We start from the raw sequence: 54,647 nt of genomic DNA, 5'->3' as shown, positions 1-54,647 counted from the left end.
AACTGCCCGGGGGTGCGCCGCGTCCTGCGGTTCACGGCCCACGAGGTCTTCACCCGCCCCGACCGGATGACGACCACGGTCCGGGCGGCCCTCGCCACGCTGTCGCCCCTGGTCGCGCAGGCGGGTGCGCCCCCTGGCTCACCCGCCTGAGGTACGGGGGAAGGAGACCTCGACGCGGCGGTTCTTCTTCCGGCCCTCCTCGGTCGCGTTGTCGGCGATCGGATAGTCCTCGCTGTATCCGCGGATGTCGAAGGTCGTCCCCGGGTCCAGGTCCCTGGCCAGCACCTGCTGCACGGCATCGGCGCGCTGTTTGGAGAGCTTCAGCCCGTGCTCGTACGTCCCCAGGTCGTCGGTGAACCCGAACACCCGGACGCGGCCGGCCCCCTGCTTGTTGATCTCCGCGGCGATGGCGGCGATCCGGGCCGTGGCGGCGGGGCTGAGCTTGGCGCTGTCCTTGGGGAACAGCACCTCGGCCTGCAGGGCGAACGTGACGTCCACATTGGTGTCCTCCCGGCGCTGCTCGCCGCCCTCCTCCTCGACGATCTGCTTGATGTCGAGGACCTTCGCGGGGGCGAGCGTGGCGCCGTCGGGCAGCATCAGCGCGGGCGACTCCGCGTCGATGGCGGGCGGCGGCGCGCCGACCGACGTCGACCCGGGCGGATCATCGGCACGGGCGATACCGGCACCTCCCCCGAGGAGGAGCACCGTGACGGTGAGGGCGGCGAGGCGGCGGGGTGTCGTCGTCATGGCTGCGCCCTCAGGAGAGCTTGATGGTGGCGGGGTCGAAGGTGGGGAGTTGGAGCGAGACGGCGGTGGTGGTGGGGGGTGGGGCGGGGAACTGCATGAAGACGGGCGTTTCCGCTCCGGCGGCCAAGGTGGAGAGACGCGTGGTGGTGAGGGGACGACCATCGGTGTCGCGAAGGACGTAGTAGCGCTTCTTGCCAGTGGAGTCGAGAAGGGTGGCGCCTCCAAGGGAGTTGCCGTGCTTGACGATCTCCGTCTCATCGCCGCTGAGGTGAGAGGAGATGACGGCGACGTCGTCCGAGGTGTTCTTCAGCTCGCCCTTGACCGTGATGAAGCCCCCCTCGTCCCGTGTCGCCGAGTGGACGGAGAGTTCAAGGCCTTCCTGCCCCTTGAGGACGGCGATGGGCTCGGTCGGCGCCTCCGATTGCGGCCGGGCGCTTCCCGTACTGCCTTTGTCGGCGCTGCTGGTCGTCGTCGGCTTGTCCTGCGGCGGCTTCTCCTCCTGGCCGCAGCCGGCAAGGCCGATGACAAGGCCGGCCGCCATGGCCACCGAGGCCATTCCTCTGCCGGCCTTCTTCATGTGCCTCACACTCATGGAATCAGGGTCCTTCGCTCGTCAGTCGACCAGTCGGACGGTAAAGAGATCGGCCGCATCCGGCAGCCGCGGATCTTCGGGGTCGATCGTCCACTCGACGCCGTCACAGACAAGGCCGGTGATCGGTTCCGGTTCGGGGCTGGGCGTGGGAGTCGGCTCGGGTGTAGCCGAATTCGTTGGCGTGGGCGTGTCTGCCGTGGGCGGCGGGGTCGGCTCGGGCGCGTCAAAGGAGCAGCGAGGTTCGAGGACAGCCGTCGCTGTGGCCACGGCGTGCTGATCTTCCGTGCCTGGTATGAGCGAACTGCCCACCGCGTCGAGCGTCCGAATCTGCACGCGGAACTCTTCTTCCCCACCGGACCGGCGTGCCGTGCATCCGCCGGCAAGCAGTTCTGCGCGGTTCTCCGCCGCGAACTCGGCCGCCCGCTCGCAGGAAAGCTCCGGAACGTAATCCGTACCGTTGAGAAAGCCACTCCATGCGTCCGGGTCCGTGACCACCTCCAGCCAACCGTCCCGGAGTTGCTCCCGTGCGTCCTGCGCCGCGGCAAGTGCGGCGGCGTCGGCGGCGGTTTGACCTCCGCTGCGTGTCACCGCTGCCTGCCCCACGACGAAGTAGACAAATACGAGGAAAAGCAATCCGGCCATGACCGCGACGTAGACAGGAAAGGCCTGGCCGAGGTCACCCTGTCGGCCGCTCAGGGTTAGGAACCGCCGCCACCGGTCAGGCTGGCGATCTTCCGCGTGATCGCATCCTTGATGTTCTGGCCGATGTCCGTGCCGGTGATCGCCACCACGATCGCCACCACCACCACGATGATCCCCAGGTACTCCACCGCCGTCTGCCCGCGGTCGCGCCGGGTCTCGTGCCTCGTGGCCCAACTGCCCGCGTGCACCCTGGCCTTGGTCAGGGCCCTCAGCAGCGCGTCGTTCATGGTGTTCCCCTCCGTGTACGGCGACGCGGGCAGGGTACGCCCGGAGGGGGTGGGAATCACAGGGTCCGTAGGCCCAATGACGGGGTGTGAGCGGAGGCGGGGGCGGGGGCGTCATGACGCCGTCCTCGTGCCGAGCCAGGAGGCGATCGCCTCGCCGCGGGTGGTGCTGTGGAGTTTGGCGAAGATGCGGTTGATGTGGTTCTTGACCGTCTTCTCGGTGATGGAGCAGGTGGCGGCGATCTGCTGGTTGGTCATGCCCGAGGCGATCAGGTTCATCACCTCCACCTCCCTCGCGCTCAGACCGAAGCGTTGCACTCGCGAAGACGGGTTTCTGAAACGGAGTATATTCGAGACAGTTGACGCACCGCCAGCATGTGCAGTCGCACGCACCGCGGCGATCAGCTCCTCCTCGTCGAACTCCCCGTGGACCAGCTGGGCCGGCTGCGCGCAGCCCGTGCCCCGGGCCCGGGTGTGGGTGAGGAGGAGGACCGGGGCCAGGGTCTCCAGGGTGCGGGCGGCGGACGGCGGGCCGTCGAGGACGATCAGGTCGGGGGCGGGGCGGACGGCCTCGGGTGGAAGGTGGCGGGTCGTCGCCCGCACCTCGATGTCCCGGTGCGCGCCCAGCAGCACCGCCAGGCCCGCCCGTACCACCGGGTTGTCGGTCGCCACCAGGACTCTCAGCATCGCCATCGCCCTCATTCGCCCGTGATCGAGCCGAAATCGGTGCCCGTGCCGAGGAACAGGCCCGCCCCGAGCAGGATCATCGTGGCCGGGACCATCAGCGTGGTGATGACCATCGTGGCCTTGGGCACGGCCTTCGCGGCCTTCCTGCGCGCGTTCTGGGCGTCGGTGCGCCGCATGTCGTCGGCGATCTGGATCAGGGTGTCGACGATCGGGGCGCCGAGCTCCTCGCCCTGCTGGAGGGCGGTGACGAACTGGGCGACCTGCTCGGAGTCGTTGCGGCGGCGCAGCGCGTCGAAGGCCTCGCGGCGGCTGACGCCCATGTCCATCTGGCGCAGGGTGATGCGCAGTTCGTCGGCCCACGGCCCCTCGTACCGCTCGGCGACGCGTTCCAGCGCCTGCCGGAAGCCGAGGCCCGCCGAGACGACGACGGCGAGGACGTCGAGGAAGTCCGGCAGGGTGCGTTCGATCTGGTCCTTGCGGATCCGGACCGCCGACCAGATGCCGACCTCCGTCCAGAAGGCGCCGAAGGCGAACAGCAGCAGCGCGACGAGGACCGAGCCGCGGCCGAGCATCAGCAGTCCCCCGAGGCCGCCGAGGAAGCCGTAGACCGCCCGCCTCGCCCCGTAGCGGTCGATCGTCAGGCCGCCGGGGTTGCCCGCGAGGTCGATGCGGCGGCGCACGGAGTCCACCCGCTTGGGCCCCATGAGCCGCAGGACGGCCGGTGACCAGCGCATGCCGAGCCGGTCGACGGCGGAGTCGACGGCGCCGGTACGGGTGGCGCCGACCTCCAGGGCGAGTTGGAGGTCGCTCGGGAGCTTGGCGTCGGCCCGGTAGAGGCGGAGCCCGTAGCAGAAGCCGGCGACGGCGAGGCCGGCGAGGAGTGCGAGCAGCAGTTCCACGATGACGGCCCCCTACACGTCGATCTTCGCGAGGCGGCGGATGACGACAAAGCCCACCGCGTACAGCACGAAGGCCACCATGACCGCGATCTGTCCGGCGGCCGAGCCGGTCATCCGGTCCAGGGCGCCGGGCTGCATGTTGTCGATGAGCAGCAGCGAGCCGACGCCGATGACCGGCACCGCGTACGCCGTCAGGCTGACCTGCGAGAGCTGGGTGCGGACCTCGCGCCGGGTCTCCTTGCGTGCCTCCAGGGTCTCGGTGAGGTTGCGCAGCGAGGAGACGACGGTGCCGCCGGCCCGGTTGGCGAGGACCAGGGTGGTGACGAGGACGACGAGTTCGCGGGACGGGAGGCGTTCGGCGAGCTCGCCGAGGGCGTCGTCGACGGAGCTGCCGACGGCGAGCTGCTGGGCGACCCGCTCCAGCTCGTCACCCGCGGGCGCGTCCAGTTCGTCGGCGGCGAGGGCGAGGGCCATGCGCAGGGCGAGGCCGGCCTGGGTGGCGTTGGCGAGGATGCGGGAGAGCTCCGGGAGCTGGTTGATGAACTTCTCGATGCGTTTCTGCCGCTGCCAGTTGAGGAAGCCCAGGGCCACCCACAGGCCGAGGAAGCCGCACAGCGGCCCGAAGAACGGGGAGAGCAGCGCCTGCCCGGTGATCCACAGGGCGGTGACCGTCACCGCCATGGCGACGACGAACTCGCCCGGGGTGACCGCGAGACCCGTGGCGGAGATGCGCAGTTCCAGCCTGCGCCCGAAGGCGGTGCGGCGAAGGCGCCGGTCGAGGCCGCGGAACAGGCGCCCGCGCCGTCCGGTGCCGCCCTCGTCCCCCTCGCCCGCGGTCTGCGACAGGCGGGCGATCAGCGCTGCCCGCTGGGCGGCCCCGCTCGCGTAGAGCTGGACGCCGATCACGGCGAGGACGCCGGCGATCAGGGCCGCGCCCACGGTGAGCAGTGTCGGATTCACGGTGGCGTTTCCCCCTACTTCGCTTCCCGCACGGCGAGCTGTGCGTCGGTCGCGGCCACGCCGAAGGCCTGCGGGATGGGCTGGCCCGCCAGGTACAGCCGGTCGGCGACGCGGCGCGGCAGCGGGTGGTACGTGAACGCGCCGTGCACCCGGCCGTCGGCGGCGACCGGCCGGGCGTCGAAGCGGCAGACGGTGGCGAGGAGGTAGCGCTCGCGGCCGTGGGAGGCGAGGATCGCGATCTCGGTGATCCTGCGGGTGCCGTCGGGGTGGCGGGTGAGCTGGACGAGGACGTCGACGGCGCTGTTGATCTGGTCGCGCAGCGCCTCGAAGGGAACCTTGACCTCCGACATGGAGGCGAGGGTCTGGAGGCGCATGAGGGCGTCCTCGGCGGAGTTGGCGTGGACGGTGGCGAGCGAGCCGTCGTGGCCGGTGGACATGGCCTGGAGCATGTCGAGGGTCTCGCCGCCCCGGACCTCGCCGACGACGATGCGGTCGGGGCGCATGCGCAGGGAGTTGCGCACGAGGTCGCGGATGGTGACCTGGCCGCGGCCCTCGATGTTCGGCGGCCGGGCCTCCAGGCGGATCACATGGGACTGCTGGAGCTGGAGTTCGGCGGAGTCCTCGATGGTGATGACCCGCTCGCCGTCGGGGATGAGCCCGGACAGGGCGTTGAGCAGGGTGGTCTTCCCGGTGCCGGTGGCGCCGGAGACGATGATGTTGAACTTGGCCTGGACGAGCCCGGACAGCAGGAGCAGCATCTGCTCGTCGAGGGAGCCGAGGCCGAGCATCTCGTGCAGGGTGTAGGCGCGGGGGAAGCGGCGGATGGTGAGCGTGGCGCCGGTGAGGGACAGCGGCGGGATGATGACGTTGACGCGTTCGCCGGAGGGCAGGCGGGCGTCGACCATGGGGTTCGACTCGTCCACGCGCCGGTTGACGGTGGACACGATCCGCTCGATGGTCTGCATCAGCTGGTCGTGGGAGGCGAAGCGGAGCGGGAGGAGTTCCACGCGGCCCGCCCGCTCGATGTAGATCTGGTCGGGGCCGTTGACCATGATCTCGGTGATGGAGGCGTCTTCGAGGAGGGGTTCGAGCACGCCGAGGCCGAGGGCCTCGTCGACGACCCGGCGGATCAGCTGGGCGCGTTCGGCGGTGGAGAGGACGGGCCCCTCGCGGCTGATGATGTGGCCGAGGACGCGCTCCAGACGGGCCCGCCGCTCGGCGGCGGCGAGCGCGGACATCTCGGTGAGGTCGATCTCCTCCAGGAGTTTGGCGCGGAAGGACGCGACGAGATGGCCGTCCTCGCGTCCGCCGCCCGCCCGGTTGTCGTCGGGGGTGCTGATACGGGCCCGCAGGCTCATGACTGGTCCTCCTTCGACGCCGACTCCGGCACGGGCATGGTGGCGGTCCTCGTCACGGGCTCGAAGGACCAGAAGGGGATGAGGGAGGGGATCCGTACGGTGACGGTCGCGACCCCGCCCGCCTCACGGACGTCGCTCCGGCCGGAGATCCAGCCGCTCATGGCCGTCCTCCCGGCCGACTCCGGGTCCGGTACGGCATCGGGGTCGTCGACGCTCGCCGCCCGCGCCGCCGCACGCGCGCCCGTGCCCGCCTGCTGGGCGGCGTACGCGATGATGCCCATCTGCACGCCGACGAGGCCGATGAGGAGCAGCAGCGGCAGGAAGCCCAGGTACTCGATCGCCACCTGGCCCCTGTCGCGCGCCGCACCTCGGCCCCGGCCCCGGACCCGGCCTGGCTCCCGGACCTGGCCTCGTCCCGGGACCCGGACCCGGCCCCGGACTCGCCCCAGGACCCGGACCCGGCCCTGGCCCCGCTCCCCCGCCCACCGCTGCCTCATCGGCGCTCCCCCTCCCACACGGCCGCGGCCTCGCCGGTGACGTCGAACGGGAGGCTGACGGCTCCCGGGAACAGCACCGGCACCCGCAGCCGTACCGTCGCGCGCACCATGCCGCCGCTCTCCGGGCAGCTCACCGTGGCGCCCGAGGCCCACGCCCCGTCGAGGTGCCGGCGGCCCGCCGCCCCGCAGTCGTCGCCCACCGCCCCGGCCCGCGCGGCCTCGTCGGCGGCGTTCCCCGCCAGCGTGTACGTGTAGCCGATCAGGACGCACTGCCACAGCAGCACCAGCGTGAGCAGGATGAGCGGCAGCATGCCGACGAACTCGACCGCCACCTGTCCTTCGTCCTCGCGCACGCGCTTCCCGACCGGCCGGCGCATCACTGTCTCCCCGCCCCGCGCCGCCGAAGCCCCAGCGCGCCGCGGTCGGGGGCCCGTACGAGCTCCCGGCCGCGGCCCTGTTCGGCGGCGGCCTTCACCAGTCCGAGCTCGCCCGCGAGGGACCACAGCGCCTGCTTCACGGTCGAGCGGGCGTCGAGGTCGTGCAGGCGGCCGGCGTCGACGACGGCGGCGAGCTCCTTGAAGTGGGCGGGGACGGCGACGCCCGCCATGCGGGTGCCGGTGATCTTCTGGATGAGCGCGGGCTGGATCTCGGTGGACCGCTGGTGGCGGTTGACCACCACGGTGCTCTCCTCGGGTTTGCGGATCTGGAGCCGGTCCCACATCCGTACGACCCGTTTGGCGGCCCGTACCGCCACCACGTCGGGCGTCGTCACCAGCAGGGCCGTGTCGGCCATCTCGACCGCCGCCGCGCCGGCCGCGTCGAGGTGGGTGCCGCAGTCGACGACGACGACCTCGTGGCGGACGCGCAGGGCGCTGACGATCTGGCGGGCGGAGCGGTCGGTGACCTCCTCGCCGCGTTCGCCCTCGCCGGGGGCGAGGAGCAGGGAGAGGCCGGTCTCGTGGACGTAGACGGCGTCCTGGAGGACGCGGGGCGAGATGTCGTCGACGGCGGCGAGGTCGGCCAGCGAGCGGCGGAACTGGACGTCGAGGTAGGAGGCGATGTCGCCGCCCTGGAGGTCCATGTCGACGAGGGCGACGGTGTGGCCGGAGGCGCGGGCGGCGAGGGCGAGGTGGACGGCGGTGACGGTGGCGCCGACGCCGCCCTTGGCGCCGCTGACGGTGACGACGGTGCCGCCGGGGCCGGTGGAGGTGTCGGCGCCGCCGCCGAGGTGGCGGCGGACGCCGGTGGACCACTGGGCGGCGGCCTGGACGCGGCTGGCGAGTTCCTCGTAGCCGAGCGGGAGGGTGACGAGGCCGCGGGCGCCGGAGTCCATGGCGGCGGAGAAGAGCACGGGGCTGGCGTCGGAGGTGATGAGGACGACGCCGACGGCGGGGAAGCGGAGGGCGACCTCGCGGATGAGTTCCAGTGCCGGGACGGGTCCGATGCGTTCGTGGACGAGGACGACCTCGGGCAGTTCGTCGAGGGATCCGGCGGCGAGCCGGGCGAGGGTGTCGACGAGCTGGGTGGAGTCGGTGACGGGCCCGGCGGGTTCGGCGTCGGGGAGCTGGCCGATGAGGGTGGTGACGGCGCGGGCTGCGTCGGGGTCGGCGACGGCCGGAAGGATCCTGGTGGGCATGGCCGGGCCTCACTTGTCCTTGTCGAGCGTGTAGGTGCGGTCGCGCGGGTCGGGCGGGGTGGTGGTGCCGGGGGCGACGAGCGCGAGGCGGACGTGCTCGGCGAAGGACTCGGCGTAGGCCACGCGCTGGGCGTCGGCCGTGGTGAGGGCGAAGGTGATCGGGACGGCCTCGGTGGCGCGGCCGGCGCGGTCGTCGCGGGAGGCGCTGATCGGGGTGAGCTCGCCGACGTCGAGGACGCGGGCGGCGGCGACGATCAGCCGGGACTGGGCGGCCGTGCGGCCGCGTTCGCCGGCGAAGGTGGCGTAGATGTTGACGGTGGCGCCGGGGGTGATCTTGCCGGCCACACCGGTGGCGGCGTCGATCATGATGGCGATCTCCTGCTGGCCGGGTTCCAGCGCGGGCCGCTTGACGATCATGTCGGCCTGGAGGAGGGAGCCGCGTTCGAGGGTGGTGACGGCGATCTTGCCCTCGGTCTGGCCGAGGTCGGTGACGGCGGTGGCCGGAAGCCAGCGCTCGGGCATGGTGATCTTCTCGAACTGTCCGGGTCCGAGCGGGGTGTAGGGCCGGATGTCGCTCTTGACGCGGTACGCGGTGACCTCGGGCCCGACCTTGGAGTTCACGTCGCTGATCACGGAGAGCACGCCGGCGAAGGCGCCGAGGGCGCACAGGACGGAGAGCAGCAGGAGGATGACACCACGGCGCTGGCGGGAGTTCATGGCCGTACAAACCTCGATCGTGGACGGGAACGGACGGGGACGCTGGGGTGGTGGTGCCCCCTCGGGGGGGGGTGGTCGTGCCCCTAGGGGTGCCCGGCGGGGGTGGCCGGGGCCGGTTCGGCCGTGGGCAGCGGGGCCGCGCAGAAGCCGCAGCGGTCGCCGATGAGCTCCATCCGGCACCAGTGGCAGGTCTCGCGCCGTACGGAGGCGACCAGTTGGTGCAGGACGGGCAGGTCTGGCAGGTAGGCGGCGAACTCGACGAGCCTGCCCGTGCCCCACCAGCGGGGTGAGGAATCGGGCAGGGCGGCCTCCTGGACGGCTCGGACCTGCCAGCGGGGGGCGAGGGCGGTGGTGGGCCAGTCGGTCTGGAGCTGGCCGCGGGCGAGCACGAGGTCGGTGGTGAACTCGGGCCCGGTGAGGGTGTCGGATCCGGCCGGCCCGGAGGATCCGAGGCGTACGAGCTGGGGGGCGGGTCCGGCGAGGACGGCGAAGTGGGCGCCGGGCAGCCAGCCCTTGAGGTGGGAGCCGAGGCCGACCGGTACGTGGTCGAGCCGGGCCACGGAGCCGAGGACGGCGCCGGCGTAGACGTAGTGCGCGAGCAGCCGGGCGGCACAGGCGAGGACCCCGGGGCTGAAGTCGCAGGCGGCGAGCTGGCGCAGCTGCCGGACGAGGACGGCGGCACCCAGCGGCGGCAGGTCGGTCCTGACGAGGGCGATCCGGTCGGATTCGAGCAGCGCGCGGACGGCGCGCAGGCGCTGTTCGGTCGCGGGCGGTGCCGTGGCGGGGCAGACGACGATCAGATGTCCGTGCCGTTCGAGCAGGAGCTGGACGTCGGCGAGGGCGGCGTCGAGCGGCCGGGTGCCGGGGCCGGGCAGGACGGCGGCGGGAAGGGTCTGGGGGTCGGTCGGGGGCAGCACGAGGTCAGGGCTCGTGACCGCAATCGCCGTCGGCACGTCGGGCTCCCCCGATCCCTCACTGACCGGTCGTGTGACCGCTCGTTGATCACTTACTGCGTTCGCGGCGTCACCGCCTCTGCACTTTATCCAGGCCGCCTGAGTGCTGAACACACAATCGTGCAAGCTCCGTCACTTTCTCGCTGCGCCGTGGATCGCCGTCACGCTCGCGTGAACTGCGGTTTCGTCCCCGGGCCTTGACAAGCCCATTGGTCTGGACCAGCTTGTTGCCCCGTCAAGGACTCAGCGGTGGCCACCGTTTCGCGCACCTCCCCCTCCCCCGTACGAAGGCGTACGGCCTCCCCTCCCCCACTCCTCCCGGAGGCAGCAAGTGGACCGCACCACCACAGCCGCGCTGGCGCTCGCCGTCGGCGCCGGGCTCGTCCTCGTCGGCGGCGCCGGCACCGCGCAGGCCGCGGACGTCAACGTCGCGAAGAACGCGGGCTTCGAGAACGGCCTCGCCAACTGGTCCTGTTCGGCCGGCAGCGGCGCGGCCGTCTCCTCGCCGGTACGCACCGGGACGGGCGCCCTGCGGGCCACCCCGGCCGGCCTGGACAACGCCAGGTGCGCGCAGACCGTCACCGTGAAGCCCGGCTCGACGTACACCCTGAGCGCCTGGGTGCAGGGCGGCTACGCGTACCTCGGCGCGAGCGGCACCGGCACCACCGACGTCTCCACCTGGACGCCGGACAGCACCGCCTGGAAGCAGCTGACGACCACCTTCACCACCGGCCCCAACACCACCTCGGTGCAGATCTACACGCACGGGTGGTACGGCACGGCCGCGTACTCCGTCGACGACGTCAGCGTCTTCGGCCCCGACGGGGGCGGCGGCACGGACCCGGAGCCGACGGTCCCGGCCACCCCGGCCGGCCTGGCCGCCGGCACCGTCACCTCGTCGTCGGTCTCGCTCAGCTGGGGCGCGGTCTCCGGCGCGACCGGCTACAAGGTCTACAAGGACGGCGCCCTGGCGACGACCGTGAGCGGCACCTCGGCCACCGTCACCGGGCTCGCCGCCGACACCGCGTACCAGTTCCAGGTGGCCGCCACCAACTCCGCGGGAGAGTCGGCCAAGTCGGCCGCCGTCGCCGCGCGGACCGCCAAGGCCACCGACCCGGGCCCGGGCCCGGCCGTGCCGAAGCACGCGCTGACCGGTTACTGGCAGAACTTCGACAACGGCGCCACGGTGCAGAAGCTGCGGGACGTGCAGGCGCAGTACGACATCATCGCCGTCTCCTTCGCGGACTCCACCGCCACGCCCGGCCAGATCGTCTTCAACCTCGACCCGGCCGTCGGCTACGCCTCGGTCGCCGACTTCAAGGCCGACGTCGCGGCCAAGAAGGCCGCCGGCAAGTCCGTGATCATCTCGGTCGGCGGCGAGAAGGGGAACGTCACCATCAACAGCGACGCCTCCGCCACCGCCTTCGCGAACAGCGCGTACGCGCTGATGCAGGAGTACGGCTTCAACGGTGTCGACATCGACCTGGAGCACGGCATCAACTCCACGTACCTGACCAAGGCGCTGCGGCAGCTGTCCGCCAAGGCCGGTCCGTCGATGGTGCTGACGATGGCCCCGCAGACCATCGACATGCAGAACACCGGCACCGAGTACTTCAAGACCGCGCTCGCCGTGAAGGACATCCTCACGGTGGTCAACACGCAGTACTACAACAGCGGTTCGATGCTCGGCTGCGACGGCAAGGTCTACAGCCAGGGCTCGGTGGACTTCCTCACCGCGCTGGCCTGCATCCAGCTCCAGGGCGGTCTGGACGCCTCCCAGGTGGGCCTCGGCGTGCCCGCCTCGACGCGGGGCGCGGGCAGCGGCTACGTCGACCCGCAGATCGTGAAGAACGCGCTCGACTGCCTGGCCCGGGGCACCGGCTGCGGCAGCTTCAAGCCCGCGAAGACGTACCCGGGCATCCGCGGTGCGATGACCTGGTCGACCAACTGGGACGCGACGGCCGGGAACGCCTGGTCGAACGCGGTCGGCCCGCACGTCCACAACCTCCCGTAACGCCCTCCACGGGGGCGCGGGCCCCCCGCGCGCGCCCTCCCCCGCGGCCCTCCTTCGGGGACCTCCCTTCGGGGGAATCGCTCCGCGGCGCCGCCGGCTCCCCGGCGGCGCTGCGCCGTTTCCGGGCACGGGGGCGGGAGAATGTGGCCGAACTCCACTCCTTGACCGGTGCATGCCACGCCCCCACGATGTGCACACCCGCACCAGTCTGTCGCACACCCCCACACTCCCCACCCAGGAGACAGCATGCGACTTCGCATCAGAGGTGCCCGAGGGACCGGCCGCGTCCGCGGCGCCCACGGCACCCGCGGCATCAGCGGAGGAAGGTCCGCCACCCTCGCGGCCCTCCTGGCGCTCGCGCTCGCGGCGCCCCTCTCCGCCCTCACCACCCCCGCCGGGGCCGACCCGGCGCCGACCGCCGCCGCGCGGGGCGGCGAGGAGGTGATCCGGCAGTACGAGATCACCGGACCCGCCACTCCCGCCCAGCGCTCCGCCCTCACCGCCACCGGCGTCTCCATCGACGAGGTCGACGCCCGTTCGGTCGTCGTCAGCGCCAACGCCCAGCAGCTCGCCCACCTCAAGAGCCTCGGCTACAAGCCGACCGCTCTGCCCGCGCCGCCCGACCGCAGCGGCGGCCACGACCACACCCAGGGCGTCGGACCGCTCGACTTCCCCTCCGCCGACTCCAAGTACCACAACTACGCGGAGATGAACGCCGAGATCGACCAGCGGCTCGCCGCCTACCCGTCCATCATGAACAAGCGGGTCATCGGCAAGAGCTACCAGGGCCGCGACATCGTCGCCATCAAGATCAGCGACAACGTCGGCACCGACGAGGCCGAGCCCGAGGTCCTCTTCACCCACCACCAGCACGCCCGCGAGCACCTGACCGTGGAGATGGCGCTCTACCTGCTGCGCGAGCTCGGCGCCGGATACGGCACCGACTCCCGGATCACCAACATGGTCAACGGCCGGGAGATCTGGATCATCCCCGACCTCAACCCGGACGGCGGCGAGTACGACATCGCCAGCGGCTCCTACCGCAGCTGGCGCAAGAACCGGCAGCCCAACTCCGGTTCGTCGTACGTCGGCACGGACATGAACCGCAACTGGGACTACAAGTGGGGCTGCTGCGGCGGCTCCTCGGGCTCCAAGAGCTCCGAGACCTACCGCGGCGCCGCCCCGGAGTCGGCCCCCGAGGTGAAGGTCGTCGCCGACTTCGTCCGCTCGCGCGTGGTGGGCGGCAAGCAGCAGATCAAGACGGGCATCGACTTCCACACCTACAGCGAGCTCGTCCTCTGGCCGTTCGGCTGGACCACCGCCGACACGGCCGCGGGCATGACCCAGGACGACCGCGACGCCTTCGCCACGGTCGGCCAGAAGATGGCGGCGAGCAACGGCTACACGCCCGAGCAGTCCAGCGACCTCTACATCACGGACGGGTCCATCGACGACTACCTCTGGGGCGTGCACAAGATCTTCGGGTACACCTTCGAGATGTACCCGTCCTCGTCCTGGAACGGCGGCTTCTACCCGCCCGACGAGGTGATCGAGCGCGAGACCAGCCGCAACAGGGACGCCGTCCTGCAGCTGCTCGAGAACTCCGACTGCATGTACCGCTCCATCGGCAAGGCGGCGCAGTACTGCTAGGCGCTCGGGCTGGTCTCGTCGCCGTCGGCGCCCTCGTCGAAGTAGGCGTCGAGCACCGCGTCGAGCTGTGACTCCCACTCACCGATGCGCGCCCTGGACGGCGCCTCGATCTCGACCGGGTACCAACGCCGGTCCGGGGTGTGCACGGTGACGGTGAACCGCTTGCCGAAACGGGCCGTCACGGTCTCCACCGCGCCGATCTCGTCCCAGCGGAACTCGCAGTTCTCCTCGTCCAGGCCCAGACGCACGCCGGCGGCGTCGGCGACGATCCGGGCCCGCCGGTCGGCGGCCTCGAACACGGGGCCGCCTTCCCGCGTTCCCGACTCCGCCGGGGCAGGGACGGCGTCCTCGACGGCGACGGTCTCGTCCTCGGCGACGCTCTCGTCCACCGCCGTCGCCGTCTTCTCCGGCGTCGCCGTCTTCTCCTCCGCCGCCTTCTCGGCCGGGGCGGCCGGGGCGGCCGGGCTCGGGCCCGTGATGCCGGGCACGAACGCCGGGTCCATCGCGGCACCTTGCAGGGGCTGAATGCTGGGTCCTGTGCGCTGCTCCACGGCGGAAGTATGGACGACGTTCCTGTGCGGAGCCCAGCCGCCCCCGCTACCGGATCGACGTCACGGGAAAGGTCAGCTCAGGACCGCCAGCGCGTCGATCTCGACGAGGAGGCCCTCGGGCAGGCCGACGTAGACCGTCGTACGGGCCGCGGCCGGGGCTTTGAGGCCCTGCTCCTCGAAGTACGCGTCGTAGATCTCGTTCATCTCGGCGAAGTGGTCGACGTCGGTGAGGTAGACGCGCATCATCATCACGTCGTCCCAGGTGGCGCCGCCCTCCTCCAGGATCGCCTTGACGTTGGCGAAGGTCTGGAGGGTCTGCTCGCGCAGGGTCGGGCCGGCCGGCCTCGGGGGCCGCCCCGGCTCGGCGGGAAGGAAGCCGACCTGGCCGGCGACCTGGAGGATGTTGCCCTTCCTCACCCCGTGGGAGAACTTCGCGGGCGGGGCGGCGTGGGTGGCGGGGGTGAGCGCGATCTTCTCGGTCATGATGTCCTCACGGGTCCTTGACGGTCCTTCGTCGGGGCGGTGCCCGAATAGTCTCGGCTGATGTCGTCGGCGGTGCGCCGCACCAGCGGGAGCAGGGTGAGGAGTTCCTCGGCCGTGACGACCACGTTGGGCGCCGAGACCGACATGGCGGCGACCACCCGGCCGTCCGCGCCGCGGACGGGTGCGGCGACACAGTTGATGGACTCCTCGTGGCCGCCGAGGTCGGTGGCCCAGCCCTGTTCGCGTACGGTCGCCAGCTCCTCCAGGAAGGCGGCGGCGTTCGGCGTCGAACGGGGCGTGTACGGGGGGTAGTCGAGCTTCGCGGCCAGCGCGCGGCGCTCGGGTTCGGGCAGGTCGGCCAGGAGCAGCTTGGCGACGGCGGCGACGGTGATGGCGACGGGCTTGCCGATCCGCGAGTACATGCGGACCGGGTAGCGGCTCTCGACCTTGTCGATGTAGAGGACCTCGCCCTCCTCGTGGACGGCGAGGTGGACGGTGTGGCCGATCTGTTCGTTCAGGGCGACGAGGTGGGGGTGGGCGATCTCGCGGATGTCCAGGTTCTCGACGGCCTCCTGCGCGAGGGCGAAGAGCCGGGCGCCGAGGCGGTAGCGCTGGTCCTGCTGGCGGTAGACCAGGCCGTGCTCGTGGAGGGTGCGCAGCAGCCGCAGCGCGGTGGACTTGTGGACGCCGAGCCGGTCGGCGACCTGGCCGAGATCGGCGGGTCCCTGCGCGAGCAGCGGCAGGATGCTGAGCGCGCGGTCGACGGTCTGGCTCATGGCGTACGTACCTCCTGGTCCTCCCCGGTCCAGCCGGGGCCGAGGTGAAGTGTCCCCCAGTCCTCGTCGTCGGCGGAGGCCAGCCGGTCGGCGTGGGCGCGCCGGGGCGGCACGGCGAGGTCCCCGGGCACGGTGAGGGCGGCGGCGGCCATGAGGTGCCCGTGCCGGATCCGCTCCTTGCCCCCGAGTCCGCGCAGGGTCGCGGACAGGAACCCGGCGGCGAAGGCGTCGCCGGCACCGACGGGGGCGACGACGTGGACGCGGGGGGCGGGGACGGCGGTGACGGTGTCGGGCTCGTGAACCGCCCGGCGCTCGAAGGCCACCGCGCCCGTGCCGCCCCGCTTCACCACCAGCACCGCCGGCTCCGGCAGGGCCGCGCGGAGGGCCGCCGGGTCGGTGAGCCCCCACGCCTCCCCGGCCTCGTCCTGGCCGACGAAGACGAGGTCGGCGCCCCGGGCGAGCTCCAGCAGGACCCGTCCGCCGGCGGCCGGGTCGCGCCACAGGCCCGGCCGGAAGTTGACGTCGAAGGAGACGAGGGGGCGCCCGGGGCGGGCCCGGGTCAGGTCGCGCATCAGGGCGAGGCAGTCGTCGGACAGGGCGGCCGTGATGCCCGAGAGGTGGAGGACGCGGCCGCCGGTGAGGGCTTCGTACGGCACGGTGTCGGGCGACATCGCCGAGGCCGCCGAGCCGGTGCGGTAGTAGACGACCTCGTGGGTGGCGGCGGCCCGGTCGGTGGCGGTGCGGAAGTAGACGCCGGTCGGGCGGTCGGGGTCGCGGACGACGGCGGAGACGTCGACGCCGTACGCGCCGATCGCCTCGGTCAGGTGGTCCCCGAAGCCGTCGCGGCCGACCCGGCCGACCCACCGGACACGGTGTCCGGCGGCCGCCAGGGCGCAGGCGACGTTGGACTCGGCGCCGCCGATGGCGCGGTCGAAGGAGGGAACGTCGGCCAGGGGGCCCGGCCGGGTGGGCAGAAAGGTGACCATGGACTCGCCGAGGCAGACGACGTCCACGGACGCGTCCACGGTCGGGGTTCCGGTCACTGCGGGGCTCCTCGGCTTCGGTGCGGGAGGCGTGGGGTCCATTGACCCGGCGTCGGCCCGGATGTTAGACAGCCGTCAGCGATATGCGCAATGGCCGTTGCAGGAAATGCAACGGCCTCGATGAGGAGATCCCATGCCCCTGGACCTGGAGCCGGAGAAGCACCCGGAGGACCCGGACACGCGGCCGGACGGAGAAGCGGGCGTGCGGCCGGACCTTGCGGACGAGTGCGTCGACCACCGTTTCAAGGGCCTGCCGCCGGACGCCGAGGGCCTGACCGTCGGCGCGCTCGCCGCCCAGCGCCGCAACCTCTTCACCGGCGGCTTCACCACCCCCGTGCTGGCGCTCTCCGCCGAGTCCGTCGAGCACAACCTCCGCCTCCTGGAGACCTACGCCGAGCGCCACGGCCTCGCCTTCGCCCCGCACGGCAAGACCTCCATGGCGCCCCAGCTGTTCGACCGCCAGATCGAGCACGGCGCGTGGGGCATCACGGCCGCCGTACCCCACCAGGCCCGCGTCTACCGCGCCCACGGCATCGCCCGGATCTTCCTCGCCAACGAGCTCGTCGACGCCGTCGCGCTGCGCTGGCTCGCCGGCGAACTCGACGCCGACCCCGGCTTCCGCTTCGTCTGCTACGTGGACTCCGTCCGTGGCGTCGAGCTCATGGACGACGCCCTGCGCGCGGCCGGGGCCCGGCGCCCGGTCGACGTGGTCGTGGAGCTCGGCGCCGGCGACGGCGCCCGCACCGGCGCCCGTACCGAGGCGGACTGCGCCGCCGTCGCCGACGCGGTCGCCGATGCCCGCACCCTCCGGCTCGTCGGCGTCGCCGGCTACGAGGGCGAGGTCCCGCGGGCCGACCAGGACCGGGTGCGCGCCTGGCTGCGCCGGCTCACGGCGCTGGCCGCCGCGTTCGACAAGGCCGGCCGCTTCGACCCCGCGATCGGCGAGATCGTCGTCAGCGCGGGCGGCAGCGCCTGGTTCGACACGGTCGCCGAGGTCTTCGCCGGGCTCCCCGACCTGTCCCTGCCCGTCCTGAGGCTGCTGCGCTCCGGCGCGTACGTGTCGCACGACAGCGGCCATTACCGCACGCTCACCCCCTTCAACCGGGTGCCCGAGGAAGGCGCCCTGGAGCCCGCGTTCCGGCTCTGGGCGCAGGTCGTCTCGCGCCCGACCTCCGAGCAGGCGTTCACCAACGCGGGCAAGCGGGACGCCGCGTACGACCTCCATCTGCCCGAGGCGCAGGTCGTGCGGGACGCCCGCACCGGCGAGCTCCGGCCCGCCGACGGCATCACCGTCACCGGCCTGTCGGACCAGCACGGCTGGCTGCGGACCGAGGCGGGCGCCGACCTGGAGGTGGGCGACTGGCTGGGCATGGGCCTGTCCCACCCGTGCACCTCGTTCGACAAGTGGCAGCTGATCCCTCTCGTGGAGGCGGACGGCACCGTCGTCGACTACGTCCGCACCTTCTTCTGACGGCCCGGGGAGCCCCATGGATCTCGTCTTCCGCGACGCGGAGGTCGTCGACGGCAGCGGCGCGCCCTCCTACCGCGCCGACGTCGCCCTCGACGGCGGCCGGATCGCCGCGATCGTCAAGGAGGGCGCGGCGGCCGGCTGCCAGCGGCCCACCGCCCGGCGCGTCGTCGACGCCGAAGGGCTCGTCCTGTCCCCCGGCTTCATCGACATGCACGCCCACAGCGACCTCGCGCTGCTCCGCGACCCGGACCACAGCGCGAAGGCCGCGCAGGGCGTCACCCTCGAAGTCCTGGGCCAGGACGGCCTGTCGTACGCGCCCGTCGACGACCGGACCCTCGGCGAGGTCCGCCGGGCCGTCGCGGGGTGGAACGGCGGCGGGCCCGGGGACACGAGCGTCGACTTCGACTGGCGGACGGTGGGCGAGTACCTGGACCGGCTCGACCGGGGCATCGCCGTCAACGCCGCGTACCTCGTCCCGCAGGGGACCGTACGGATGTACGCGGTCGGCTGGGACGACCGGCCCGCCACCGAGGCCGAGCTGAACCGGATGCGGCGGCTGGTCGCCGAGGGCCTGGAGCAGGGCGCGGTCGGCATGTCGTCCGGTCTCACCTACACGCCCGGGATGTACGCGCCGGACTCCGAGCTCACCGAACTGTGCCGGGTGGTGGCGCGGTACGGCGGCTACTACTGCCCGCACCACCGCTCCTACGGGGCGGGGGCGCTGGAGGCGTACGCGGAGATGGTGCGGCTCACCCGGGAGGCGGGCTGCGCCCTGCACCTGGCCCACGCCACCATGAACTTCGGCGTGAACGCGGGGCGGGCGCCGGAGCTCCTCGCCCTGCTCGACCAGGCCCTGGCCGACGGCTCCGACATCAGCCTCGACAGCTACCCCTACACCCCCGGGTGCACCACCCTCGCCGCCGTGCTGCCGAGCTGGGCCCACGAGGGCGGGCCGGAGGCGCTGCTCGCGCGGCTGCGGGACGACGCCACGGCGGAGGTGATCCGCCGTCACGTGGAGGAGCTGGGCTCGGACGGCTGCCACGGGGTGCCGGTCGACTGGGACACCATCGAGGTCTCCGGCGTCACCGACCCGGCCCTGGCCGCCTTCGTCGGCCGCCGGGTGCCCGACTGGCCCACCGCCCGCCGGCTGCTGGTCGAGGACCGGCTCGGCTCGACGATCCTCCAGCACGTCGGCCACGAGGAGAACGTGCGGGCGATCATGCGGCACCGGGTGCACACGGGGGGCTCCGACGGCATCCTCCAGGGCGCGAAGCCGCACCCGCGGGCGTACGGCACCTTCCCCGAGTACCTGGGCCGCTACGTCCGCGAGGAGGGCGTCCTCTCCCTGGAGGAGTGCGTCGCCCACCTCACCTCCCGCCCGGCCGCCCGCCTCCGCCTCCGAGACCGCGGCCTCGTCCGCGAGGGCTATGCCGCCGACCTGGTCCTCTTCGACCCGGCGACCGTCGCGGCCGGCTCCACCTACGAGTCCCCCCGCCGGCTCCCGACCGGCATCCCCCACGTCCTGGTCGCCGGCCGCTTCGTCATCGAGGACGGCCGCCGCACCGCCGCCCTCCCGGGCCGCTCGGTCCGCCGCACCCCGGCCGGCTGACCGCCCCGCAGGGGCGAGGCCCCGCGATCGGCACCCCGCAGCCCGGCGCGGCCGCCGCACCGCCCCGCGCGCCCAGGCGGCCCCGCGGCCGGCACGTCAGGCGCGCACGTCCCGAAGGCCCGGCTCACGCCGTTCCCGCCCGTCCCGCCGCAGCCACAGCGCCCCCACTCCCAGCGCCAGTCCCGCCATCACGAACCCGTACCACGGGGTGTGGCCCGACGGGGCCGTCTCGTACGTGAGGGCCGCGGACAGGACCGCGAGGAGGCGGCCCCAGGAGGTGTGCCAGGCGCCGGCCGCGGCGAGGGTGGCGACGCCCCAGAGGAGGTACCACGGCTGGACCATCGGGGAGAGCGCGACCAGGCCGAGGAGGGAGAGGCCGAGGGCGAGGACCGGGGAGAGGCGGTCCTGCCAGGAGCGGCGGGCGAGGAAGGCGATCAGGGCGAGCGCGGCGAGCAGGCCGAGCTTCTGGACCAGGGCCTTCACCGGCTCCGGGTCGTCCGCGACGAGCAGCCCGAGGCCGAGCCCGAGGTCGCTCGTGACGGAGAGCGCCGTATGGATGGTGCCGGCCACGCTCTGGGTGCGCAGCCATCCGAAGCCGGTGCCGGCGAGCAGCGTCGCCCCCGTGGCGACGGCCGCCGCGACCGCCCCGGGCAGGACGAGGCCCCGCAGCAGGCCCCGTACGCCGCCGCCCCACCGGCGGGCCAGCATGATCCCGACGAAGAGGAGCGCGACGGCGGCGGGCGACTTGACCATCGCCGCCATGCCGATGACCGCGCTGCCGAGTACCCACCGGTCACGGACCGCGAGGAGCACCCCGGCCAGCATGAGGCCGATCATGAGGCCGTCGTTGTGCAGGCCGCCGACGACGTGGAGGAGCAGGAGCGGGTTGAGCGCGGCGAGCCACAGCGCCCCGGCCCGGTCGCTCACGGCCCGGCGGCCCCCGGCAGCCCAGCCGCCCCCGGCCCGATCACCCTCAGCCAGGTCGCCCCCGCCCGCGCCCGCCAGCCCCCGCACCGCCCACACGATCAGGCCCAGCGCGACCACCGCCAGCAGCCGCATGCCGAGGACGGCCGGGACGACCGCGCCCCCCGTCAGCTTGACGACCGCCTGGGCGAGGACGAGGAAGACGGGCCCGTACGGGGCGGGCGTGTCGGTCCAGTGCCCGCCGACACTGGCGGCGGCGTCGTGGCCGAGGTCCCCGGGGGCGAGGACGGAGGGCCCGGCCCCGTACACGTCGTGGCCTTCGAGGACCATCGCGCCCTGGGCGATGTAGCTGTAGACGTCGGCGCTGTGGAGCGGCGGTGCGAGCAGCAGCGGCGCCGCCCACCAGCCGAGGGTCACCAGGACCCCTCGCTCCTCCCCGGCCCCGGCCCCCGTCCCGGCCACGAGCAGCCGCCCGTACTGCCACCACGCGGCGAGCAGCAGGGTCAGCCCGAGGTACGCGAGGACCGCGCCGGCCACCGTCACGCCCGGACCGTGCCGCTCCCACAGCCCCCAGCCGCCGCGCACCGGCAGTGTCCCGGCCGCCCAGCCGCCGACGGCGACGGCGAGCGATCCGGCCGCGCCGAGCCACCGGCATCCGGCGGTGCTGAACATCCACATGACGGGACAACCTATCCTGCGCCCCGTTTCGCGCCCTGCGCTGCGGCCGGGGCGCTACCTCGGCTTCTTCGCGACGCCGGGCGCGGAGCCCGACTTCCCCGGGTGCTGGTCGGAGCCGGCGGTTGCGGTGGCGCGGGGCCCGGAGGGAGCAGTCCCGGTCGGGGTGGGCCCGGAGGTGGCGGTGGCGGTCGCGGCGGGGGCGGCGGTCGGAGAACCGCTCGCCCGGCGGGACGGGCCGGGCGCCGGGGCGGCCGGGGTTCCGCTCGCCTCCTCGTCCGGGGTTCCGGCGTCGGGCTGGATCAGCGCCGGCATGCCGGGGTGGCCGTCGTCCACGGCGGGCGCGCGGCCGGCCGGCCCGGAGTCGAGGGCGGTGACGGCGGCGAGGACGCCGACCACCACGACGGCCCCGCTCCCGATCATCCAGAGCGGGCCGGGACCGCGGCGCTTGGTGGCGTGGCGACGCCGTCTCGGGGGCTCGGCGGCCCCCGCGGGGAACTGGCTCACAAGGCGTGATTGTAGGGAGCACGACAGTCCCGAAGCGACGTGGGTCACAGGCCGTGGACGCCCGGCGCGTGCCCGACGTGTCCCAGAACACGAGGCGCGCCGCCCGCGCCCGCCGTAAGCTCTCGTCATGCAGGTGATCCAGTCCACGAAGCTCGCCAACGTCTGTTACGAAATCCGGGGCCCGGTGCTCGAAGAGGCGATGCGGCTGGAAGCTGCGGGTCATCGCATCCTCAAGCTCAACACGGGAAACCCGGCCGCCTTCGGCTTCGAGTGTCCGCCCGCCATCCTCGAGGACATGCTGCGCAACCTCGCCGGGGCGCACGGCTACGGCGACGCCAAGGGCCTGCTGTCCGCCCGGCGCGCGGTGATGAGCCACTACGAGACCAAGGGCATCCCCCTGTCGGTCGAGGACATCTATCTCGGCAACGGGGTGTCCGAGCTGATCCAGATGTCGATGCAGGCGCTGCTCGACGACGGCGACGAGGTGCTCGTCCCGGCTCCCGACTATCCGCTGTGGACGGCGTCGGTCTCGCTGGCCGGCGGTACGGCGGTGCACTACCGCTGCGACGAGCAGTCGGACTGGATGCCGGACCTGGCCGACATCGAGCGGAAGATCACCGATCGGACCAAGGCGATCGTGATCATCAATCCGAACAACCCGACCGGCGCCGTCTACGACGACGAGATGCTGCGGAGCCTGACGGAGATCGCCCGCCGCCACAATCTGGTGGTCTGCTCGGACGAGATCTACGACAAGATCCTCTACGACGGCGTCACGCACACCCCGACCGCCGCCCTCGCCCCCGACCTGCTGGTGCTGACCTTCAACGGGATGAGCAAGAACTACCGGGTGGCGGGCTTCCGCTCCGGCTGGCTCGCGGTCTGCGGCCCGAAGGCGCACGCCTCCTCGTACATCGAGGGGCTGACGATCCTCGCCAACATGCGGCTGTGCGCCAACATGCCGGCCCAGCACGCGGTGGCCGCGGCCCTCCAGGGGCGGCAGTCGATCGAGGACCTGGTGCTGCCGGGCGGGCGGCTGCTCGAGCAGCGGGACACGGCGTACGAGCTGCTGACGCAGATCCCGGGCGTGACCTGCGTGAAGCCGAAGGGCGCGCTGTATCTGTTCCCGCGGCTCGACCCGAGCGTCTACAAGATCAAGGACGACCGGCAGATGGTCCTGGACCTGCTGCGGGCCGAGAAGATCATGGTGGTGCACGGGACGGGCTTCAACTGGCACGAGCCGGACCACTTCCGGATCGTCACCCTGCCGAACGCCACGGACCTGGCGGACGCCGTGACCCGGATCGGGAACTTCCTCGACGGCTACGGCCAGCACTGAGGGGGCGGGCCCCTTTCACGGCCAGCCCTTTCTCGACGCAGCTCAACTTTAGATCGAATCTAAGCTAGGATGTCTCCAGACCTACCGCAGGAGGCCATCCCATGTACGAACCGATCCGCACCAAGTCGGTCCACCGGATGGCCGACGACGACCGCGACGGCTACCCGCACCGCTCCCGCGAGGAGGAGCTGGACATCCAGCTCGCCGGCCACCTCTCCGCCCTGCTCGCCGTCACCGACGAGCTCGGCGACACCGAGGCCGGCGAGCTCATCGCCCGGCAGGTGGCCCGGCTGCGCGGTGCGCCGCCGGCCCGCCACGCCGGCCTGAGCGGTTCCTCGCCCGAAGCGCTGCACCGCAAGGCCCACGCCCTCGCCGGACGCGCCCTGGTCGTCGCCGCCTCCCGGGCCGACACCGCCGCCGCGATCCTCGCCGCCGAGCGCATGGACGCGCACACCGCGGCGCTCGCCGGGGATTCCCTGGTCGGCGCCCCCTGACGGCCCCGGTCCGCGCGGCCACGACACCGCGCGGGCCGGGTGCCACCCACCCCTTGCGGACCTCCGCTCACCGCCTGCCCGGCGGCCGTGAACGTGCGCCGGCCCCCGGAGCCGTGAGGGGGCTCCGGGGGCCGGATGCGTCGTGGCGGGCCGTCGTGACCCCAGCTGGTCAGGGCGGAAATCGGGGCAACCCGCCACGAGTCATGGGGGGACTAGCCGAGGCGCTCCACGAGGGCGCGGTACTCGTCCCACAGCTCCTTCGGCGTGTGCTCGCCGAAGGTCTCCAGGTGCGCGGGGATCAGGGCGGCCTCCTCGCGCCAGACGTCCTTGTCGACGGTGAGCAGGAAGTCCAGGTCGGCCTCGGGCAGTTCCAGGCCGTCGAGGTCCAGGGCCTCCTTCGTCGGCAGCACGCCGATGGGGGTCTTGACGCCCTCGGCCTTGCCGTCGAGGCGCTCGACGATCCACTTCAGGACGCGGCTGTTCTCGCCGAAGCCGGGCCAGACGAACTTGCCGTCGTCGTTCTTGCGGAACCAGTTGACGTAGTAGATCTTCGGGAGCTTCGCCTGGTCGGCGTTCTGCCCGATCTTGATCCAGTGCGCCATGTAGTCGCCCATGTTGTAGCCGCAGAACGGCAGCATGGCGAACGGGTCGCGGCGCAGCTCGCCGACCTTGCCCTCGGCGGCGGCGGTCTTCTCGGAGGCCACGTTGGCGCCGAGGAAGACGCCGTGCTGCCAGTCGAAGGACTCGGTGACCAGCGGGACGGCGGAGGCGCGGCGGCCGCCGAAGAGGATGGCCGAGATCGGCACGCCCTTGGGGTCCTCCCACTCGGGCGCGATGATCGGGCACTGCGAGGCGGGCACGGTGAAGCGGGCGTTGGGGTGGGCGGCGGGCGTGCCGGACTCGGGGGTCCAGTCGTTGCCCTTCCAGTCGGTGAGGTGCTTCGGCTCCTCCTCCGTCATGCCCTCCCACCACACGTCGTTGTCGTCGGTGAGGGCGACGTTGGTGAAGACGGCGTTGCCCCAGAGGGTCTTCATGGCGTTGGCGTTGGTGTGCTCGCCGGTGCCGGGCGCGACGCCGAAGAAGCCGGCCTCGGGGTTGATCGCGTAGAGGCGGCCGTCCTCGCCGAAGCGCATCCAGGCGATGTCGTCGCCGATGGTCTCGACCGTCCAGCCGGAGATCGTGGGCTCCAGCATGGCGAGGTTGGTCTTGCCGCAGGCGGACGGGAAGGCGGCGGCCACGTACTTCGACTCGCCCTGCGGCGGCGTCAGCTTGAGGATGAGCATGTGCTCGGCGAGCCAGCCCTCGTCACGGGCCATGACGGAGGCGATGCGCAGGGCGTAGCACTTCTTGCCGAGCAGCGCGTTGCCGCCGTAGCCGGAGCCGTACGACCAGATCTCGCGGCTCTCGGGGAAGTGCGAGATGTACTTGGTGGAGTTGCAGGGCCACGGCACGTCCTCCTGGCCCTCCTCCAGCGGGGCGCCGAGGGTGTGGACGGCCTTGACGAAGAAGCCGTCGGTGCCGAGCTCGTCGAGGACGGCCTGTCCCATGCGGGTCATGGTGCGCATGGAGACGGCGACGTACGCGGAGTCGGTGATCTCGACGCCGATGGCGGAGAGCGGGGAGCCGACCGGGCCCATGCAGAAGGGCACGACGTACATGGTGCGGCCCTTCATGGAGCCGCGGAAGATCCCGTTCTCGCCGGCGAAGATCTCCTTCATCTCCGCGGGGGCCTTCCAGTGGTTGGTCGGGCCCGCGTCCTCCTCCTTCTCGGAGCAGATGAAGGTCCGGTCCTCGACGCGCGCGACGTCGGTCGGGTCGGAGGCGGCGTAGTACGAGTTCGGGCGCAGGGTCGGGTCGAGCTTCTTGAAGGTCCCCTTGGCGACGAGCTCCTCGCAGAGGCGCTCGTACTCGGCCTCGGACCCGTCGCACCAGACGACGCGGTCGGGCTGGGTGATCTCGGCGATCTCGTTGACCCAGGAGACGAGCTCCTGGTGCTGGGTGGGGACGGTGGAGGGAGCCGCGTTGTCGCGCGCCACGATTGCTCCTTGAAGAGGGGTTTTTTAGATGTGTGCCCCTTGGGGGCTGCGACCCGGATGCGTCGTAGGCGCTCATCCGGTGCCGACCGCACTCATTTGATCATCCGATGCTAGCGCCCATATGTCCAGAGGGCCTCACACGTGAGCATCGCCACTCATATCCGCTTCTTACGATGGCGTAGGTAGCATGCGGGGCCATGACTGCAGCCACGCCGGACCTCGTCACCGCGGAGCAGCGCCCGGCGCTGCCGCTCCCCTTGAAACCGCGCCTCAGAGGCTGGCTGCACGCCGGAATGTTCCCCGCGGTGATCGTCGCGGGGATCGTTCTGGTCGCCCTCTCCGACTCGCCCCGCGCCCGGCTCGCCTGCGGGATCTACGCCCTCACCGCCTGTCTGCTGTTCGGCATCAGCGCCCTGTACCACCGGGGCAACTGGGGGCCGCGCGGCGAGGCCGTGCTGCGCCGGCTCGACCACGCCAACATCTTCCTGATCATCGCGGGCACCTATACCCCGCTGACCCTGCTCCTCCTCCCCGATTCCACCGGCCGGCCGCTCATGTGGGCGGTCTGGGCCGCGGCGGTGGCCGGCATCGCCTTCCGGGTCTTCTGGGTCGGCGCCCCTCGCTGGCTGTACACGCCCTGCTACATCGCGATGGGCTGGGCCGCCGTCTTCTTCCTTCCCGACTTCATGCGGGCCGGCGGCGTCGCCGTGCTCGTCCTCGTCATCGTCGGCGGACTGCTCTACAGCGCGGGCGGGGTCATCTACGGCATCAAGCGTCCCAACCCCTCCCCCCGCTGGTTCGGCTTCCACGAGGTCTTCCACTCGCTGACCCTGGCCGCCTTCACCGTCCACTACGTCGGCATCTCCCTGGTCGCCTACCAGCACGCCTGACCGCACCCGACCGACCGCACCCGACCGACCCGCCTGACCCTCCTGACCAGGCACAATGACGGTCATGGCCGCCGACACGCCCCCTGCGCCCTCCCGCCCCTCGCTGCGCGAGCGCAAGAAGCTGAAGACCCGCGCCGCGATCCGGAAGGCCACCTACCGACTCGCGTCCGAGCAGGGCTGGGAGGCCGCCACCGTCGAGCGGATCGCCGCGGCGGCCGAGGTCTCGCCCTCCACCGTCGTCCGCTACTTCCCCGTCAAGGAGGACATCCTCCTCACCGACGAGGAGGACGAGCTGCTGGTCGACCGGCTGCGCGCCCGCCCCGCGGGCGAGGACCCGCTCGACTCGCTGCGGGCCGTCGTCCTCGACGCGGTGACGGCGGCCCTCACGCGCGAGCCGGAGGAGATCCGGCTGCGCGCCCGCCTGATGGTCGAGATCCCCGCCGTCCGTGCCCGGCTCACCGAGACCACCGCCGAGACCGGCCGGCTGCTCTCCGGCGCCGTCGCCGAGCGCACCGGCCGCGCCCCCGACGACCTGGAGGTACGGGTCTTCACCGCCGCCGTCCTCGGCGCGCTGCGCGAGGCCACCGTCCACTGGGCCGAACACGGCCAGGGCGACGACCTCGTCGCCCTGCTCGACCGGACCGTCGACACCCTCAAGACGGGTCTGACGCCCCGCCCCGCGCGCCGAGCGCGCCCCTGACCACCTCGCCCGAGGCCGGATTGTCCGGGCACGCCCACACCCCGTGCGGGCAGTAGTCGGTGAAGGTCTGGTACACCGGCCGGTGCCGCGCGAACCAGTCCAGCATCCCCCGTACGTACGCCGGGTTGTCCCCGTTGCGGAACAGCCCCCACTCCGGGAACGACACCGGCTTGCCGTGCGCCGCCGCGAACCGGGCATGGAAGGCGAGCCCGTACGGCTCGGTCACCTGCTCCTCGAACGACAGCCCCTCGGGCTGGTCGTAGGCGTCCATGCCGACGATGTCCACGACGTCGTCGCCCGGGTAGCAGCGCGGCCAGGCGACGGCGTCCGCCCCCCGGCTCGGCGTGAAGTCGAAGCGGAAGCGCTGCCCCGGCACCTCCCGCAGCACGGCCACCACCCGCCGCCAGTACGCCTTCCAGCGCTCCGGGTCCGGGCCGCAGCGATGGCCGTAGGTGGTGCCGTTCATCTCCCAGCCGAGGACCAGGACCGCGTCGGCGAGCCGGTGCTCCACCAGCCGCTCGCCCAGGACCCGGAAGTGCCGGTCGAACTCCCCGGCCGCCCCGCGCCCGAGCCCGGCCCGGACCTCCGCGTCGGTGAGGCCCTCCTCGTTGCGGTCGAGCAGCGGCACGTTCAGGACGAACAGCCGCCCCGGCCGCCGCTCCTTCCACCGCGCCCACGGCTCGAAGAGCGCCGGATGCCCCTCGATGTTGGACCAGCGGTCGCCCGGGAGGTACGTGTGCCCCACCGTCAGCGGCTGCCCGCCCAGCCACTTCTCCACCTCGGCGATCCGGCGCACCCCGGCCGCGTCCGAGCCGGTGAAGAAACCCGCCGGCACCTCCGACGGGGCCACCGGCGGCGGCACCGGCTCCGGCACCGTCCCGGGCGGCGCCGCCCGCTCACCGGTGTGCCGGTCGCCCGGCGCGAGCCGCCCGTCGGGCAACAGGAACACGAGGACGGCCGCGAGCAGCACGGCCAGTGCCACCCGCGGCCAGGAGAGGAGGAGGCGCACGTCAGCTGGTCCAGAACTCCCACCAGCGGGTCAGGATCAGCATGCCGATGATCCCGATGTGCAGCACCGGCAGCGCGAAGGTGAAGTCGCCCAGGAAGCCCTTCACTGCGGCGGGCGCGGGCAGCACCCCGCTCCGCACGTTGTGCGCGGTGACGTACCAGAACATGGTGATCGTGGCGCACCAGGCCAGACAGCACCACAGGCACAGCGAGTTGATCTCGTACAGCGACTGCTGCATCAGCCAGGTGCAGAAGCCCACGCCGAACAGCATGCCGGCGTTCAGTCCGAGCCAGAACCAGCCCCGGTAGCGGGCGCCGGCCAGCAGACCCACGCCCACCGCGACGACGGCGGCGTACGTGACGAGCCCGAGCAGCGGGTTCGGGAAGCCGAACACCGCCGCCTGCTCGCTCTTCATGATGTTGCCGCAGGAGACGACCGGGTTCAGGCTGCAGCCCGGCTGGAACCCCGGGTCCTCGGCCAGCTTGATCTTGTCGATCGTGATCACCCAGCCGGCCAGCACACCGGCCGCGCCCGTCACCACGAGCATCCAGGCGAAGGCCCGGCCCGCGCCGATCCCCGCGCCGCCCGCCCGCCCGGCTTCCCGCTGCTGCCGCTGACCGGGCACCGGGCCCCGTACGTTGACCGTCGCCATCAGGCCGCCTCCCGCCCGCTCAGCCCTGGATCCGGCTCACCGGCACCGCGATGTGGGCCGAGTTCCGCACGGTCTCGTCGGCGGTGATGAAGGCCTGCAGGCGGTCCTCGGGGATCGGCACGCCCGGCTGCGCGTCCGGCCACGGCACGACCGGCACCATCAGGATGACGTGACCGTTCTCGTAGGCCGCCGCCTGCCACTCAGGCGACACCGGGCACTGCGCGTTGGTGAACGGCAGCGTCAGCACGGCCCGCTGCGCCTCGACGAGCAGGTGCGCGCCGATCCCGCGGTCCTGACCGGCGTCGACGACGGTGCCGCCGATCGGCACGCCCATGCCCTCCAGGGTCTCCCGCAGCTCCGCCTCACCGGCCTCGGGGCCGTGCAGGCCGTCCCCGGTCGAGTACACCATCAGAAAAGGCGTGGCGGGCATGTCGTCGGTGGGCCCGAGGATCCACGAGATGACGGTGAGCGTTCCCATGGAATGGGCGCTGTGCGCCAGGGCAACGGCGTTGGAAGTGGTCATGAATCCGGATGCTAGGGGACGAACACGGGCCACCCTCCACCGAATTCACTCATTCGGCCGACATTCCGTCCTGTGGCATTTCCGGCGCAACGAACCGGCGTTTTCCTCGTTGTGCCCGGGGGGCATCCGTCGTCGAAGGAGATCGCTCATGATCGTCCCGCGCCGCGTGGCCTTGCGGTCTCTTTTCGCCCTGGCCGTCACCGCCTTCACGGGCGGTGCCCTGGCCCGGATCGCCGGCGCGCCACCGTCCGGGCGCGAACCGGGCGGCCCGTCGGCCTCGCCGGGTGACCCGTCGGCCTTCGACGAGATGTACGGCGGCCGGCGCATCCAGGGCCGCACGGGGCCGCACGGCGAGCCGGTCGTCCTCGTCGACGGCCGGCCGCTGCACCTGATGCGCTGCGCCGACGGCGGCTACGTCAGCCCGATCGACCACTACGCGTCGTGCCCCACGCCGCTGGCGGCCACCCGCGCGGCCGTGGACGCGGCCGGGCCCGCCCCGCTGAGTCGCTACGCCGCCGCCCACGGCGTCCGTCCGGGAGGGAGCCCGCGTGGCGTACACGCGTAAGAACCAGCGCGATCTGACGAGCGCCGAGCGCAAGCGCTTCGTGTCCGCCGTGCTCGAACTCAAGCGGACGGGGAAGTACGACGACTTCGTCCGCACCCACATCGACCACTACGTCGCCGACGGCGAGGGCAAGCTGCGGGTGGCGCACATGTGCCCCAGCTTCCTGCCCTGGCACCGCAAGTTCCTGCTGGAGTTCGAGCGGGCGCTGCGGCTGATCGACCCGTCGGTGACCGTGCCGTACTGGGACTGGACCCGGGACAACACCCCGGCCGCCTCGCTGTGGAGCGAGGACTTCCTCGGCGGCAACGGCCGGCGCGGCGACCTCCAGGTCATGACGGGGCCCTTCGCCTACGCGGGCGGCCGGTGGACCGTCCGCCACAACATGACCGAACAGCGTTTCCTCAGCCGTGACTTCGGCCGCCCGCACGACCCGATCACGCTGCCGACGGCCGAGCAGGTGGAGGAGGTGCTGCGCGAGCGGGTCTACGACACGGCGCCGTGGAACTCCACCAGCGGCTCCGGCTTCCGCAACCGCCTGGAGGGCTGGGCGCAGGGCACGGGCAACGACCGCTTCCGGCTGCACAACCGGGTGCACCGGTGGGTCGGCGGTCTGATGCTGGGCGGGGCCTCGGTCAACGATCCGGTGTTCTGGCTGCACCACGCCTTCGTCGACCTGCTGTGGTCCCGCTGGCAGGCCCGCAACCCGGGCGCCGGCTATCTGCCGAAGGACCCGCCGCCGCTGGGCGATCCGCAGCACCGCAAGGTGGCCGCGCTGCACGAACGGATGGGCCCGTGGAACGTGACGCCGGCGGAGCTGCTCGACCACAGCACGATCTACCGCTACGCGTGAGGTCCGCTCCGGTGCGGGCGCCCTCGTGACGCGTCCCCCCGGCCCGCTGGGGCCGGGGGGACGCGTCGTCCTACAGGGAGGGAGGCGAGAGGATCAGCCGCCGTAGCCGCCGTCGCGGTGGTCGCCGTTGTGGCCGCCGTCGACGTTCGCGCACTGGTTGCCGAAGGCCGGGTTGATCAGGCCGACGAGGTTGACGGTGTTGCCGCAGAGGTTGATCGGCACGTGGATCGGGACCTGCACGGCGTTGCCGGAGACGATACCGGGCGAGTTTGCGGCGACGCCCTCGGCGTGCGAGTCGGCGACGGCCAGGCCGGCTCCGCTGAGGGCAACGGCACCGGTGCCGGCGATGACGGCGGCAGCCTTCGCGATGCGAGACATCAGGAACTCCTTGAACGTGGAAAGCGACCGAGAGAATCACGGCCACGTATGTCCTTCAACGGCGTTATGGCGTTCGCGTCACGGCCATTGCGCCGATCGGGAGGGAAACGAACGAACAATCGGAAGAGATGGCCCGCGGACCACCTTCACCCGCCGTCGGATACGGCGGAGCGAACCGTGGTCAGCGGGCCGCGGCCATGCGACAAGCCTTCCGGTGCAACGAGTCGAGACCCCTCGGGTGGCGGGAAGAATCGTGTCTTCACCCGCCGGGTCCCTGGTCGCACAAAAGGCCGTCTCCGGAAATCCGATCTCCGGAAGGCCGTTTTCGACTAGGAGGGCGCCAGGCCCAGCTGCGGGTCGAGAGCGCCGTTCAGCGCGGGGGTGAGGACGCCGACCTGCGGGACACCGAGCTCCGGCAGGCCGAGGTTGTCGCCCTGGGGGGCGTGCACCGGGTTGCCGACGGTGGCTCCCGGCGTGACGGCCTTCATCGCGGAGCGGGGGCTGGTGAGCGCGGCGGTGCCGGGCTCGCTGTCCCTGAGGACCTCGGGCAGGGGCGCCGCGATGTCGGTCTCGGACAGGGTGCTGTCGAGCGGGATACGGGGCAGGGTGGCGTCCGGCAGGCCGCCGGTGCCCTGGTGGAAACCGGTGGGGGCGCCGGGGATGGGGGTGGGGACGCCCGTGGCGACCGAGGGGGCGTCCATCGGGAGCACCGGCTCCAGGCCCTGGAGCGGGACGATGACGGGCGCGTCGGCGGAGGCGGGGGACGCCAGGGCGGCGGAGGCGAAGGCGGCGGCCAGGAGGCCGAGGCCGGCGTGAGATCGCAGATTCATGTCCTGCAAACGAGTTGTGGGGGTGTTTCGTGACGGCATTCCCCTGAGTGCAGCAACACTCGGGCCCCCACCGGTGAGAGTGGGGGCCCGGATTGACGTCACGTCAGCGTGCGGTGTCAGTGCCTGCCACGTACGAGTCGCCCGCCGCGCAGGTACATCAGGGTGCCGCCGACGAGGAGCGCGACGCTGATTCCCGCGGCTCCCATGAGGGCGGCGGAGTCACCACCGGTGTCGGGGAGGTGGGGGTGCTCACCGGGGTGGGTGGGGTTGCCGGGGGGCGTGGGGTTGCCCGGGTGGGTGGGGTTGCCGGGCGGGGTGGTGCCGCCGGGGCCCTCGCAGCCGGGACCGTTCCCGCCGTCCTCACAGCCGGGCTCGTCCGGCTTGGTGGGCGGAGTGGACGGGTTCCCCGGCGGGGTGGACGGGTGACCGGGTTCGCAGTCAGGACCGGTCTCGCCCTCCTCGCACTCACCGGGCTCGTCCGGGTGGGTCGGCGGAGTGGACGGGTGCCCCGGCGGGGTCGACGGGTGACCGGGCGGGGTCGACGGGTGTCCCGGAGGAGTGGACGGGTGTCCCGGCGGGGTCGACGGGTGCCCCGGCGGGGTCGACGGATGACCGGGCGGGGTGGTGCCTCCGGGGCCCTCGCAGCCGGGACCGTTCCCGCCGTCCTCACAGCCGGGCTCGTCCGGCTTGGTCGGCGGGGTGGACGGGTTTCCGGGTGGGGTCGACGGGTGACCGGGCGGGGTCGACGGGTGGCCCGGCGGGGTGCTGGGGTGCTGCGGCGGGGTCGACGGGTGGCCGCCGGGCTCTTCGTCCCCGTAGCCGTCGGGGTCGTCGCCGCTCGGTCCCCGGACCGACTGGAGCGCCTGCCGGCAGATGTCGCCGACCGCCGCGGCGGCGTGCTCCCCCAGGTGCGCGTGGTCGCCGCAGATGTCGGCCGGAAGGGGTCCCGGTGCGTGCCGGGCGCTGCCGGGTCCCGGGGAATCACCCGTGGCCGCCGCGGAGTTCACGGTCAGGGCGAATCCGCCGGTCAGCGACAGAAGGCCGGTCGCCGCCGCGGTGATGAGCATTTTCCTGCTGATGATGGATCGCATACCGCTCTTCCTCTGGGACAGGGAGAGACCGGCGAGGATCCCCCCTCACTCCGTCCGGCCCTTCCCACGCCGTCCGACTGCGTGGGAATGGCGTGAGCGTAGGAACACGGACCGGGCGCGGGGTCGAGGCCACACGGCGGGAAATCCGAAAATCATTCAATCGGACGCCGAGGGAGGGCAGAGATGTGGCCCTGGCACCGAAGTCACCAGGGCCTTGCACAACAGGGTCGTCGACCGACCGTCAGCCACCCAGCGGGCCGGCCCCCACCGGAAGACCGCCGAGCAGCGAGGGGCCGCCCTGGCCGGACTGGTTCAGCTCGGTCGCGGCGTCGGTGACGGCCTTGACGGGGGAGCCTTCCGTGGTGCTGCTGAGCGCTTCCGTCGTCAGCCCGCTGCCGGTGAGGGAGCCGAGGCCGTCCAGGCCCGCGGGAAGCATCGACTCCGCGGCCATCGCGGGCGCGGCGACGCCCAGGGCCATCACAGAACCGGCGACGGCCGCGGCAACCTTGGTGGGCTTCATGAGGAAAGTCCTTCCTTCTGTGTGCAAGTCGCTTGTGTGACAGGCGCCTTGAGGGTTTCCCGTGCGCCGTCACGCCTTCTGTAACGAGGGGTGCGGCGCCCGGAAACTCCGGCGGCGGGGATTTCTCGACACTGCACCCGAACGATGAGGACCGGTGTGATGAGCACAGGAAAGGGCCGTGCCCGCCCAGAAGTCCTGGGCGGGCACGGCCCGTATGCGCCCGTTCGCGACGGCTAGCGGTCCGGCATCACCGGCACCGCCGGCATCGCGGGCTTGGCCGGCATCACCGGCACCGCCGGCATCGCGGGCTTGGCCGGCACCGCCGGCTTCACCGGCTTCACCGGCAGCTCCGGGGTGGACGGCGGCTTCACCGGCAGTTCAGCGGTGGCGGGCGGCGCCGCCGGCTTCTCCACCGGTGCCTGGGCCGGCGCCTGGGCCGGAAGCTGACCCAGGCCCGTCATGCCGGGCAGGTCGGGCTTCGGGATCCCGCCCAGGGCGAGGGTGGACATGACCAGGTCGACCAACGCGTTCAGGGTGTTGCCGACCGTGTCGACGACACCGGTCGGACCGACCGAGGAGACAGCGGCGAGAAGGTCGGCGATCGCCTTCTGCACCGTCGCGAGCCCGTCCCCGATCGGATCGGCGGCGGCCGCGGCCTTCCCGACGGCGGGGCCCGCGGGGAACCCGGCCGGGGCGGCGGCCTTCGCCGCGTCGACGGCGGCTTTTATCTCCGCCCTGAGCGCCTCGGCGTCGACGGCCGAGATCCGCCCGTCGTCGGCCTTGAGCGCCTCCGCCCGGGCGAGGAGCGCGGAGGAGTCGGGCAGCTGGAGTCGGGGGCCGGCGTGGGTGGCCGGGCGGGGCGGACGGAGTTCGTCGGCGACGGCGGGTCCCGCCGTGCCGAGGGTGAGGACGGCGCTTATCGCCAGGACGGTGAGGCGGCGCGAGGCCTGGGGACGCATATGTGTTCCTTTTCCTTATGCGTCGGACAACTTCTCCGCCACCGTGCCTGCGGCTATAGCGCTCCGCAACCGCAGAACTACTGAGCGCCACGCCTCCGTTCGAGTGAATCACCCCGCGCGACCTGCCCCTCTCGGGGGCGTACGCCGTTGCACCGGACGGCGCACGAGGGTGCGACCGAACGAGTCACCACACGGTGAGCAGACGGCGAAAGGCCGGCGCGGCACCCCGTCAGGGGCGGCGCGCCGGCCTCGGAAGGACCACGATCCGGCGTGCGAGATCAGGCGTTGACGCAGGTGTTGCCCCACGTCGGGTTCAGGGCGGCGATGCCGTTGACCGTGTTGCCGCAGATGTTGATCGGGACGTGCACGGGGACCTGGACGAGGTTGCCGGACAGGATGCCGGGAGAGTTCACGGCCGCGCCGGCGGCACCGGAATCGGCGGCGGCGACACCGGCCGCGCCGGCGACAGTGGCGGCGGCACCGACGGAGAGTGCGACAGCCTTCGCGATACGGGACATGGAGAACGTCTCCTCGATCGTTTTGCTACTCGGACGGCACGGACGGTTTCGCCCGGCTCCTTCATCAACGCCGCCGCATTTCGTCCGTTGCTCTCCCGAACGGGTGACGTTCAACCGATCTTTGGGCCATAAGAGCGTCATTCGAGTGACTGGGCCGAGAAAGGCGCAACACGCTCAACGAGGAACCTGTCTCCCGGATACGGAAGTTAGGGTTTCCGGGTATCTCATGCTTACTATCGCCCGACTCGGGGGTTATAACGTTCCCGAACGTTGCTTTCCGGCCCTTCGCGCGTTCATCCATTCAGCGCGGACGACACCATCCTCTCCCCCGGTCTCCACGGGTCTTCCCTTCCTTCTCTCATCAAAGCGGAGAACCTGTATGCGGAATTCAGCGGTTCATGCCGTACGTCGGGGTCTGGTGTGTGCTGTGTGTGCTGGACCGCCTCGTACCGCGACGCGGAGGGCCGGCGGCACCGACCGCCTTCCCCGGGACGCGAACAGGCGGCCCGGGCTCGTCGCCCAGGGCGGCGAGCGGGGGACCTCCGGGGACCACCTCGCGGTGGAAACCGGCCGGGGGGAGAGCGTCACGCGCGGCGTGATCCCCGATTCCGCGCATTCCGCGGACGACCTGATGAACTCCAGCATCACGGAACCGGGCGCACGTCGTAGGGAACGACTGCCCGCCCGTCCGAACACCCTGGGGTACGACTCCGACGTCTTCGATCTGCGGGGGGCGCTGCGCCATGGGGCCGATCGTTTCCACATCCGCCTCGGGAGCCGGAAGGACGCCGTCCGGCGCGGCGCGCTCTTCCTCCCGGCGGACGTCCGGCGGGCGGACGCCCGAGGCTGACGTGCGCCCGGAAGCGCCGCGCCCTGACGTCCTGCACGCGGTCCAGCCCGGCGACGGCGGAGTCGCCCGGGTCGTCACGGACCTGGTCCGCGCGCAGCTCGCGGCGGGCCTGTGGGTGGCGGTGGCCTGCCCGCCCGGCACCGAACTCGCCGCGATGGTACGGGCGGAGGGCGCCGACACGTACGACTGGCGTGCGGGCCGCGACCCCGGCCCCCGCCTGCTGCGGGAGACCCGCGACCTCGCACGCCTGATCCGTACCGTACGGCCCGCACTGGTCCACGCCCACAGCGCCAAGGCCGGCCTGTGCGCCCGGCTCGCCCTGCGCGGACGGGTGCCGACGGTCTATCAGCCGCACGCCTGGTCCTTCGAGGCGGTCGAGGGCACGACCGCCGCCCTCGCCCTCCGCTGGGAGCGCTGGGCGGCCCGCTGGTCGGCCGCGATCGTCTGCGTCAGCGAGGCCGAGCGCCACACCGGCGAAACGGCCGGGGTCCGGGCCCGCTGGTCCGTCATCCACAACGGCGTGGACACGGCCCGCTTCGCACCACCGGAGCCCGGCGAGGCCTTGCCGGCCGTGCCGGCCGGGCTGACGGGGGCGACCGCCTCGGCCGTCGCCGCCGTGCCGGCCGGACCGACGAGGTCGACCCCCTCGGCCGTCGCCGGCGTGCCCGCCGTCCCGGCCGTGCCGGGGCAGGGGCACCCCGAAGGGCCGCCTGCCGTCGCTGCCGAAACCGACGCCGGCCGGCCGGCCGTGGACGCCGACGCCTCGCGACCGGGCGGGTCCGGCGCCGGCCCCGGCGAGACCGCCCCTGGGCCCCTCGTCGTGTGTGTCGGGCGGTTGTGCCGCCAGAAGGGGCAGGACGTGTTGCTCGCCGCGTGGCCCGCGGTGGTGGCGCGGGTACCCGGGGCGCGGCTCGTGCTGGTGGGTGACGGTCCGGAGGCGGAGCGGCTGCGGGCGGCCGCACCGGCGTCGGTGCGGTTCACGGGGGCCGTCGCCGATCCCGCGCCCTGGTACCGGGCGGCCGATGTCGTCGTGTTGCCCTCCCGCTGGGAGGGCATGGCGCTGGCGCCGCTGGAGGCCATGGCGTGCGGGCGGCCGGTGGTGGTCGCCGACGTGGACGGGGCGCGGGAGAGCCTGCCGCCCGGTCACGAGGAGCCGTGTCTGGTCCCGCCCGAGGACCCGACGGCGCTCGCCGCGGCGCTCGGCCGCCTTCTGGGCGGGCCCGACCTGCGGCACTCGCTGGGCCGTCAGGCCCGCGAGCACGTACTCAGCAGATTCGATGTGCGGCGCACCGGCGCGGCCGTCGCGGAGCTCTACCGCGAAGTGGCCGGAGTGCGGTGCACGGAGCACAGAGAGCCGATCGCACAGTGACGACCGAAAGCACCAGCATCCCTCCCTCGCCGGGCTCCTGGCCCTCCGCGGGCCAGGTCCCTCCACTCGCCTCCCTCACCTCGCCCCGCGGCGCCCCCGACCGCCTCGCGCTGCCGCCACGCCGGCGGCCGGCCCGGGGCCGACCGGCCGCCGCGCCCCTGGTCGCGGCCGACGTGTTCGCCGTCCTGCTCGCCGTGTGCCTGCTGTCCGCCGCGCACCGGCGCTGGGACCTCGCGCTGTTCGTCGGGGCGCTCGTCGTGCTGCTCGACGGCCGGGCCGGCCTCTACCGCCCGGTGGTCGTGCTCACCGGCGTCCTGGACGACCTGCCCGCGCTGGCCTCCCGCGCCGGGGTGGCCTGGTGCGTGACGGCCGCGGCGGTGGCCGCGTACGCCCCGGGGCTCGCGCTCGGACCGCTGCGGCTGTGTGCCGCGTACGGCACGCACGTCGTGGCCGTGGCCGTGCTGCGCGGACTCGTCCAGGCCCGTCGGCGGCGCGCGGCGCTCGCGCATCCGCGGTCGGCGCTCGTGGTGGGGGGTCCGGGCGCGGCGCAGCGGTTCGCCGCCGCGCTCGTCCAGCACCCCGAGTACGGGATCCGGCCGGTCGGGATCGTCGGGGCGCGGCCGGACGGCGAACGCCCGGGCGACGAGCCGGGCCTTCCGGTGCTCAGCACCACCGAGGAGATCCACCGGGCCGTCATCCAGAACACCGTCCGCGACGCGGTCTTCCTCACCGAGGACGACGGTCTGCTGACCCTCTTCCAGCAGTACGGCTGCACCACCTGGCGGATCGGCGGCGGGCCGGCCGGGGCCGCCGGGGCGGCGATGGGCGACCACCTGTGGGGCTACGGCTGCCGGCGCCTGGTGCCGGTGGGCGAGCGGCCGGGGCTCACCGCCAAGCGGGTCCTGGACGTGGCGCTGGCCGCGCCCGCGCTGGCGCTCGCGCTGCCGGTGCTGCTGGTGTGCGCGCTGGCGGTGCGGATCGCGGACGGGCCCGGGGTGCTGTTCCGGCAGGAGCGGGTGGGGCAGAACGGCCGGCTGTTCACGCTGCTGAAGTTCCGTACGCTGCGGCCGGCCGACGAGACCGAGTCGGCGACGCGGTGGAGCGTCGCCCACGACCACCGGATGAGCGCGGCCGGGCACTTCCTGCGCAAGACCTCGCTCGACGAGCTGCCGCAGCTGTGGAACGTGCTGCGCGGCGACATGAGCCTGGTCGGTCCGCGGCCCGAACGTCCGTACTTCGTCGGTCAGTTCAGCCGTATCCATGCCGGATACGCGGCGCGGCACCGGATGCCGGTGGGGCTGACCGGGCTCGCGCAGGTGCACGGTCTGCGCGGCGACACCTCGATCGAGGACCGCTGTCGCTTCGACAACCACTACATCGACCACTGGTCGCTGTGGCAGGACGTGTGCATCCTGCTGCGCACGGCGGCCGGTCTCGTGCGACCGACGGGAAGCTGACGATGACCACGGCCGTGACGGTGCCGCTGCCGGGCGCCGGTCCCGAGGCGCGGGACCGTCGTCCCGACGTACGGGAACGCCGCCTGGAGGCACGGGACTGGGCGCGCAGAGCCGGGGCGTTGTCCCCGGTCCTCGCCGTGATCGCGCTGCTGCTGGTCCCGGGCGGCGGAGGCGCGCAGGGCGGGACGGGCGGGACGGGAACGGTCGCGGACGCCGCATCGGGGCTGCTGGTGCTGGTGTGTCTGGTGCGGGTGCTGCGCAGTGGTGCCCGGCCGCTGACCCGGACCGCGGCGGTCGTCCTGGGCCTGCCGGTGCTCGGCATCTGCCTGGCCGCGATCACCTCCCACGACCCCGGCGCCAGCCTGCCGGGTGTCGCCCGGTACCTCCAGGTCTTCGTCCTGGTGCCGGTGGCCGTGCTGCTGATGATCCGGGACCGGCGGGACTTCGCCGTGGTGGCGTGGGCGCTGGTCGGGCTCGCGCTGCTGCAGGGCGCGGTGGGCGTGGTGCAGTACCTGACGGGGACCGGGGCCTCGTACCAGGGCGAGGACGTCCGGGCGGTCGGCACGTTCGGGGCGACCGATGTGATGGGCATGGCGACGGTCGTCTCGTACGGCCTGGTCGTCGTCACCGGTCTGGCGCTCGGCGGTCGGCCCGGGCGGGCGCGGACGGTGGCGCTGGTCTGCGCGGGGCTCCTCGTCCTCCCGCTGGTGCTCTCCTTCAGCCGGGGCGCGTGGATCGCGACCGTGCTGACGTGTGCGATCCAGCTGGTCCTCTCGGGCCTGCGGCGGGCGGGGCGGGTCGCGCTGGTGGTCGGGGCGCTGGCGGTGGTGCTGGTCGGCGGGCTCGGCGTCGGCTCGGCGATGGTGAAGGAGCGGGTCGCCAGCATCACGCAGGTCACGGCGGCGCCGGACCAGTCGGTGACCGACCGGTACACGATGTGGGCGGCGGCGGGCCGGATGTGGCGTGCGGAGCCGCTGACGGGCGTGGGCCTGAAGGGTTTTCCCTCGTACCGCGACTCGAACGCCTCGCTCGCGCTGTCCTCCGGCAGCGACACGGCCGGCGCCGGCGCCGGCTTCGCCCGGCAGCCGCTGCTGTCGCCGCACAACATGTACCTGCTGGTGCTGAGCGAGCAGGGCCTGATCGGTCTGCTCGCGCTCGCGGGCAGCTGGGTGGCCCTCCTGGTGGCGGCCCTGCGCCGGCGCCGGCTCGGCGCCGAGTGCGCGCTGGTCGCGATCGGCCTGCTGTCCTGGCAGCTCATCGACTTCTTCTACGCGGACATCGGGGGCCCCTCGACGGTGCTGGTGTCGGTCGTGTTCGGCCTGGCGGCGTGGTGGTCGCTGGCGGAGGTGCGGCGTGCGTGACCCCTGGGCAGGTTCCCAGGACCCGACGGACACCACCCCCGCCCGGGGCGGCCCCGCCCCGTGGCCGCCTCCCGGGCCGGACGAGCCGGTCGTGTCCGGCGCGCCCGCCGACCCGCCGCCGGACGGGGCGGCACCGGACGCACCGCCCTCGGGACCTCCCTGCGGGCGCGCCGACGTCCCGTGGCGACGGCCCGCGCCGCCGGCGCCGTCCGACGGCTCCGGTCAGGGACCGCTGGACCCGTGGACCGGGGCGGAGGCGGCGCCGGCCAACCCGGTGGACGCGCTCTGCGGCCTGCCGGGGCACACCACGGAGGCACCGCCCGACCCGTGGGCGGCGCTCACCGCCACCGGCCCCGACCACGATGACGACCGCGACCGCGACCGCGACCGGCCGCAACGGCCGGCGCCGTCCGGCGACTCCGGTCCCGGACCGCTGGACCCCTGGACCGGGGCCGCGGCGGCGGAACCCGTGGACGCGCTCTGCGGCCTGCCCCGGCACGTCACGCGCACGCACGTCGTCCGCACCTCCTCCGGGTCCGCGCCGGCCGAGCCCTGGGGGCCGGTCGCCGGCGGTGCCGAGACCGTGGCCGATCCGTGGGCGGCGAGCGCGACGGTGGGGGCCGTGGACGCGCTGTGCGAGCTGCCGCCGTACCGGCAGATCGCCGGGGTCGGGGTCGGGGTGACGCGACGGGCGGCGGTGGTCGGCGGCGGCGGGATCAGCGGTCACTCGGTGCCGGGCGAGGCCCGGCGCCCGTTGCTCGGCGGACGGCCGCTGGGGCACGGCGCCCGGCCCGTGCCGGCCGAGCCGCCCGCGTCCACCGGCCGGGCCCGGCACGCGCGCCGGTCGTCGGGGCGCTTCCTGCTGCGGGCCGCCGTGGTGACGGCGGCGCTCACCGCCGTGGGGGCCGTGCTCGGGCTCGTACGGGACCAGATCCTGGCGGGCTACTTCGGCGCCGGTGCCGAGACCGACGCGTTCCTGGTGGCGTGGACGGTGCCGGAGTTCGCGTCGACGCTGCTCATCGAGGACGCGATGGCGCTGATCCTGGTGCCGGCGTTCTCGCGGGCCCTCGCGCGCCGCACCGGCACGCCGTTCGGGGACCCGGTCCGTGCCCTCGTACGGGCCACCCTGCCCCGGCTCGTCATCGGCGTCGCCGCCGTCTGCGCGCTCCTCGTGGTCGCGGCCCCGTTCCTGGTCGCCACGCTGGCGCCGGGGCTCCCCGACCGGCAGCTCGCGGTGGACTGCACCCGCCTCACGGCGACGTGCGTGCTGTCGTTCGCGCTCGCCGGATACTGCTCGGCGGCGCTGCGCGCGCACGGCTCGTTCCTGCCGCCGGCCGCGATCTACGTGGCCTACAACGTCGGCATCATCGGGACCACCCTCGTCCTGCGGGAGCCGCTCGGCGTGCGGTCCGCCGCCACCGGGGTCGCCGTCGGCGGGGTTCTGATGGTGCTGGTCCAGGCGCCGGCGCTGCTGCGGGAGCTGCGCAACAGGCCGGCCCCGAAGGAGGATCCGGTCGCGCCGCCGCCGGGCGAGACGCGGCTCCTCGTCCTCGGGATGATCGCGCCGGTGGTCGTCTTCGCGCTGACCCGGCAGTCGCAGATCCTCGTCGAACGGTTCCTCGCCTCCCCGCTGCCGGCCGGCGCCATCTCGCATCTGAACTACGCGCAGAAGGTCGCGCAGATGCCGATGATCCTGTCGCTGATGCTGTGCACGGTCAGCTTCCCCGTCGTCGCCCGCGCCCTCGCGGCCGGTGACAAGGAGGAGGCCCGGCGCCGCGTGGAGCGGGACCTGCTGCTCGCGGCCGTCGTCGTCCTCGTCGGCGCGTCGACGGTGATCGCCGCGGCCCCGCAGATCGTCGGGATCCTGTTCCAGCGCGGCGCGTTCGACGCCGGTGACACGGCCGCGACCGCCGCCGTGATGCGGGTGTACGCGCTCGGCCTGCTCGGTCAGACGATGGTCGGCGCCCTGGTCCGCTGCTACTTCTCGGCCGCCCGCCCGCTCTGGTACCCGGCGCTCGCCATGGGCACCGGCCTGCTCGCCACCGCCGTCACCGGCGTGGTGGCCGCCCGTCTGTGGGGCGCCGTCGGCATCGCGGGCGCCAACGCGCTCGGCATCACCCTGACCGCCGTGATGCTGCTGCTCGGCGCGCACCGCCAGTCCGTCCCGGTGGACGTCCGCCGGCTCGGCGAGGGCCTGCTGCGGCTGGCCACCGCCGGCGCGTGGGCCACCGGCGCGGGCTGGCTGTGCTCGCTGCTCGTCGGGCCGCCCGCCCTCTCCCTGGCCCTCGCCGTCCTGGCGGTGGCCGGCGTCTTCCTGCTGTTCCTCGGGCGCGGCGCCAAGGCGCTCGAGATCCCGCCCCTGCCCCGTACTCCCCGCCGAAGGACTTCACATGCCCGCCGCCGCGCTGCGTCGTCTGCTGCCGAAGCCTCCCCTGTGGGTGGCGATGTACCACTCGATCGCGGAGGTGCCCGATGACCCGTACCGGGTGACGGTCTCCCCCGTGCGCTTCGCCCGCCAGCTGCACTGGCTGCGCGACCGGGGTCTGCGCGGGGTGTCCGTGCGGGAGCTGCTCGCGGCGACCGCCGAAGGGCGGGAACGCGGCCTGGTGGGGCTCACCTTCGACGACGGGTACGCGGACTTCCTGGAGTCGGCGGTGCCGCTGCTGCGCCGGCACGGCTTCACGGCGACCGTGTACGTGCTGCCGGGGCGGCTCGGCGGGGACAACGCCTGGGACACGGACGGGCCGCGCAAGCCGCTCCTGGACGAGGACGGCATCCGGCGGGCGGCCGCGGCGGGCATGGAGATCGGCTCGCACGGGCTGCGTCACCTGCCGCTCGCCGAAGCCGACGACGCCACCCTCGCCGCGGAGACCCGGCGGAGCCGGGAGCTGATCGAGGAGATCACCGGCGAGCGGGTGGACGGCTTCTGCTACCCGTACGGGTCGGTCGACGCGCGGGTCGTCCGGGCCGTCCGCAAGGCCGGTTACGCGTACGCCTGCGCGATCGACCCGGGCCCGCTGTCCGGTACGTACGCGCTGCCCCGCGTCCACGTCGGCGAGGAGGACACCGCGTGGCGGCTCACCGCCAAACGCTTCCTGCACCCGCTGCGGCGGCGCCGGCCTGCCGATCTGATCCCGGCGCAGGACGGCCCGGCCCGGAGCGTCCTGTCATGACGGCACACCACGGGAGGGCGGACGGCATGACGGGCGACGGCACGACGGCGGAGGGAACGGCGACGGACGGCATGACGGGCGACCGCGCGACGGAGGGGACGGCGACGAACGGCATGACGGGCGACGGCGTGACGGACATGATGCGTGTCAGCGTGACGGCGGAGGACGACGGGCCCGGGCTCAGGGTCCTGCACGTGATCACCGGCCTCGGCATCGGCGGCGCCGAACAGCAGCTGCGGCTGCTGCTCCGTCACCTCCCCGTGCAGAGCCGGGTGGTGACCCTGACCAACCCCGGCGCGGTCGCCGAGGGCATCGAGGCCGACGGCACCCCGGTCGTCCACCTCGGCATGACGGGCAACCGGGACGTCGGCGCGCTGCCCCGGCTCACCCGGCTGATCCGGCAGGGCGGTTACGACCTCGTGCACACGCACCTGTACCGGGCGTGCGTGTACGGCCGGCCGGCCGCCCGGCTCGCGGGCGTGCGGTCCGTCATCGCGACCGAGCACTCCCTGGGCGACGTCCAGATCGAGGGCCGGCCGCTGTCGGCGGGCACCAGGGCCCTGTATCTGGCGACCGAGCGCCTGGGCACCGCCACCGTCGCCGTCTCGCCGAGCGTGGCCCGCCGGCTCGCCGCCTGGGGCGTGGCCCCGTCCCGTATCCAGGTCGTCCCGAACGGCATCGAGACCGACCGCTTCGCCTTCGACCCGCGCGCCCGCGCCATGACACGAGCGGCGCTCGGCCTGCCCGCCGACGCGTTCGTGGTCGGCGGGGTGGGGCGGCTCGCGGCCGGGAAGCGGTTCGACCGGCTGGTACGGGCGGTGGCGGCGGTCCCGGAGGCGCGGCTGCTGCTCGTCGGCGAGGGCGACCGGCGGGCGGAGCTGCTGCGGCTCGCCGAGGAGTGCGGGGCCAGGGACCGGGTGCTGCTGCCGGGCGCGTTCCCCGATCCGCCGGCGCACCCGGCGGGCGGCCGGCCCGAGCTGCCGTCGCTGCTGGCCGCGATGGACGTCTTCGTGTCCACCTCCCCCGACGAGGCCTTCGGTCTCGCGATCGTCGAGGCGCTGGCCGCGGGCCTGCCGACGCTGTACGCGGCCTGCCCGGCGATCGACGACCTGCCGCCGGACGCGGTTCCGGGCGCGCGCCGGATCGGGCCGTCCGTGCCCGAGCTGACCGGCGCGCTGCGTGAACTGCGCGCGGCACGGGACGTCCGGCCGGACCGGCTGCCGCCCCCGGAGGCCCTCCGGCGCTACGACATCGCGCACAGCGCCCGGCAGTTACTGTCCCTCTACCGGCGGGCCGTCCACGGCCCCCACGTACCCGTGCCCCGTCCTCCCGCGACCCACCTTCCCGTGAAGTGAGAGCTGCACCATGACCAGGATCCCGCCACGTCCCTCCCTCCTCACCCCGGCGCGCTGGATGGTGCTGCCGGCCGCCGTGCTCGCCGGCGCGGCCCTCGGCGGCGGCTACGGCGCCGTGAAGACCCCGCAGTACGCGGCGACCAGCTATGTCATCGTCGTGCCCGGCGAGAAGTCGGACCCGTCCGCCGCGCTCGGTTTCGCCCAGGCGTACGGGCGGGTCGCCACGGACATCGCGGTGACCGGCGACGCCCAGGTGTGGGCGGGCGTCTCGGCGGACACGCTGCGCTCCGGCGTGCAGGCCTCGACCTCGCCGGACGCGCCGATGATCTCGATCACCGCGCGGTCGGCGAAGCCGGCGACGGCGGTGTCGATGGCCGACGGGGTGGCCCGCGCGCTCGTCGTCAACAGCACGCACGCCGCCGGGAGCACGGGCGTGAAGGTCGTCCAGTTCTCGCGGGCGACGAAGCCGGTCGACCCGGTGTCGCCGTCCGCGTCCCTGTCGGCGCTCGTCGGCGCCTGCGCGGGCGGGCTGCTCGGCGGACTGGTGCTGCTCGTCCGGCCGAAGCGGCCGGCGCGGGCGGAGGCACGGCACTCGCGGCAGGGCACGGCAGCGGTGCCGGGGCCGTCGACGGCCTCGCAGCAGCCGGAACCGGAGGCGGTGTGACCGGCGGCCCCCTGTCCACGGAAGCGCGCACCGGGCCGCGCCGCAGGAGCCGCGCCCTCGTGCGTGGCCGGTTCGCCGCGGCGCCGGGCGGCGGGCTGCGCACCGAGGTCTGCCGGGACGGCGCCTGGTTCGGCCGGCTGGGGCCCGAGTGGACGGCGCTGTACGGCCGCTGCTCGGCGGCGACGCCGTTCCAGGCGCACGCGTGGCTGCACTCGTGGTGGCTCTCGTACGGGCGGCCGGGCGCCCTGCGGGTGGTCCTGGTGCGGCGGGCCGACGGCACGCTGGTCGCGGCGGCGCCGCTGATGCGGGCGGCCGGTCCGCTGCCGGTGCTCACCGCGCTCGGCGGCTCGATCACCGACTTCTCCGACGTGCTGGTCGACGACGGCTGCCCGGAGGCGCTGCCCGCGCTGGCCGGCGCGCTCGCCCGGCTGACGCGGGGCGCGGTGCTCGATCTGCGCGAGGTACGGCCGGGGGCGGCGGCCGAGCGGCTCCACGCCGTGTGGCGCGGGTCCCGGCGGCGGCTCGCGGACTCGCTGTGCCTGGAGCTGCCGGCCGCGCCGATGGACGTCCTGGTGAAACGGCTCCCGTCGAGCCGGGGCCAGCGGGTGCGGGCGAAGCTGCGCAAGCTGGACGCGCTCGGCATCGACGAGCGGATCCTGGCCGGGCCGGAGGTGCCGGCCGCCCTGGAACGGCTCCTGGAGCTCCATCGGCGCCAGTGGCAGGGCCGGGGCGTGACCCCCGAGCACACCAGCGCGCGCTTCGCCCGGCATCTGACGCGGGCGGTGCGGTCGATGGTCGAGTCGGGGAACGCGATGGTCACCGAGTTCCGGCTCGACGGCGAGGTGGTGTGCGTGGACCTGACGCTGAGCTCGCCGCGGCTCGCCGGCGGCTACCTGTACGGGGCGGATCCGGTCCTGCGGGCCCGCAAGGTGGACGTGGCGGCGATGCTGCTGCGGCACGGGGCGCGCGAGGCCGACGCGAGCGGCCGGACCACGCTGAGCCTGCTGCGGGGCGCCGAACCGTACAAGCACCACTGGCGGCCCGAGACGGTGCCGAACCAGCGGCTCCTGCTGGCGGGCCGGGCCGCGGCCCCGCTGCTGTGGCTGCGCGCGGGCGCGGCGGCGGGCCGGCGCTGGGTGGCCGGGCAGGCGCGGGAGCGGGAGTGGCTGGGGCGGATGCTCGGCCGGCTCGCGACGCGGCTCCGCCGGACGGCGAACGGCGGCGGAGGATGAGCTCCTCCGCCGCCGCGGCGGACCGTCGGTGACGGTCAGAAGGGCCAGACCCCCGTGAGGGTCCCCTTCAGGTCGAGGTCCAGGTCGTCCTTCCAGGTCTCGGTCGGGACGCAGACCGGTCCGCCGAGCCAGCTCTCCACCCACGTACCGAGGTTGACGGTCCAGCAGGCGGGCTTGGGCTCAGGCTTCGGTTCCGGCTTGGGCTCGGGCTTGGGCTCAGGCTTCGGTTCCGGCTTGGGCTCGGGCTTCGGCTCGGGCTTCGGTTCCGGCTTGGGCTCGGGCTTCGGCTCGGGCTTCGGCTCAGGCTTGGGCTCGGGCTTCGGCTCGGGCTTCGGCTCAGGCTTGGGCTCCGGCTTCGGTTCCGGCTTCGGCTCAGGCTTGGGCTCCGGCTCCGGCTCGGGCTTGGGTTCCGGCTTCGGTGCCGGCTTCGGCTCGGGCCCCGGTTCCGGGAGCGCCGGGTCCGCGGGGTCCGGGAAGTCCGGGATCTCCGGATCCGGGAAGTCCGGGATCTCCGGGTCCGGGAAGTCGGGGATCTCCGGGTCGGGGAAGTCGGGGATCTCCGGGAACTCCGGGTCCTCCGGATCGGTGGGCTCCACCGGGTCCGTCGGCTCGGTCGGCTCCGTCGGCTCAGTGGGCTCGGTCGGCTCCGTCGGCTCGGTCGGCTCCACCGGGTCCGTCGGCTCCATGCCGTACAGCATCTGACGGAACACCTGCGAGGACCGCGGATTGTCGTCGCACTGCCAGACGCCGTGCGGGCAGTAATCCGTGATCGTGTGGTACAGCGGCCTGTGCTCCTTCATCCATTCGAGCATGCGCCGCATGTATTCGGGGTTGTCCCCGTTCCGGAACAGGCCCCATTCCGGGTACGAGATCTGCTTCCCGTGCTCGGCCGCGAAATCGACCTGCGCCTGCAGCCCGTACGGCTCGCTGACGTGTTCGTCGAAACGGGACCCGGGCGGCTGGTCGTAGGAATCCATGCCGATGATGTCGACGACGTCATCGCCCGGATAGCACTCCGTCCACGGAACGGCGTCCCGGCCCCGGCTCGGGTTGAAGTCGAAACGGAACTTCTGGCCCGGCACGGAGCGCATCGCGGTGACGATGCGCGTCCAGTACTTCTTCCACGCCGTCGGGTCCGGCGCGCACCGGTGGGTGTACGTCGTGCCGTTCATCTCCCAGCCGAGGACGAGGACCGTGTCGGTGGCGTCCAGGTCGACGAGCCGCTGGGCGAGGGTACGGAAGTGGTGGTCGTAGTAGCCGGCCGCACCGAGCTGGAGCTGGCGGCGGACCTCGTAGTCGGAGACTCCGGCCTCGTTGCGCTCCAGCATCGGCACGTTCAGGACGAACAGGCGGTCCTCGCGCTCGTTGCGCCAGGCGGCCCAGGCGTCGAGGAAGCCGGGCGGGCCCTCGATGTTCGACCAGCGGTCGCCCGGCAGGTAGGTGTGGCCGACGCGCAGCTCCCGGCCGCCCAGCCATCGTTCCAGCTGGCCGATCCGGGCCACCCCGAGCGGTCCGGATTCGAGAAAGGCCCCCATCGCGCTCGACAGAGTCGGTTGGGGGCCCCGGGTCGTTACGGATTCGGATTCGGTGGCCTGGGCGCGCGCTTGATCGTACGCGTGTGCTGGAGACGACAGTACGACAGAACCCGATGCGAGGAGACCGGCAGTGAACACCCCCAGCCATACCCTCGAAGTTCTCCGCTTTCTGTCGGCCATGGCAGCTCCTTCTCTCTCACGCCCCGTGATGGACCGTCAGTCTGATGTTCCGAAAGTATTCCTAATAAGCCGACCGGGAACGCGGCTTGGATCTGTTCCGTCGCCCGTTAGAGGATTTCCGCTCGCCCAGTTGGGGCACCCGAGACGAAGGACATGCCGTGCCGAGTTTTGACACCCGCGTCCCCGCGGTCCTGGTGCGGCTCGACCCCGACCCCTTTCACCACGGCACGCTCGGCGCCGCGCGGTCCCTGGGGCGGGTGGGCATCGCGGTCCACGCGGTGGTCGAGTCGCTCTCCAGTCCGGTGGTCCGCTCCCGCTACCTCCGCGGTGCCCACGCGCGCCCCGCCACCCCCAGTCCCGCCGCGCTCACCCGTCTCCTCCTGCGCATGACGGACGAGCTCCAGGGCGCGCCGTCGCACCCCCCGGTGCTCGTCCCCCTCGACGACATCACCGCCCTGTTCCTCGCCGAGTGCCGGCCCGAGCTCGCCGGCCGCTATCTGCTGCCCGAGCAGTCGCCCGAGCAGCTCTCCCGCGTCGCCGACAAGGCCCAGCTGGCCCTGACCTGCCGGGCCCTGTCCCTCCCCCACCCCCGGACCGAACTGCCCACGAGCGCCGACGAGGCCGCCGCCATGGCGTGGTCGCTCGGGCTGCCGGTGGTCGCCAAGTGGAGCCGCCCCTGGCTGCTTCCGGCCGGCGGCGGGCTGCGCGGCACCACGATCGTCGGCTCGCTCGCCGAGGTCCGCGAGCTGTACGCGCGCATCCCGCAGGCCGGCAGCCGGCTGCTGCTCCAGGAGCTGCTGCCGGCCGGGCGCGGCCTCGACTGGTTCTTCCAGGGGTACGTGGACTCCGCCGGCGGCTGCTCGACCGGGGCGACCGGCCGCAGGGACCGCTGCTGGCCCGACGGGGCCGGGCTCACCGCGGTGGGCCGCTGGACCGCGAACCCGACGGTCGACGGCATCGCCCGCCGGTTCCTCTCGGCGCTCGGCTACCGGGGCGTGTGCGACCTGGACTTCCGGATCGACCGGACGACCGGCGCCTACCACCTGCTCGGCTTCAACCCGCGGCCCGGCGCCGAGTTCCGGCTCTTCGCCGACCGGGCCGGGCTCGACGTGGTCCGGGCGATGCACCTGGACCTGACCGGCCGTCCGGTGCCCGCGCACCTGCCCGCGTACGGGCGCCGTTTCGTCGTCGAGAACTACGCGGCGCTGTCCTGGCTGAGCTCACCCGGTCGGCGGTGCGCGGCGCAGCGGCGGGGCGGCGGCGAGACGGCCTGGTTCGCCGCCGACGACCCGCGTCCGGCATTCGCGATGCTGCGGGCCTGGCTCGCCCACGCCGTACGCAAGGGGCTGCCGGCGCTCCGCCGCCTGCTGCGGTCCGGCCGCCCGGCCCGGCGGCACCGGGCCTCCCGGAAAACGGCCGGCCCCGGGGAGCGTGTGCACGCTCCCCGGGGCCGGCCCCCGTCCGAAGGGACGCCCGACGTCAGGCGTTGATGCAGGTGTTGCCGAAGGCGGGGTTCACCGCGGCGATGACGTTCACGCTGTTGCCGCAGATGTTGATCGGAACGTGGATCGGAGCCTGGACCACGTTGCCCGACACGATGCCCGGCGAGCCAACGGCCGCGCCCTCGGCGTGCGAGTCGGCCATCGCGGGAGCGGCGGCACCCAGGGCCATGAGCAGACCGGCGACGGCGACCGCAGCCTTCTTGCACTTCATTTCGTCTGAATCCTTTCTGCGGCGGAAGAAAATGCACGGCTTTCGTGATGTGCGGGCGCACTGGCGTGCCCCCGCCTTCCGCTGCACAGTTCACAACGACCCTGCCACGAAAAGGAAACCACATCGTCCTCAGACAGCACTTTTTCACCCCATTGCCTCGGACGGTCGACGGCCGATTCCTGGCGTCGGGTTCGGGTCAGCGCGGCCAGATCGGCGTCCGCGTGAGGCGCTCCCACTCCCGGTCGGGCATGCCGGGCACCGTACGCCCGTCCAACTCCCATTGGCGGGCCAGCGCGGAATAGAGGGGAAACGGTTGTCGATCGACGGGTGGCGGGTCGGCCACATATCGGCTCTTCGGAATGAAGGCCATCCGCTCCCATTTACCGGGATCGGGTGCCATATTCGCTCCTTCCGCTCAGGTTTTCGCATCATGACACAGCCGCCGCCGGAGAGTGATTCGAACACTCCATGTCGCGTCGCGTACCTGTGTGCGACCCTGACCGATTTAACGTTTCGGCATGAATTCCTCTCCCTCTCGCTCCCGGCGGCGCCCGCTCCGCGCTAGACGGCTGCTGCTCCCGTGCACGGCGCTGGCCGTCCTCGGTGCGGGGGCGCTCGCCGCCGCACCGGCCCCGCTGCCGGCCCCCGACAAGGGGCTCAACATCCTTCTCGTCGGCGTCGACTCGCGGAAGAACGTCACGCCCGCCGAGCGGATCACGTACAAGATCGGGAACAAGGACTGCGACTGCACCGACGTGATGATGCTGGTGCACGTCTCGGCCGGGAACGACCGGGTCAGTGTGGTCAGCCTGCCCCGGGACTCGCTCACCGAGTTCCCCGAGCACGTCGACCGGCGCACCGGCGAGACGCACGCGCCGCACCAGGCGAAGCTCAACAACGCCTACCGCGAGGGCGGGCCGCTGTTCGCCATCGAGATGGTCGAGGCGATGACCGAGCTGCCCGTCCACCGCTACCTCGAAGTCGACTTCCGCCGGTTCATGGACACGGTGGACGTCGTCGACGGCGTGCCGGTCTGCACCAGCGCCCACCTGAAGGACCCGGTCACCGGGCTCGACCTGACCCCGGGCACCCGCAGGGTCCTCGGCGGCGAGGCGCTCCAGTACGTCCGCTCGCGCAAGGCGGACGGACAGGCCGACTTCGGACGGATCAAGAAGCAGCAGCTCTTCGTGGTGAACACGCTGCGCGAGGTCCGCACCCGTCTGTTCCACGACGCCGACTGGCTGCGCTGGTTCGCCGAGACCCTGCGCGGCCAGGAGAGGACCGAGCGCGGGATCAGCGCGCCGGACCTCCTGGCGCTCGCGAGCCGGCTGCGCGGCCTCACCCCCGAGCACACCGAGTTCGCCACCGTCCCGATCAAGACCGTCAACCCGCTGATCCCGGGCGTCGGCGCGACGGTCTCGTGGGACGTGCCGTACGCCGACGAAGTCTTCGCGCGGCTGCGCGCCGACCGGAAGCTGCCGGAGCCGAAGCCCACCCCGCAGAGCGAGACCCCGCTCGGCGAGTACCGGCGCACGGGCGGCGAGACCCTCCTCTGCGCCTAGCCGCCCGGGGCTCGGGGCCCGGGCGGGGCTTCAGCGGGACAGCTTGCGGCCCAGTTCGGCCGGGTCCGTCGTCGGCGCGTCGCACACGAAGTGCCGGCAGACATAGGCGGCGGCCGCCCCGTCGACCAGCGGCCGGTCCTTGAGGAGCGGGAACTCCTCGCCGTCGGGCGTTCCGGTGGCGAGCACCGCTCCCGGGGCGGTGCCGTGCAGGGCCGTACGGCGCAGGGCCTGGAAGCCCTCGTCGTCCGGGTCGCCGACCACGGCCACCTCGCGCGGCCCGTCGAGCAGGGCCTCGGCGACGGCCAGGCCCCAGCCGATGAACCGGGGGGCGCGCGGCCCGAGGGCCCGGACCACGCCGAGGGCCCGCTCGGCGGCGGACCGGTGGGCGTCGGAGCCGGTGTGCGCCGCGTAGGTGAGGAGCGCGCCGGCGGCCGCGGTCCAGCCGGACGGGGCGGCGCTGTCGGTCGGGTCCTGGGGGCGCCGGATGAGCCGCTCGGCATCGTGGGCGGTGTCGTAGAGCGCGCCGCCCTCGGCGGTGAACCGGTCGAGGACGATGTCCAGGAGGAAGCCGGCGAACTCCAGCCACACGCCCTCTCCGGTGACGGACGCGAGGGCGAGGAAGCCCTCGGCGACGTCGGCGTAGTCCTCCAGGACCCCGGCGTTGGCACCCGCCCGGCCGTCCTTGGAGGTACGGGTGAGGCGGGCGGCGTCGTCGAGGTGGAGCCGGACGAGCAGGTCGGCGGCCTCGGTGGCCCGCTCGACCAGGTCGGGGCGGTCGAGCAGGGCGCCGGTCTCGGCGAGGGCGGCGATGGCGAGCCCGTTCCAGGCGGCGACGATCTTGTCGTCGCGGCCGGGACGGGGGCGTTCCTCGCGGGCGGCGAGCAGCCGCCGCTTGATGGCGGCGATCCGCTCGGCGTCGGCCGGGCCGGCGGCCTGCGGGAGCTGGAGCACGGAGGAGCCGTGCTCGAAGGTGCCCTCCTCGGTGACGCCGAAGTACCGGGCGGCGTAGCGGGCGTCGTCCTCGCCGAGCACGGTGGCCAGCTGCTCGGGCGTCCACACGTAGTAGGCGCCCTCGACGTGCCGGCCGGTGCCGTCGTCGGAGTCGGCGTCGAGCGCGGAGGCGAAGCCGCCTTCGGGGGTGCGCAGTTCGCGGACCATGAAGTCGGCGGTCTCCAGCGCGACCCGGCGGGCCAGTTCGCTGCCGGTGGCCCGCCACAGGTGCGCGTACACGCGGCAGAGCAGGGCGTTGTCGTACAGCATCTTCTCGAAGTGCGGCACGACCCACGCGCGGTCGACGGCGTAACGGGCGAAGCCGCCGCCGAGCTGGTCGTAGATGCCGCCGCGGGCCATCGCCTCGCAGGTGTCGGCGGCCATCTGGAGGGCGCCCTCGGCTCCCGTACGGGCGTGGTGGCGCAGCAGGAACTCGAGCACCATCGACGGAGGGAACTTGGGCGCGCCGCCGAAGCCGCCGGAGGTCGCGTCGTACTCGCGGGTGAGGCCGAGCAGGGCCTGGGCGAGCTCCTGCTCACCGGGGACGCCGTCGCCGCCGAAGGCGAGGGAGCGGGCCGAGAGGTCCTTGACGATCTTCCCGGCGACCTCGCCGACCTCGTCCCGGCGCTCGGCCCAGGCGCGGGCGACGCCGTCGAGGACGTCGGAGAAGGACGGCATGCCGTGCCGGGGCTCGGGCGGGAAGTAGGTGCCGAAGTAGAAGGGCGCCGCGTCCGGGGTGAGGAAGACGGTCATCGGCCAGCCGCCCTGTCCGGTGGCGGCCTGCACGGCCTCCATGTAGACGGCGTCGACGTCGGGGCGCTCCTCGCGGTCGACCTTGACGGCGACGAAGTGCTCGTTGACCAGGGCCGCGGTGGCCTCGTCCTCGAAGGACTCGTGGGCCATCACATGACACCAGTGGCACGAGCTGTAGCCGACGCTGAGCAGCACCGGAACGTCACGCCGCCGGGCCTCCTCGAACGCCTCGGCCGACCAGGGCCACCAGTCGACGGGGTTGTCGGCGTGCTGGAGGAGGTAGGGGGAGGTCTCATGGGCCAGTCTGTTCGGCATGTCCCCATCCTCGCGCACGCGGCGAAAGACCGCCCGTACGCCACGGGTGGACGGGGCGCGGGCGGGGCAGTCATACACGGGGAACGGCCCCGTTCCTCGCACTGGCTCTGCGAGGAACGGGGCCGCTTCCGTCGGGCTTCTTCAGCGGTGATGCCGAGATCAGCCGCCGACGTTGCCGTTCTGGGAGAGGACCTCGCCCAGGATGTGCGACAGCGCGTCGTCGCCCTTCTGCTGCACGGAGTTCTGGGTGCAGGTCTGGTTCGCCATCGGGTTGCCGAGGACGTCCTGAACGGCGATCGGGACGGCGATGATGCCGATCGGCACCTGCGCCTGAACCTTCTGGATGTCGAAGCAGTGCAGGACGCCACCGTTCACGAGACCGAAGTTCGGGCTCATGTAACCACCGGTGGAGTTGCTGCCGATGGACTGCTTCGACTGGTTGCCGATGATGTTGGCGCTGCCGCCGTCGTTGCCGGCCGCCATCGCCGTGGTCGCGGACATGCCAGCGACGGTGGCCGCAACAGCAGCGGTAGCAAGAACCTTCTTGATCACGAGTCTTCCTTCTTGAGCTCGATGGCCCGGAACTGCTCCGTTGACCGAAGCGTCCTGATCAACTGCCCCGGAAAGGATTGGTTCCGGGGCGTCACCCGGACGCGGTATTCGGCACATGAACGCCATCGGACGGGCGGTCGACGGCCTTTCGTTCGGTCAGTTTCCTTAACCGGCAGATCCCTTGGGATCACTGGGCCGTGCGGCAGGTCCCTCGCGCGGACGGGTGCCACGCAGGACACTGAGGTCCGGACTGTTCGAATGCGGCGGAGGGGGACGCGGATGCGGGACGGGGACCGGGCCGAGGCCGAGCGACTGTGGGAACGGGCCGTGGAGGAGGAGGTGCGGCGCTCGGGGGGCCGCCTCGACGCGGCGGCGCTCCGCTCGCGCGGCCGGGCCGCCCTGGACACCATGGCGGCGTCGGCGGCCGAGGAGTACGCGGCCTATCTGCGGGCCGTCGAGGCGGCGGAGGCGGGCCCGGCCGCGGCCGATCTGGCGACCCCGGCCGTGGTGACGGCCGTCGCGGCCGCCGCCGCGGTCGGCGGCGACCTGGCCCTGGG

At 73.1% G+C, this 54,647-nt stretch carries 57 protein-coding genes (1 of these 57 running past the window's edge); 23 read left to right on the top strand and 34 right to left on the bottom strand.

Going from position 1 to position 54,647, the window contains the following annotated elements:
- A protein-coding gene (locus ABTZ91_RS19485; protein ID WP_352078418.1) for a hypothetical protein crosses the window boundary here: on the top strand, positions 1–150 show its final stretch. The gene continues 828 nt to the left of window position 1, outside the view; only the last 150 of its 978 coding nucleotides appear in the window; its start codon lies beyond the left edge, outside the window; its stop codon occupies positions 148–150.
- Here the strand turns inward: ABTZ91_RS19485 and ABTZ91_RS19480 are convergent.
- The 13 genes from ABTZ91_RS19480 to ABTZ91_RS19420 all read right to left on the bottom strand — a co-directional run bounded on the left by ABTZ91_RS19480 (position 139) and on the right by ABTZ91_RS19420 (position 9,972).
- The gene (locus ABTZ91_RS19480; protein WP_352078417.1) at positions 139–747 is read right to left on the bottom strand and encodes an OmpA family protein; all 609 of its coding nucleotides are present in this window, start codon (positions 745–747) and stop codon (positions 139–141) included. The two genes, ABTZ91_RS19485 and ABTZ91_RS19480, sit on opposite strands and share 12 nt — an antisense overlap.
- A gap of 10 nt (positions 748–757) precedes the next feature.
- Positions 758–1,339 (bottom strand): hypothetical protein, encoded by a 582-nt coding sequence (locus ABTZ91_RS19475; RefSeq protein WP_352078416.1) that lies wholly within the window; start codon positions 1,337–1,339, stop codon positions 758–760.
- A 21-nt stretch (positions 1,340–1,360) separates the two neighbouring features.
- Complete coding sequence (locus tag ABTZ91_RS19470; RefSeq protein ID WP_407077988.1) at positions 1,361–1,981, bottom strand: pilus assembly protein TadG-related protein; 621 nt, start codon at positions 1,979–1,981, stop codon at positions 1,361–1,363.
- 56 nt (positions 1,982–2,037) lie between these two features.
- A complete protein-coding gene (locus ABTZ91_RS19465) occupies positions 2,038–2,268 on the bottom strand; it encodes a Flp family type IVb pilin (RefSeq protein WP_352078415.1) in 231 nt (76 codons plus the stop codon).
- Between the two features lie 111 nt (positions 2,269–2,379).
- Complete coding sequence (locus ABTZ91_RS19460) at positions 2,380–2,958, bottom strand: response regulator transcription factor (RefSeq protein ID WP_352078414.1); 579 nt, start codon at positions 2,956–2,958, stop codon at positions 2,380–2,382.
- 5 nt (positions 2,959–2,963) lie between these two features.
- On the bottom strand, positions 2,964–3,851 hold the full coding sequence (locus ABTZ91_RS19455) for a DUF5936 domain-containing protein (protein ID WP_352078413.1): 888 nt from the start codon (positions 3,849–3,851) through the stop codon (positions 2,964–2,966).
- Between the two features lie 12 nt (positions 3,852–3,863).
- Positions 3,864–4,811 (bottom strand): type II secretion system F family protein, encoded by a 948-nt coding sequence (locus ABTZ91_RS19450; RefSeq protein ID WP_352078412.1) that lies wholly within the window; start codon positions 4,809–4,811, stop codon positions 3,864–3,866.
- A 14-nt stretch (positions 4,812–4,825) separates the two neighbouring features.
- The gene (locus tag ABTZ91_RS19445) at positions 4,826–6,169 is read right to left on the bottom strand and encodes a CpaF family protein (protein WP_352078411.1); all 1,344 of its coding nucleotides are present in this window, start codon (positions 6,167–6,169) and stop codon (positions 4,826–4,828) included.
- Complete coding sequence (locus ABTZ91_RS19440) at positions 6,166–6,513, bottom strand: TadE/TadG family type IV pilus assembly protein (RefSeq protein WP_352078410.1); 348 nt, start codon at positions 6,511–6,513, stop codon at positions 6,166–6,168. The genes ABTZ91_RS19445 and ABTZ91_RS19440 overlap by 4 nt, the downstream gene beginning before the upstream one ends.
- Before the next feature lie 149 nt (positions 6,514–6,662).
- On the bottom strand, positions 6,663–7,043 hold the full coding sequence (locus ABTZ91_RS19435) for a TadE/TadG family type IV pilus assembly protein (protein WP_352078409.1): 381 nt from the start codon (positions 7,041–7,043) through the stop codon (positions 6,663–6,665).
- Positions 7,043–8,302 (bottom strand): P-loop NTPase, encoded by a 1,260-nt coding sequence (locus ABTZ91_RS19430; protein WP_352078408.1) that lies wholly within the window; start codon positions 8,300–8,302, stop codon positions 7,043–7,045. The genes ABTZ91_RS19435 and ABTZ91_RS19430 overlap by 1 nt, the downstream gene beginning before the upstream one ends.
- Positions 8,303–8,311: 9 nt before the next feature.
- Positions 8,312–9,019 carry a Flp pilus assembly protein CpaB gene (gene cpaB / locus ABTZ91_RS19425; RefSeq protein ID WP_352078407.1) on the bottom strand — a complete coding sequence of 236 codons (708 nt, stop codon included), beginning with the start codon at positions 9,017–9,019 and terminating at the stop codon, positions 8,312–8,314.
- Between the two features lie 83 nt (positions 9,020–9,102).
- A complete protein-coding gene (locus ABTZ91_RS19420) occupies positions 9,103–9,972 on the bottom strand; it encodes a hypothetical protein (RefSeq protein WP_352078406.1) in 870 nt (289 codons plus the stop codon).
- A gap of 331 nt (positions 9,973–10,303) precedes the next feature.
- Between ABTZ91_RS19420 and ABTZ91_RS19415 the strand changes: the two genes are divergently transcribed.
- Both ABTZ91_RS19415 and ABTZ91_RS19410 read left to right on the top strand, forming a co-directional pair.
- Positions 10,304–11,986: a chitinase gene (locus ABTZ91_RS19415; protein WP_407077987.1), complete on the top strand. Its 1,683-nt coding sequence runs from the start codon at positions 10,304–10,306 to the stop codon at positions 11,984–11,986.
- A 246-nt stretch (positions 11,987–12,232) separates the two neighbouring features.
- Positions 12,233–13,636, top strand: a complete 1,404-nt coding sequence (locus ABTZ91_RS19410) for a M14 family metallopeptidase (RefSeq protein WP_352078405.1) — start codon at positions 12,233–12,235, stop codon at positions 13,634–13,636.
- Here ABTZ91_RS19410 and ABTZ91_RS19405 read toward each other — a convergent pair.
- The 4 genes from ABTZ91_RS19405 to ABTZ91_RS19390 all read right to left on the bottom strand — a co-directional run bounded on the left by ABTZ91_RS19405 (position 13,633) and on the right by ABTZ91_RS19390 (position 16,432).
- On the bottom strand, positions 13,633–14,139 hold the full coding sequence (locus ABTZ91_RS19405) for a hypothetical protein (protein ID WP_352078404.1): 507 nt from the start codon (positions 14,137–14,139) through the stop codon (positions 13,633–13,635). The genes ABTZ91_RS19410 and ABTZ91_RS19405 overlap by 4 nt on opposite strands.
- A gap of 120 nt (positions 14,140–14,259) precedes the next feature.
- A complete protein-coding gene (locus ABTZ91_RS19400; protein ID WP_352078403.1) occupies positions 14,260–14,670 on the bottom strand; it encodes a RidA family protein in 411 nt (136 codons plus the stop codon).
- Positions 14,667–15,446: an IclR family transcriptional regulator gene (locus ABTZ91_RS19395; RefSeq protein WP_352078402.1), complete on the bottom strand. Its 780-nt coding sequence runs from the start codon at positions 15,444–15,446 to the stop codon at positions 14,667–14,669. The genes ABTZ91_RS19400 and ABTZ91_RS19395 overlap by 4 nt, the downstream gene beginning before the upstream one ends.
- Positions 15,443–16,432 carry a sugar kinase gene (locus tag ABTZ91_RS19390; protein ID WP_407077996.1) on the bottom strand — a complete coding sequence of 330 codons (990 nt, stop codon included), beginning with the start codon at positions 16,430–16,432 and terminating at the stop codon, positions 15,443–15,445. Before ABTZ91_RS19390 ends, ABTZ91_RS19395 begins: the two co-directional genes overlap by 4 nt.
- Before the next feature lie 190 nt (positions 16,433–16,622).
- Between ABTZ91_RS19390 and ABTZ91_RS19385 the strand changes: the two genes are divergently transcribed.
- Positions 16,623–17,960, top strand: a complete 1,338-nt coding sequence (locus tag ABTZ91_RS19385) for an alanine racemase (RefSeq protein ID WP_352078400.1) — start codon at positions 16,623–16,625, stop codon at positions 17,958–17,960.
- 16 nt (positions 17,961–17,976) lie between these two features.
- Positions 17,977–19,569 (top strand): D-aminoacylase, encoded by a 1,593-nt coding sequence (locus tag ABTZ91_RS19380; protein ID WP_352078399.1) that lies wholly within the window; start codon positions 17,977–17,979, stop codon positions 19,567–19,569.
- A gap of 96 nt (positions 19,570–19,665) precedes the next feature.
- On the opposite strand, the gene mptB is transcribed toward ABTZ91_RS19380, so the two are convergent.
- Both mptB and ABTZ91_RS19370 read right to left on the bottom strand, forming a co-directional pair.
- Positions 19,666–21,171: a polyprenol phosphomannose-dependent alpha 1,6 mannosyltransferase MptB gene (gene mptB / locus ABTZ91_RS19375; RefSeq protein ID WP_352078398.1), complete on the bottom strand. Its 1,506-nt coding sequence runs from the start codon at positions 21,169–21,171 to the stop codon at positions 19,666–19,668.
- A 54-nt stretch (positions 21,172–21,225) separates the two neighbouring features.
- Positions 21,226–21,675, bottom strand: coding sequence for a hypothetical protein (locus ABTZ91_RS19370; protein ID WP_352078397.1), 450 nt, complete (start codon positions 21,673–21,675; stop codon positions 21,226–21,228).
- 127 nt (positions 21,676–21,802) lie between these two features.
- Here ABTZ91_RS19370 and ABTZ91_RS19365 point away from each other — a divergent pair, with 127 nt between their 5' ends.
- Together ABTZ91_RS19365 and ABTZ91_RS19360 are read left to right on the top strand one after the other, a co-directional pair.
- Entirely contained in the window at positions 21,803–23,014 is a 1,212-nt protein-coding gene (locus ABTZ91_RS19365) for a pyridoxal phosphate-dependent aminotransferase (protein ID WP_352078396.1), read from the top strand.
- 101 nt (positions 23,015–23,115) lie between these two features.
- Positions 23,116–23,508: a hypothetical protein gene (locus tag ABTZ91_RS19360; RefSeq protein ID WP_352078395.1), complete on the top strand. Its 393-nt coding sequence runs from the start codon at positions 23,116–23,118 to the stop codon at positions 23,506–23,508.
- Between the two features lie 212 nt (positions 23,509–23,720).
- On the opposite strand, the gene ABTZ91_RS19355 is transcribed toward ABTZ91_RS19360, so the two are convergent.
- The gene (locus tag ABTZ91_RS19355; protein WP_352078394.1) at positions 23,721–25,544 is read right to left on the bottom strand and encodes a phosphoenolpyruvate carboxykinase (GTP); all 1,824 of its coding nucleotides are present in this window, start codon (positions 25,542–25,544) and stop codon (positions 23,721–23,723) included.
- Between the two features lie 197 nt (positions 25,545–25,741).
- Here ABTZ91_RS19355 and ABTZ91_RS19350 point away from each other — a divergent pair, with 197 nt between their 5' ends.
- Complete coding sequence (locus tag ABTZ91_RS19350; RefSeq protein ID WP_352078393.1) at positions 25,742–26,434, top strand: hemolysin III family protein; 693 nt, start codon at positions 25,742–25,744, stop codon at positions 26,432–26,434.
- Positions 26,435–26,498: 64 nt separating this feature from the next.
- Positions 26,499–27,134: a TetR family transcriptional regulator gene (locus ABTZ91_RS19345; protein ID WP_352078392.1), complete on the top strand. Its 636-nt coding sequence runs from the start codon at positions 26,499–26,501 to the stop codon at positions 27,132–27,134.
- On the opposite strand, the gene ABTZ91_RS19340 is transcribed toward ABTZ91_RS19345, so the two are convergent.
- From ABTZ91_RS19340 to ABTZ91_RS19330, 3 genes are read right to left on the bottom strand one after another with little or no spacing between them, the layout of a single operon-like run.
- A complete protein-coding gene (locus ABTZ91_RS19340) occupies positions 27,088–28,143 on the bottom strand; it encodes a glycosyl hydrolase (RefSeq protein ID WP_352078391.1) in 1,056 nt (351 codons plus the stop codon). The two genes, ABTZ91_RS19345 and ABTZ91_RS19340, sit on opposite strands and share 47 nt — an antisense overlap.
- A gap of 1 nt (position 28,144) precedes the next feature.
- On the bottom strand, positions 28,145–28,795 hold the full coding sequence (locus tag ABTZ91_RS19335; RefSeq protein WP_352078390.1) for a vitamin K epoxide reductase family protein: 651 nt from the start codon (positions 28,793–28,795) through the stop codon (positions 28,145–28,147).
- A 19-nt stretch (positions 28,796–28,814) separates the two neighbouring features.
- Positions 28,815–29,318, bottom strand: coding sequence for a DUF5949 family protein (locus tag ABTZ91_RS19330; RefSeq protein ID WP_352078389.1), 504 nt, complete (start codon positions 29,316–29,318; stop codon positions 28,815–28,817).
- Positions 29,319–29,466: 148 nt separating this feature from the next.
- On the opposite strand from ABTZ91_RS19330, the gene ABTZ91_RS19325 reads away from it, so the two are divergent.
- Positions 29,467–29,883 carry a tyrosinase family oxidase copper chaperone gene (locus tag ABTZ91_RS19325; protein ID WP_352078388.1) on the top strand — a complete coding sequence of 139 codons (417 nt, stop codon included), beginning with the start codon at positions 29,467–29,469 and terminating at the stop codon, positions 29,881–29,883.
- Positions 29,867–30,733, top strand: coding sequence for a tyrosinase family protein (locus ABTZ91_RS19320; RefSeq protein WP_352078387.1), 867 nt, complete (start codon positions 29,867–29,869; stop codon positions 30,731–30,733). The genes ABTZ91_RS19325 and ABTZ91_RS19320 overlap by 17 nt, the downstream gene beginning before the upstream one ends.
- A 93-nt stretch (positions 30,734–30,826) precedes the next feature.
- On the opposite strand, the gene ABTZ91_RS19315 is transcribed toward ABTZ91_RS19320, so the two are convergent.
- From ABTZ91_RS19315 to ABTZ91_RS19290, 6 genes are all read right to left on the bottom strand, one after another.
- The gene (locus ABTZ91_RS19315) at positions 30,827–31,111 is read right to left on the bottom strand and encodes a chaplin (protein ID WP_352078386.1); all 285 of its coding nucleotides are present in this window, start codon (positions 31,109–31,111) and stop codon (positions 30,827–30,829) included.
- Positions 31,112–31,440: 329 nt separating this feature from the next.
- On the bottom strand, positions 31,441–31,941 hold the full coding sequence (locus ABTZ91_RS19310) for a hypothetical protein (protein WP_352078385.1): 501 nt from the start codon (positions 31,939–31,941) through the stop codon (positions 31,441–31,443).
- Positions 31,942–32,057: 116 nt separating this feature from the next.
- Positions 32,058–33,032: an LPXTG cell wall anchor domain-containing protein gene (locus ABTZ91_RS19305; protein ID WP_352078384.1), complete on the bottom strand. Its 975-nt coding sequence runs from the start codon at positions 33,030–33,032 to the stop codon at positions 32,058–32,060.
- A 241-nt stretch (positions 33,033–33,273) separates the two neighbouring features.
- On the bottom strand, positions 33,274–33,552 hold the full coding sequence (locus ABTZ91_RS19300) for a hypothetical protein (RefSeq protein WP_352078383.1): 279 nt from the start codon (positions 33,550–33,552) through the stop codon (positions 33,274–33,276).
- 233 nt (positions 33,553–33,785) lie between these two features.
- Positions 33,786–34,511: a hypothetical protein gene (locus ABTZ91_RS19295; RefSeq protein ID WP_352078382.1), complete on the bottom strand. Its 726-nt coding sequence runs from the start codon at positions 34,509–34,511 to the stop codon at positions 33,786–33,788.
- A gap of 278 nt (positions 34,512–34,789) precedes the next feature.
- Positions 34,790–35,029, bottom strand: coding sequence for a chaplin (locus ABTZ91_RS19290; protein WP_352078381.1), 240 nt, complete (start codon positions 35,027–35,029; stop codon positions 34,790–34,792).
- 631 nt (positions 35,030–35,660) lie between these two features.
- On the opposite strand from ABTZ91_RS19290, the gene ABTZ91_RS19285 reads away from it, so the two are divergent.
- From ABTZ91_RS19285 to ABTZ91_RS19245, 9 genes are all read left to right on the top strand, one after another.
- Entirely contained in the window at positions 35,661–35,879 is a 219-nt protein-coding gene (locus ABTZ91_RS19285; protein ID WP_352078380.1) for a hypothetical protein, read from the top strand.
- A gap of 1 nt (position 35,880) precedes the next feature.
- Complete coding sequence (locus ABTZ91_RS19280) at positions 35,881–37,248, top strand: glycosyltransferase (protein ID WP_352078379.1); 1,368 nt, start codon at positions 35,881–35,883, stop codon at positions 37,246–37,248.
- Positions 37,245–38,705, top strand: coding sequence for an exopolysaccharide biosynthesis polyprenyl glycosylphosphotransferase (locus ABTZ91_RS19275; protein ID WP_352078378.1), 1,461 nt, complete (start codon positions 37,245–37,247; stop codon positions 38,703–38,705). The genes ABTZ91_RS19280 and ABTZ91_RS19275 overlap by 4 nt, the downstream gene beginning before the upstream one ends.
- Before the next feature lie 2 nt (positions 38,706–38,707).
- Complete coding sequence (locus ABTZ91_RS19270; RefSeq protein ID WP_352078377.1) at positions 38,708–40,066, top strand: O-antigen ligase family protein; 1,359 nt, start codon at positions 38,708–38,710, stop codon at positions 40,064–40,066.
- 793 nt (positions 40,067–40,859) lie between these two features.
- Positions 40,860–42,542 (top strand): lipid II flippase MurJ, encoded by a 1,683-nt coding sequence (locus ABTZ91_RS19265; RefSeq protein WP_352078552.1) that lies wholly within the window; start codon positions 40,860–40,862, stop codon positions 42,540–42,542.
- On the top strand, positions 42,457–43,239 hold the full coding sequence (locus ABTZ91_RS19260) for a polysaccharide deacetylase family protein (RefSeq protein WP_352078376.1): 783 nt from the start codon (positions 42,457–42,459) through the stop codon (positions 43,237–43,239). The genes ABTZ91_RS19265 and ABTZ91_RS19260 overlap by 86 nt, the downstream gene beginning before the upstream one ends.
- 140 nt (positions 43,240–43,379) lie before the next feature.
- Positions 43,380–44,594 carry a glycosyltransferase gene (locus ABTZ91_RS19255; protein WP_352078551.1) on the top strand — a complete coding sequence of 405 codons (1,215 nt, stop codon included), beginning with the start codon at positions 43,380–43,382 and terminating at the stop codon, positions 44,592–44,594.
- A 10-nt stretch (positions 44,595–44,604) separates the two neighbouring features.
- Complete coding sequence (locus tag ABTZ91_RS19250) at positions 44,605–45,258, top strand: lipopolysaccharide biosynthesis protein (RefSeq protein ID WP_352078375.1); 654 nt, start codon at positions 44,605–44,607, stop codon at positions 45,256–45,258.
- Positions 45,259–45,317: 59 nt separating this feature from the next.
- Complete coding sequence (locus tag ABTZ91_RS19245; protein WP_352078374.1) at positions 45,318–46,490, top strand: GNAT family N-acetyltransferase; 1,173 nt, start codon at positions 45,318–45,320, stop codon at positions 46,488–46,490.
- A 35-nt stretch (positions 46,491–46,525) separates the two neighbouring features.
- Here the strand turns inward: ABTZ91_RS19245 and ABTZ91_RS34165 are convergent, their stop codons facing one another.
- Entirely contained in the window at positions 46,526–48,025 is a 1,500-nt protein-coding gene (locus ABTZ91_RS34165) for a glycosyl hydrolase (RefSeq protein ID WP_407077986.1), read from the bottom strand.
- A 338-nt stretch (positions 48,026–48,363) separates the two neighbouring features.
- Here ABTZ91_RS34165 and ABTZ91_RS19235 point away from each other — a divergent pair, with 338 nt between their 5' ends.
- Positions 48,364–49,695, top strand: coding sequence for an ATP-grasp domain-containing protein (locus ABTZ91_RS19235; protein WP_352078373.1), 1,332 nt, complete (start codon positions 48,364–48,366; stop codon positions 49,693–49,695).
- Here the strand turns inward: ABTZ91_RS19235 and ABTZ91_RS19230 are convergent.
- Entirely contained in the window at positions 49,685–49,918 is a 234-nt protein-coding gene (locus tag ABTZ91_RS19230) for a chaplin (RefSeq protein ID WP_352078372.1), read from the bottom strand. The two genes, ABTZ91_RS19235 and ABTZ91_RS19230, sit on opposite strands and share 11 nt — an antisense overlap.
- Positions 49,919–50,114: 196 nt before the next feature.
- A complete protein-coding gene (locus tag ABTZ91_RS19225; protein ID WP_352078371.1) occupies positions 50,115–50,318 on the bottom strand; it encodes a hypothetical protein in 204 nt (67 codons plus the stop codon).
- 118 nt (positions 50,319–50,436) lie between these two features.
- Here ABTZ91_RS19225 and ABTZ91_RS19220 point away from each other — a divergent pair, with 118 nt between their 5' ends.
- Positions 50,437–51,480 carry an LCP family protein gene (locus ABTZ91_RS19220; RefSeq protein ID WP_352078370.1) on the top strand — a complete coding sequence of 348 codons (1,044 nt, stop codon included), beginning with the start codon at positions 50,437–50,439 and terminating at the stop codon, positions 51,478–51,480.
- A 30-nt stretch (positions 51,481–51,510) separates the two neighbouring features.
- Here the strand turns inward: ABTZ91_RS19220 and ABTZ91_RS19215 are convergent, their stop codons facing one another.
- Positions 51,511–53,538 (bottom strand): thioredoxin domain-containing protein, encoded by a 2,028-nt coding sequence (locus ABTZ91_RS19215; RefSeq protein WP_352078369.1) that lies wholly within the window; start codon positions 53,536–53,538, stop codon positions 51,511–51,513.
- Positions 53,539–53,697: 159 nt separating this feature from the next.
- Positions 53,698–54,090, bottom strand: a complete 393-nt coding sequence (locus ABTZ91_RS19210; protein ID WP_352078368.1) for a rodlin — start codon at positions 54,088–54,090, stop codon at positions 53,698–53,700.
- Between the two features lie 279 nt (positions 54,091–54,369).
- Between ABTZ91_RS19210 and ABTZ91_RS19205 the strand changes: the two genes are divergently transcribed.
- Positions 54,370–54,647: hypothetical protein (locus ABTZ91_RS19205; protein WP_352078367.1), on the top strand; the 278-nt coding region annotated here is incomplete at its 3' end.

Source organism: Streptomyces sp. NPDC126499, assembly GCF_040302485.1.
Taxonomy (GTDB): domain Bacteria; phylum Actinomycetota; class Actinomycetes; order Streptomycetales; family Streptomycetaceae; genus Streptomyces.
This window is presented reverse-complemented; position numbering and strand designations above follow the sequence as displayed.

Bases quoted from the DNA above. Each gene is read 5' to 3' on its own strand.
- ABTZ91_RS19480 (WP_352078417.1), bottom strand. From the start codon at position 747: ATGACGACGACACCCCGCCGCCTCGCCGCCCTCACCGTCACGGTGCTC.
- ABTZ91_RS19475 (WP_352078416.1), bottom strand. From the start codon at position 1,339: ATGAGTGTGAGGCACATGAAGAAGGCCGGCAGAGGAATGGCCTCGGTG.
- ABTZ91_RS19470 (WP_407077988.1), bottom strand. From the start codon at position 1,981: ATGGCCGGATTGCTTTTCCTCGTATTTGTCTACTTCGTCGTGGGGCAG.
- ABTZ91_RS19465 (WP_352078415.1), bottom strand. From the start codon at position 2,268: ATGAACGACGCGCTGCTGAGGGCCCTGACCAAGGCCAGGGTGCACGCG.
- ABTZ91_RS19460 (WP_352078414.1), bottom strand. From the start codon at position 2,958: ATGGCGATGCTGAGAGTCCTGGTGGCGACCGACAACCCGGTGGTACGG.
- ABTZ91_RS19445 (WP_352078411.1), bottom strand. From the start codon at position 6,169: ATGAGCCTGCGGGCCCGTATCAGCACCCCCGACGACAACCGGGCGGGC.
- ABTZ91_RS19435 (WP_352078409.1), bottom strand. From the start codon at position 7,043: ATGCGCCGGCCGGTCGGGAAGCGCGTGCGCGAGGACGAAGGACAGGTG.
- ABTZ91_RS19430 (WP_352078408.1), bottom strand. From the start codon at position 8,302: ATGCCCACCAGGATCCTTCCGGCCGTCGCCGACCCCGACGCAGCCCGC.
- cpaB (WP_352078407.1), bottom strand. From the start codon at position 9,019: ATGAACTCCCGCCAGCGCCGTGGTGTCATCCTCCTGCTGCTCTCCGTC.
- ABTZ91_RS19410 (WP_352078405.1), top strand. From the start codon at position 12,233: ATGCGACTTCGCATCAGAGGTGCCCGAGGGACCGGCCGCGTCCGCGGC.
- ABTZ91_RS19405 (WP_352078404.1), bottom strand. From the start codon at position 14,139: ATGGACCCGGCGTTCGTGCCCGGCATCACGGGCCCGAGCCCGGCCGCC.
- ABTZ91_RS19400 (WP_352078403.1), bottom strand. From the start codon at position 14,670: ATGACCGAGAAGATCGCGCTCACCCCCGCCACCCACGCCGCCCCGCCC.
- ABTZ91_RS19395 (WP_352078402.1), bottom strand. From the start codon at position 15,446: ATGAGCCAGACCGTCGACCGCGCGCTCAGCATCCTGCCGCTGCTCGCG.
- ABTZ91_RS19390 (WP_407077996.1), bottom strand. From the start codon at position 16,432: ATGGTCACCTTTCTGCCCACCCGGCCGGGCCCCCTGGCCGACGTTCCC.
- ABTZ91_RS19385 (WP_352078400.1), top strand. From the start codon at position 16,623: ATGCCCCTGGACCTGGAGCCGGAGAAGCACCCGGAGGACCCGGACACG.
- ABTZ91_RS19380 (WP_352078399.1), top strand. From the start codon at position 17,977: ATGGATCTCGTCTTCCGCGACGCGGAGGTCGTCGACGGCAGCGGCGCG.
- mptB (WP_352078398.1), bottom strand. From the start codon at position 21,171: ATGTGGATGTTCAGCACCGCCGGATGCCGGTGGCTCGGCGCGGCCGGA.
- ABTZ91_RS19365 (WP_352078396.1), top strand. From the start codon at position 21,803: ATGCAGGTGATCCAGTCCACGAAGCTCGCCAACGTCTGTTACGAAATC.
- ABTZ91_RS19360 (WP_352078395.1), top strand. From the start codon at position 23,116: ATGTACGAACCGATCCGCACCAAGTCGGTCCACCGGATGGCCGACGAC.
- ABTZ91_RS19350 (WP_352078393.1), top strand. From the start codon at position 25,742: ATGACTGCAGCCACGCCGGACCTCGTCACCGCGGAGCAGCGCCCGGCG.
- ABTZ91_RS19345 (WP_352078392.1), top strand. From the start codon at position 26,499: ATGGCCGCCGACACGCCCCCTGCGCCCTCCCGCCCCTCGCTGCGCGAG.
- ABTZ91_RS19335 (WP_352078390.1), bottom strand. From the start codon at position 28,795: ATGGCGACGGTCAACGTACGGGGCCCGGTGCCCGGTCAGCGGCAGCAG.
- ABTZ91_RS19330 (WP_352078389.1), bottom strand. From the start codon at position 29,318: ATGACCACTTCCAACGCCGTTGCCCTGGCGCACAGCGCCCATTCCATG.
- ABTZ91_RS19325 (WP_352078388.1), top strand. From the start codon at position 29,467: ATGATCGTCCCGCGCCGCGTGGCCTTGCGGTCTCTTTTCGCCCTGGCC.
- ABTZ91_RS19315 (WP_352078386.1), bottom strand. From the start codon at position 31,111: ATGTCTCGCATCGCGAAGGCTGCCGCCGTCATCGCCGGCACCGGTGCC.
- ABTZ91_RS19310 (WP_352078385.1), bottom strand. From the start codon at position 31,941: ATGAATCTGCGATCTCACGCCGGCCTCGGCCTCCTGGCCGCCGCCTTC.
- ABTZ91_RS19305 (WP_352078384.1), bottom strand. From the start codon at position 33,032: ATGCGATCCATCATCAGCAGGAAAATGCTCATCACCGCGGCGGCGACC.
- ABTZ91_RS19300 (WP_352078383.1), bottom strand. From the start codon at position 33,552: ATGAAGCCCACCAAGGTTGCCGCGGCCGTCGCCGGTTCTGTGATGGCC.
- ABTZ91_RS19295 (WP_352078382.1), bottom strand. From the start codon at position 34,511: ATGCGTCCCCAGGCCTCGCGCCGCCTCACCGTCCTGGCGATAAGCGCC.
- ABTZ91_RS19290 (WP_352078381.1), bottom strand. From the start codon at position 35,029: ATGTCCCGTATCGCGAAGGCTGTCGCACTCTCCGTCGGTGCCGCCGCC.
- ABTZ91_RS19285 (WP_352078380.1), top strand. From the start codon at position 35,661: ATGAACTCCAGCATCACGGAACCGGGCGCACGTCGTAGGGAACGACTG.
- ABTZ91_RS19270 (WP_352078377.1), top strand. From the start codon at position 38,708: ATGACCACGGCCGTGACGGTGCCGCTGCCGGGCGCCGGTCCCGAGGCG.
- ABTZ91_RS19260 (WP_352078376.1), top strand. From the start codon at position 42,457: ATGCCCGCCGCCGCGCTGCGTCGTCTGCTGCCGAAGCCTCCCCTGTGG.
- ABTZ91_RS19255 (WP_352078551.1), top strand. From the start codon at position 43,380: ATGCGTGTCAGCGTGACGGCGGAGGACGACGGGCCCGGGCTCAGGGTC.
- ABTZ91_RS19250 (WP_352078375.1), top strand. From the start codon at position 44,605: ATGACCAGGATCCCGCCACGTCCCTCCCTCCTCACCCCGGCGCGCTGG.
- ABTZ91_RS34165 (WP_407077986.1), bottom strand. From the start codon at position 48,025: ATGGGGGCCTTTCTCGAATCCGGACCGCTCGGGGTGGCCCGGATCGGC.
- ABTZ91_RS19230 (WP_352078372.1), bottom strand. From the start codon at position 49,918: ATGAAGTGCAAGAAGGCTGCGGTCGCCGTCGCCGGTCTGCTCATGGCC.
- ABTZ91_RS19225 (WP_352078371.1), bottom strand. From the start codon at position 50,318: ATGGCACCCGATCCCGGTAAATGGGAGCGGATGGCCTTCATTCCGAAG.
- ABTZ91_RS19220 (WP_352078370.1), top strand. From the start codon at position 50,437: ATGAATTCCTCTCCCTCTCGCTCCCGGCGGCGCCCGCTCCGCGCTAGA.
- ABTZ91_RS19215 (WP_352078369.1), bottom strand. From the start codon at position 53,538: ATGCCGAACAGACTGGCCCATGAGACCTCCCCCTACCTCCTCCAGCAC.